The organism is Ruania rhizosphaerae, assembly GCF_009805705.1.
Lineage (GTDB): Bacteria > Actinomycetota > Actinomycetes > Actinomycetales > Beutenbergiaceae > Ruania > Ruania rhizosphaerae.
The window spans coordinates 52,565-106,359 of the sequence record NZ_VSMB01000014.1; the positions used below are offsets into that span (position 1 = coordinate 52,565).

At 68.2% G+C, this 53,795-nt stretch carries 48 protein-coding genes and 1 other RNA gene (1 of these 49 cut by a window edge); 34 read left to right on the forward strand and 15 right to left on the reverse strand.

The genetic code is table 11. The annotated features are described in order from the left end of the window. The 4 genes in view from ehuA to FV560_RS16805 are tightly spaced (at most 11 nt apart) and all read right to left on the reverse strand, a layout consistent with a single transcriptional unit that may run on beyond the window. Window positions 1-573: the 5' portion of an ectoine/hydroxyectoine ABC transporter ATP-binding protein EhuA gene (gene ehuA / locus FV560_RS16790; protein ID WP_275401916.1), read on the reverse strand. It extends 228 nt beyond the left edge of the window; 573 of the gene's 801 nt are visible here — the first part of the coding sequence; the start codon lies at window positions 571-573; its stop codon lies off the left edge, out of view. Then, window positions 560-1,210, reverse strand: a complete 651-nt coding sequence (locus tag FV560_RS16795) for an amino acid ABC transporter permease (RefSeq protein ID WP_159622723.1) — start codon at window positions 1,208-1,210, stop codon at window positions 560-562. Before FV560_RS16795 ends, ehuA begins: the two co-directional genes overlap by 14 nt. A gap of 1 nt (window position 1,211) precedes the next feature. Further along, window positions 1,212-1,925, reverse strand: a complete 714-nt coding sequence (locus FV560_RS16800; protein ID WP_159622724.1) for an amino acid ABC transporter permease — start codon at window positions 1,923-1,925, stop codon at window positions 1,212-1,214. An 11-nt stretch (window positions 1,926-1,936) separates the two neighbouring features. Continuing rightward, window positions 1,937-2,869: a transporter substrate-binding domain-containing protein gene (locus FV560_RS16805; RefSeq protein ID WP_235020186.1), complete on the reverse strand. Its 933-nt coding sequence runs from the start codon at window positions 2,867-2,869 to the stop codon at window positions 1,937-1,939. A gap of 498 nt (window positions 2,870-3,367) precedes the next feature. On the opposite strand from FV560_RS16805, the gene FV560_RS16810 reads away from it, so the two are divergent. The 8 genes from FV560_RS16810 (at window position 3,368) to smpB (ending at window position 12,618) form a co-directional block, all read left to right on the forward strand. Beyond that, the gene (locus FV560_RS16810; RefSeq protein WP_159622725.1) at window positions 3,368-3,931 is read left to right on the forward strand and encodes an HhH-GPD-type base excision DNA repair protein; all 564 of its coding nucleotides are present in this window, start codon (window positions 3,368-3,370) and stop codon (window positions 3,929-3,931) included. Window positions 3,932-4,094: 163 nt separating this feature from the next. Further along, the gene (locus FV560_RS16815; protein WP_235020187.1) at window positions 4,095-5,540 is read left to right on the forward strand and encodes a multidrug effflux MFS transporter; all 1,446 of its coding nucleotides are present in this window, start codon (window positions 4,095-4,097) and stop codon (window positions 5,538-5,540) included. 304 nt (window positions 5,541-5,844) lie between these two features. Next, window positions 5,845-7,338, forward strand: coding sequence for an aldehyde dehydrogenase family protein (locus FV560_RS16820; protein ID WP_159622726.1), 1,494 nt, complete (start codon window positions 5,845-5,847; stop codon window positions 7,336-7,338). An 81-nt stretch (window positions 7,339-7,419) separates the two neighbouring features. Beyond that, window positions 7,420-8,541: a peptide chain release factor 2 gene (prfB, locus tag FV560_RS16825; protein WP_159622727.1), complete on the forward strand. Its 1,122-nt coding sequence runs from the start codon at window positions 7,420-7,422 to the stop codon at window positions 8,539-8,541. Window positions 8,542-8,819: 278 nt separating this feature from the next. Next, window positions 8,820-9,509, forward strand: a complete 690-nt coding sequence (gene ftsE / locus FV560_RS16830; protein ID WP_159622728.1) for a cell division ATP-binding protein FtsE — start codon at window positions 8,820-8,822, stop codon at window positions 9,507-9,509. A gap of 15 nt (window positions 9,510-9,524) precedes the next feature. Then, complete coding sequence (gene ftsX, locus FV560_RS16835; protein WP_159622729.1) at window positions 9,525-10,439, forward strand: permease-like cell division protein FtsX; 915 nt, start codon at window positions 9,525-9,527, stop codon at window positions 10,437-10,439. A gap of 2 nt (window positions 10,440-10,441) precedes the next feature. Further along, the gene (locus FV560_RS20570) at window positions 10,442-11,863 is read left to right on the forward strand and encodes a M23 family metallopeptidase (RefSeq protein ID WP_159622730.1); all 1,422 of its coding nucleotides are present in this window, start codon (window positions 10,442-10,444) and stop codon (window positions 11,861-11,863) included. Between the two features lie 236 nt (window positions 11,864-12,099). Next, on the forward strand, window positions 12,100-12,618 hold the full coding sequence (gene smpB / locus FV560_RS16845; protein WP_159622731.1) for an SsrA-binding protein SmpB: 519 nt from the start codon (window positions 12,100-12,102) through the stop codon (window positions 12,616-12,618). Window positions 12,619-12,657: 39 nt separating this feature from the next. Here the strand turns inward: smpB and FV560_RS16850 are convergent, their stop codons facing one another. Next, window positions 12,658-13,374 (reverse strand): hypothetical protein, encoded by a 717-nt coding sequence (locus tag FV560_RS16850; RefSeq protein ID WP_159622732.1) that lies wholly within the window; start codon window positions 13,372-13,374, stop codon window positions 12,658-12,660. A gap of 43 nt (window positions 13,375-13,417) precedes the next feature. Then, entirely contained in the window at window positions 13,418-14,404 is a 987-nt protein-coding gene (locus FV560_RS16855; protein ID WP_235020191.1) for a LacI family DNA-binding transcriptional regulator, read from the reverse strand. A gap of 254 nt (window positions 14,405-14,658) precedes the next feature. Between FV560_RS16855 and FV560_RS16860 the strand changes: the two genes are divergently transcribed. The 6 genes from FV560_RS16860 to FV560_RS16885 are packed head-to-tail and all read left to right on the forward strand — an operon-like array spanning window position 14,659 to window position 20,961. After that, entirely contained in the window at window positions 14,659-15,969 is a 1,311-nt protein-coding gene (locus tag FV560_RS16860; protein WP_159622734.1) for a sugar ABC transporter substrate-binding protein, read from the forward strand. Continuing rightward, on the forward strand, window positions 15,966-16,871 hold the full coding sequence (locus tag FV560_RS16865; protein ID WP_159622735.1) for a carbohydrate ABC transporter permease: 906 nt from the start codon (window positions 15,966-15,968) through the stop codon (window positions 16,869-16,871). Before FV560_RS16860 ends, FV560_RS16865 begins: the two co-directional genes overlap by 4 nt. Window position 16,872: 1 nt before the next feature. Then, window positions 16,873-17,703, forward strand: a complete 831-nt coding sequence (locus FV560_RS16870) for a carbohydrate ABC transporter permease (RefSeq protein ID WP_159622736.1) — start codon at window positions 16,873-16,875, stop codon at window positions 17,701-17,703. 28 nt (window positions 17,704-17,731) lie between these two features. Further along, window positions 17,732-18,613, forward strand: a complete 882-nt coding sequence (locus FV560_RS16875) for a nucleoside hydrolase (RefSeq protein WP_159622737.1) — start codon at window positions 17,732-17,734, stop codon at window positions 18,611-18,613. A gap of 20 nt (window positions 18,614-18,633) precedes the next feature. Then, window positions 18,634-20,505: a DUF2207 domain-containing protein gene (locus FV560_RS16880; RefSeq protein WP_159622738.1), complete on the forward strand. Its 1,872-nt coding sequence runs from the start codon at window positions 18,634-18,636 to the stop codon at window positions 20,503-20,505. Between the two features lie 48 nt (window positions 20,506-20,553). Further along, a complete protein-coding gene (locus FV560_RS16885) occupies window positions 20,554-20,961 on the forward strand; it encodes a hypothetical protein (protein ID WP_159622739.1) in 408 nt (135 codons plus the stop codon). 77 nt (window positions 20,962-21,038) lie between these two features. Here the strand turns inward: FV560_RS16885 and FV560_RS16890 are convergent, their stop codons facing one another. Next, window positions 21,039-21,734 (reverse strand): endonuclease III domain-containing protein, encoded by a 696-nt coding sequence (locus FV560_RS16890; RefSeq protein WP_159622740.1) that lies wholly within the window; start codon window positions 21,732-21,734, stop codon window positions 21,039-21,041. A gap of 242 nt (window positions 21,735-21,976) precedes the next feature. Between FV560_RS16890 and ssrA the strand changes: the two genes are divergently transcribed. Further along, window positions 21,977-22,345, forward strand: a transfer-messenger RNA (tmRNA) gene (gene ssrA, locus FV560_RS16895). A gap of 60 nt (window positions 22,346-22,405) precedes the next feature. Here ssrA and FV560_RS16900 read toward each other — a convergent pair. Next, window positions 22,406-22,672: a GlsB/YeaQ/YmgE family stress response membrane protein gene (locus tag FV560_RS16900; protein WP_159622741.1), complete on the reverse strand. Its 267-nt coding sequence runs from the start codon at window positions 22,670-22,672 to the stop codon at window positions 22,406-22,408. 107 nt (window positions 22,673-22,779) lie between these two features. Further along, window positions 22,780-23,493, reverse strand: coding sequence for a GAF and ANTAR domain-containing protein (locus FV560_RS16905; protein ID WP_159622742.1), 714 nt, complete (start codon window positions 23,491-23,493; stop codon window positions 22,780-22,782). A 140-nt stretch (window positions 23,494-23,633) separates the two neighbouring features. On the opposite strand from FV560_RS16905, the gene FV560_RS16910 reads away from it, so the two are divergent. Continuing rightward, complete coding sequence (locus FV560_RS16910) at window positions 23,634-24,602, forward strand: ABC transporter ATP-binding protein (protein WP_159622743.1); 969 nt, start codon at window positions 23,634-23,636, stop codon at window positions 24,600-24,602. Then, on the forward strand, window positions 24,602-25,579 hold the full coding sequence (locus FV560_RS16915; protein ID WP_159622744.1) for an ABC transporter permease subunit: 978 nt from the start codon (window positions 24,602-24,604) through the stop codon (window positions 25,577-25,579). Before FV560_RS16910 ends, FV560_RS16915 begins: the two co-directional genes overlap by 1 nt. An 88-nt stretch (window positions 25,580-25,667) precedes the next feature. On the opposite strand, the gene FV560_RS16920 is transcribed toward FV560_RS16915, so the two are convergent. After that, the gene (locus tag FV560_RS16920) at window positions 25,668-26,438 is read right to left on the reverse strand and encodes an ABC transporter ATP-binding protein (protein WP_159622745.1); all 771 of its coding nucleotides are present in this window, start codon (window positions 26,436-26,438) and stop codon (window positions 25,668-25,670) included. A 135-nt stretch (window positions 26,439-26,573) separates the two neighbouring features. Then, on the reverse strand, window positions 26,574-27,788 hold the full coding sequence (locus FV560_RS16925; protein WP_235020188.1) for an acyl-CoA dehydrogenase family protein: 1,215 nt from the start codon (window positions 27,786-27,788) through the stop codon (window positions 26,574-26,576). Window positions 27,789-27,912: 124 nt separating this feature from the next. Here FV560_RS16925 and FV560_RS16930 point away from each other — a divergent pair, with 124 nt between their 5' ends. Then, a complete protein-coding gene (locus FV560_RS16930; RefSeq protein ID WP_159622747.1) occupies window positions 27,913-30,564 on the forward strand; it encodes an Ig-like domain-containing protein in 2,652 nt (883 codons plus the stop codon). A 10-nt stretch (window positions 30,565-30,574) separates the two neighbouring features. On the opposite strand, the gene FV560_RS16935 is transcribed toward FV560_RS16930, so the two are convergent. Next, window positions 30,575-33,187 carry a helix-turn-helix transcriptional regulator gene (locus tag FV560_RS16935; protein WP_159622748.1) on the reverse strand — a complete coding sequence of 871 codons (2,613 nt, stop codon included), beginning with the start codon at window positions 33,185-33,187 and terminating at the stop codon, window positions 30,575-30,577. A gap of 325 nt (window positions 33,188-33,512) precedes the next feature. On the opposite strand from FV560_RS16935, the gene FV560_RS16940 reads away from it, so the two are divergent. Next, window positions 33,513-33,794: an HU family DNA-binding protein gene (locus FV560_RS16940; protein ID WP_159622749.1), complete on the forward strand. Its 282-nt coding sequence runs from the start codon at window positions 33,513-33,515 to the stop codon at window positions 33,792-33,794. 241 nt (window positions 33,795-34,035) lie between these two features. Here the strand turns inward: FV560_RS16940 and FV560_RS16945 are convergent, their stop codons facing one another. Next, a complete protein-coding gene (locus tag FV560_RS16945; protein ID WP_159622750.1) occupies window positions 34,036-34,992 on the reverse strand; it encodes a TetR/AcrR family transcriptional regulator in 957 nt (318 codons plus the stop codon). An 87-nt stretch (window positions 34,993-35,079) separates the two neighbouring features. Between FV560_RS16945 and FV560_RS16950 the strand changes: the two genes are divergently transcribed. From FV560_RS16950 to FV560_RS16965, 4 genes are read left to right on the forward strand one after another with little or no spacing between them, the layout of a single operon-like run. After that, window positions 35,080-36,015: an ABC transporter ATP-binding protein gene (locus FV560_RS16950; RefSeq protein ID WP_200837752.1), complete on the forward strand. Its 936-nt coding sequence runs from the start codon at window positions 35,080-35,082 to the stop codon at window positions 36,013-36,015. Next, complete coding sequence (locus tag FV560_RS16955) at window positions 36,012-36,812, forward strand: ABC transporter permease (RefSeq protein ID WP_159622752.1); 801 nt, start codon at window positions 36,012-36,014, stop codon at window positions 36,810-36,812. Before FV560_RS16950 ends, FV560_RS16955 begins: the two co-directional genes overlap by 4 nt. Window positions 36,813-36,864: 52 nt before the next feature. Next, window positions 36,865-37,212 (forward strand): DUF3039 domain-containing protein, encoded by a 348-nt coding sequence (locus FV560_RS16960; protein WP_159622753.1) that lies wholly within the window; start codon window positions 36,865-36,867, stop codon window positions 37,210-37,212. Window positions 37,213-37,232: 20 nt separating this feature from the next. Then, a complete protein-coding gene (locus FV560_RS16965; RefSeq protein WP_159622773.1) occupies window positions 37,233-39,044 on the forward strand; it encodes a DEAD/DEAH box helicase in 1,812 nt (603 codons plus the stop codon). A 133-nt stretch (window positions 39,045-39,177) separates the two neighbouring features. Here FV560_RS16965 and FV560_RS16970 read toward each other — a convergent pair whose 3' ends face one another. Beyond that, on the reverse strand, window positions 39,178-40,515 hold the full coding sequence (locus tag FV560_RS16970; protein WP_159622754.1) for a nicotinate phosphoribosyltransferase: 1,338 nt from the start codon (window positions 40,513-40,515) through the stop codon (window positions 39,178-39,180). An 82-nt stretch (window positions 40,516-40,597) separates the two neighbouring features. Here FV560_RS16970 and clpS point away from each other — a divergent pair, with 82 nt between their 5' ends. From clpS to FV560_RS17010, 8 genes are all read left to right on the forward strand, one after another. Further along, window positions 40,598-40,909 (forward strand): ATP-dependent Clp protease adapter ClpS, encoded by a 312-nt coding sequence (clpS, locus tag FV560_RS16975; RefSeq protein WP_159622755.1) that lies wholly within the window; start codon window positions 40,598-40,600, stop codon window positions 40,907-40,909. Then, window positions 40,909-41,535 (forward strand): DUF2017 domain-containing protein, encoded by a 627-nt coding sequence (locus tag FV560_RS16980; protein WP_159622756.1) that lies wholly within the window; start codon window positions 40,909-40,911, stop codon window positions 41,533-41,535. Before clpS ends, FV560_RS16980 begins: the two co-directional genes overlap by 1 nt. Window positions 41,536-41,574: 39 nt before the next feature. Continuing rightward, entirely contained in the window at window positions 41,575-42,411 is an 837-nt protein-coding gene (murI, locus tag FV560_RS16985) for a glutamate racemase (RefSeq protein WP_159622757.1), read from the forward strand. Beyond that, the gene (locus tag FV560_RS16990; protein WP_159622758.1) at window positions 42,408-43,178 is read left to right on the forward strand and encodes an MBL fold metallo-hydrolase; all 771 of its coding nucleotides are present in this window, start codon (window positions 42,408-42,410) and stop codon (window positions 43,176-43,178) included. Before murI ends, FV560_RS16990 begins: the two co-directional genes overlap by 4 nt. 235 nt (window positions 43,179-43,413) lie before the next feature. Continuing rightward, window positions 43,414-46,110 (forward strand): phosphoenolpyruvate carboxylase, encoded by a 2,697-nt coding sequence (locus FV560_RS16995; protein ID WP_420853383.1) that lies wholly within the window; start codon window positions 43,414-43,416, stop codon window positions 46,108-46,110. A gap of 188 nt (window positions 46,111-46,298) precedes the next feature. Continuing rightward, window positions 46,299-47,084, forward strand: coding sequence for a ribonuclease PH (rph, locus tag FV560_RS17000; RefSeq protein ID WP_159622759.1), 786 nt, complete (start codon window positions 46,299-46,301; stop codon window positions 47,082-47,084). Further along, a complete protein-coding gene (rdgB, locus tag FV560_RS17005; RefSeq protein WP_159622760.1) occupies window positions 47,081-47,716 on the forward strand; it encodes an RdgB/HAM1 family non-canonical purine NTP pyrophosphatase in 636 nt (211 codons plus the stop codon). The genes rph and rdgB overlap by 4 nt, the downstream gene beginning before the upstream one ends. Window positions 47,717-47,772: 56 nt before the next feature. Beyond that, window positions 47,773-49,248: a mannitol dehydrogenase family protein gene (locus FV560_RS17010; protein WP_159622761.1), complete on the forward strand. Its 1,476-nt coding sequence runs from the start codon at window positions 47,773-47,775 to the stop codon at window positions 49,246-49,248. A gap of 13 nt (window positions 49,249-49,261) precedes the next feature. Here FV560_RS17010 and FV560_RS17015 read toward each other — a convergent pair whose 3' ends face one another. Further along, the gene (locus FV560_RS17015) at window positions 49,262-50,236 is read right to left on the reverse strand and encodes a sugar-binding transcriptional regulator (protein ID WP_159622762.1); all 975 of its coding nucleotides are present in this window, start codon (window positions 50,234-50,236) and stop codon (window positions 49,262-49,264) included. 107 nt (window positions 50,237-50,343) lie between these two features. Here FV560_RS17015 and FV560_RS17020 point away from each other — a divergent pair, with 107 nt between their 5' ends. From FV560_RS17020 to FV560_RS17030, 3 genes are read left to right on the forward strand one after another with little or no spacing between them, the layout of a single operon-like run. Then, the gene (locus FV560_RS17020; RefSeq protein ID WP_159622763.1) at window positions 50,344-51,762 is read left to right on the forward strand and encodes an ABC transporter substrate-binding protein; all 1,419 of its coding nucleotides are present in this window, start codon (window positions 50,344-50,346) and stop codon (window positions 51,760-51,762) included. A 1-nt stretch (window position 51,763) separates the two neighbouring features. Continuing rightward, a complete protein-coding gene (locus tag FV560_RS17025) occupies window positions 51,764-52,711 on the forward strand; it encodes a carbohydrate ABC transporter permease (RefSeq protein WP_159622764.1) in 948 nt (315 codons plus the stop codon). Between the two features lie 2 nt (window positions 52,712-52,713). Continuing rightward, entirely contained in the window at window positions 52,714-53,598 is an 885-nt protein-coding gene (locus FV560_RS17030) for a carbohydrate ABC transporter permease (protein ID WP_159622765.1), read from the forward strand. Window positions 53,599-53,795 lie beyond the last annotated feature (197 nt).

Genomic DNA, 53,795 nt, shown 5'->3' on the forward strand with positions numbered 1-53,795 from the left:
GGCCGAGGTGACCTCGTCCAGCAGCAGGATCTCCGGGTCCATCGCCAGCGCGCGGGCGATGGCCACGCGCTGCTGCTGACCACCGGAGAGCCGGCTCGGGTGCTGGTCAGCCTTGTCGCCCAGGCCGACCTGCTCCAGGAGTTCCTTCCCGCGAGTGCGAGCCTCCTCCTTTGACTTGCCGAGCACATGCACCGGCGCTTCGATGATGTTCTCGATCACGGTCATGTTCGGGAACAGGTTGAACTGCTGGAACACCATCCCGATCCGGCGGGTCAGCTGAGCGACGTCCTTGTGACGGCGGGCCACGCGCTTGCCGCCACGTTCGACGTGGGTCAGCGGGACGCCGTCGACGTGGATGTAGCCGCCGGTGAGGGACTCCAGGGTCATCACCAGGCGCAGAATCGTCGTCTTACCGGAACCCGACGGTCCGATCAGCGTGACGCGCTGGCCGCGCTCGACCTCGAAGTTCAGGTCGTTCAGCACGGTCAGGTCGCCGAACTTCTTGACGACGTTCTCGAACGTCAGGGCCGGGGCACCGGGCACCGGCTGCAGGGACTCATCAGTAGGTGGCAAGGCGGTTCTCCAGTTTGCGCATCAGGACGGCGGTCGGGTAGCTCGCCGCGAGGAAGATCAGGCCGGCGAGGATGAACGGCTCGTCATAGCTGAAGGTGCTGCCGCCGTACTTCTCGGCCGCGGTGACCATCTCGGGCACCGAGATCATGATCAGGAAGGGGGTGTCCTTGAACATGGCGATCGCCCAGTTTCCGAGCGAAGGAACGGTGGCTCGCAACGCCTGCGGGATGATCACCGCCCGCCAGGTGCGGCCCTTCGACATCGACAGCGCCGTGGCGGCCTCCCACTGACCTGGGCGGATGGACTCGATCCCAGCACGGTACGATTCCGCCATATACGTCGAGTAGTGAACCGCGTACACAATGAGCCCGACTGTGAGCGCCTCAACATCGGTTGTGATGACAAAGGCCCAGATCGCGGCCAGCTGCAACGGGATCGGCGTCATCCGGATGATGTCGAGGATGCGGAAGATGATCGCAGCGACCACCTTGGGTGCCTCACGGAGGACGATGGCCCAGACCAGGCCGAGAACCGCTGCGCCGATCGAGGAGACGATTGTCACCAGAAGGGTGACGCGAAGGAACGCGGACAGTAGCTCTGGCAGCACGGCTGCTGCGTGGTCCCAGCTCCAGTTCATGTCAGCCCACCCCCGCCACGGCTTCAGCGCGCTTGGTGGCCTTGCGGCTCTCCGGCTTCAGACCGAGACGCCGCTGGGCGCGAAGCTCCAGGATGCGCATCCCGCTGGAGAGGAGCTGGTTCAGCGCGTAGTAGATCGCAAAACCGATCCCGAACGAGAACAGCTTGCCCATCGTCCGGCGTAGGTCATCGGCCACAAATGTCACGTCGTGCAAGAAGATGAAGCTCGCCAGGGCCGTCCCCTTGACCAGCATGACCAAGAGGTTGTTCAGGCCAGGAAGCATCAGCGCCCATGCCTGCGGCCAGATAATGCGCGCCATGCGCTGGACGGAACCCATGGACAGAGCCGTCGTCGCTTCCCACTGTGCCTTGGGGACCGCCGCGAGAGAGCCACGGACGACCTCGGCACCGTAGGCGCCGTAGTTGAGCCCGAGAGCGGCAATACCGACCGGGATCGGGTCGAGTTCCAAGCCGATCTGCGGGAGCACGAAGAAGAAGAAGAACAACTGCACCACGAGCGACGTGCCGCGGAAGAACTCCACCACCATGCGACCGGGTGCCCGTAGCCAGGAATTCGGGCTCAGCGTCAGTAGCCCGAGCGCGACGGCAATCACGAAAGCGACGGCGGCGCCGCCCAGGCCGAGCTGGAGGGTGACCACCAGTCCGTCCCAGAAACGCGGCGCCGCCGTGCTCAGATCATCGAGGAACGCGTCCACGAGAAGGGTGCTCAGCCAGCCTCGGGAAGCTCGCCGGCGCAGAGCATCTCAGTGGTGATGTCCTCCGGCGCGTACTCAGCGGCGCTGAACCCGAACTCACCGACGACGGACTCGAAGTCCTCCGCGCTGCCGATCACGCTGCGGTAGGCCTCGTTGTAGGCCTCACGGAACTCGTCGTCGTCCGGGTGGAATACGGTCGCGCCCGCACCGACCTGGGAGATGCCGTCGACCTCTGCCACGAATGACTCGGTCACCTCGACCGGAACATCCGGGTTGCGCTCAGCGAGCGCACGCAGGGAAATGCCGGTCAAGGCGTAGGCGTCGACACGCCCAGCTTCGACGAGTTCCATACCGTCCTCGTTGGTTCCCACGGTCTCGTACTCGATGCCGAGATCAGTGGCGTAGCCCTCTTCGATGGCGCCACTACCCACGGCGAGCGTGAGGTCGGTGTCGACCATGTCCTGGAGGGTGGCCAGGCCGTTGGGGTTGCCCTCCGGCACCATCAGCCCGGTGGTGTACATGATCTCGGGAACACCGAAGTCGGCCTCGGCGCAGCGCTCCGGCAGGATCGACATCCCCGCCGAGATCGCGTCGAAGCGGCCGGCGTTCAGACCCGGGATGAGGGCGTCCCAGTCGACCACGGTGGCCTCGATGTCATCGATCCCGAGCTCGGCGAAGACGGCCTCGTGGATCGCGATCGTGGCGCCGGTCGGGTTCCCTTCGTCGTCCAGGAAGCTGTAGGGCTCCTCACCGTTGATGCCCACGGTGATGGTTCCGGACTCCTGGAGCTCGGCCAGGGTGCCGCCGGAGTTGTCGCCGCCGTTTCCGCCGTTCGTGTCGTCGTTGCCACCTTCAGTGTCGCCACCGCCGCACGCGGCCAGTCCGAAGGCGATTGCCCCCGCGGCTGCGGTCAGCGCGACACTCCGTCGCGTCGTGATTGTCATCTTGATCCCTTCGGTTGGACGAGGCCAAGCCTCCCGGTCACCAACCCCCGTGCACTGGGGGTGCGGCCCCCTCTGTCGCCTCGCCAGGACGTGTGTCCGGCGAAGTTGATCAGGCGCGCGGTACCGGACGGGTCACCCCGACTGGTCTTCGATGCCACTCCACGCTAAGCAACGGGGCGTGCGTGCTCAAACGGGCCAGACCCGCGCGCAGGTGCGTCGCGAGCACTCTGGTGGGTACCGAGCAATCTGTGTGATCCTGCGGGTTTGACGTCACTCTCGCCATAGTGGAACAGGTGGACGGAAGGCGCGTGACGCCGTCGACCATCGTTATCATTCCGAGACGATCTCCACAGGAATCTTTGGCTCCAGTAAAGAATACTTTGCCGTCACTTTGCTTTGGCTGCTGGTGTCGGATGCTCTCGACGTCGTCGCCTGACCGGTTCTACACGCCCCTGCAGGTCCCTGTTGCCTCTCGCGGCCCCGTGCGATCATGTGCTCGTGGGATTCCAGATCGCCAATGAGCCGGCAGCCGACCAGGTCCTCGACGAGCATCCGTTCGCCGTGCTCGTCGGGATGATGCTCGACCAGCAATACGGGATGGAGCACGCCTTCCGGGGTGGATGGAAAGTCCTCACCAGGTTCGGCACGCTGGACCCGGCCGCTATCGCGGCGGCAGACCCGGAGGAGTTCAAAGCCATGTGCTCGACTCCGCCGGCGATCCACCGGTTCCCCGGGTCGATGGCCGGCCGCCTGCAGGAGCTTGCCCGGATCGTGGCCGACGACTACGACGGCGATGTCACCCGCCTGTGGTCGGAGGCGGCGTCAGGCAAGGAACTGGTGAAGCGGATCATGGCGTTGCCTGGCTTCGGGAAGCAGAAGGCGCAGATCTTCGTCGCGCTGCTCGCCAAGCAGCTCGGGGTGCGCCCGGACGGATGGCAGGAAGCGGCAGGGGACTACGCACTCGACGGGCATCGCTCGGTTGCGGACGTCGTCGATGCCGAGTCTCTGCTGCGGGTACGTGAGTACAAGCAGGCCAAGAAGGCGGCGGCCAAGACCTCCTGACGACCTGCCTGAGGTCGTTTCCCGGTACGTGCTTTGCAGGCCGATGACCGGTGTCGGCAGTATCACAGCAATCCAGCGCGAATCGATTCGACCGGATGGTAGAGCCGCCCGGAGAATGGTGTAGCCCGCTGTTCTTTCGCGCTCTACCTCCGGGAACCCCGCCGTGACCTCCGACGCTGCCCCTCGCGCCCGCGCCGACCACCTGCCCGTCGATGACCTCTCGCTGCCGACCGGCATGCCCGACACTGACGAGTCATCGGTGACCCCGCCGACTCGTGCGACCCAGGCCGCGCTGGACGGTGTGCCGGCAGATGTGGTGATCGACGCGAACCGGCCGGATACCGAGGTGCGCCGCACCGATGGGCGTGGCACAGGTGCGCCGGCGCCACCCACCACCCGGCGACGCACCTCTCCCAAGCTGGTTCTCCTGCTGGGGTCCATGGCTGCCCTCGGCGCTCTGACCGTCGACATGTACCTGCCATCGTTGCCCGAGGTCGTCCGTGATCTGGCCGCCGGCGAGGCGTCGGTGCAGTTCACGATCACCGCCACGCTGATCGGCGGCGCGCTCGGGCAACTGCTCATCGGTCCGCTGTCGGACAAGTACGGCCGGCGACTGCCGGTGCTGGTGGGCATCGTCGTGCACATCATCGCCTCGCTGCTGTGCCTGACAGCCGCCGATGTGGCCCCGCTGATCGTGCTGCGGATGATCCAGGGGATGGGCAACGCCGCAGCCGGCGTGGTCGCCGTGGCCGTGATCCGCGACCGCCTCTCGGGCGCCGAGGCCTCGGCCGTGCTCTCGAGGCTGATGCTGGTGATCGGGGTGGCGCCGTTGCTCGCTCCGACCTTCGGCACACTCATCGCTGCCGTCTGGGACTGGCGGATGGTCTTCGCCGCACTGGCGCTGTACGGTGCGGTGCTGCTGGTGATCGTGTGGCGCTTCCTTCCCGAGTCGCTCCCCGTGGAGCGTCGCAACACCGGATCGGCCCGGTCGGTGCTCGGTACCTACCGGGTGCTGCTGGCGGACCGGCAGTTCGTCGCCCTCGCCCTGCTGCCCGGGTTGGGGATGGCCGCACTGTTCGCCTATGTCTCTGGTTCGCCATTCGTGATCCGCGAGGGATATGGCCTCTCCGAGGGGCAGTTCTCGCTGCTGTTCGCGATCAACGGCATCGGGCTCGTTCTCGGCTCCCAGCTCAATGCTGCGCTCGTGCGGCGCTTCGCCCCGGTTCGTCTCATCCGGCTGGCACTACCGATCTCGACCACGCTGGCCGTGGTGTTGCTGGTGATCGCCGCGACCGGTTTCGGCGGTCTGATCGGACTGTGCGTGCCGCTGTGGCTGATGCTGTTCGTCAACGCCCTCGTTCCACCGAACGCCTCCGCGATGGCACTGACGCGCCACGGAGAGCGGGCTGGGTCCGCAGCGGCCCTCATCGGCTTCTCCCAGGCCGGCGTCGCCGGGATGGTGGCGCCCGCGGTCGGATTGCTCGGCGCGACGGCGACCGCGATGAGCGTGGTGATCGTCGCTGCGATGGTGGCCTCGACGCTGGTGCTCGCATTGGGTACGCCCGCCTATCGACGCGGCGGGTGGGCGCTGTCTGCAGATCACGCCTGAGACGCCTGGCCAATGCTGGGTTGTGCGGTCTTTGTGAGTCCGCGGATGTCTCAGAAGTCAGCGTTCGGCGGCGAGGACGGTGCCGGTTCTGTTTGGCGGACGGGCGCCGGACGGGGCACAGTGGACGGATGAGGTCGAGGAGCCCCCGCGTAGGTACGGCGAGGAACGAGGTGTGCCGCAGCGAGGCACCGCAGAACTCAGACCACGGGGCGAGGATGAGGTCGAGGAGCCCCCGCGTAGGTACGGCGAGGAACGAGGTGTGCCGTAGCGAGGCACCGCAGAACTCAGACCAGAGGGGTACCGCATGAGCGCCACGGCGACGTCGACTCCGATGTCGGAGGTGCTGCAGCTGCAGCGCAACGCCTTCCACCGGGACGGCTTCCCGGATGCGGCCACTCGCCGCGACCGGATCGATCGGTTCGCTCATGCCGTGGTGGCGCACACCGACGAGCTGGTGGAGGCGATCTCGAACGACTTCGGTCATCGTCCAGAGGTCACGACGCTCGTCTCGGACATCGCGACCCTCGCGTTGGACGCCGAACTTGCCCGTGCGCGCGTGGGTTACTGGATGCGCCCGCGGCGCCCGTGGGGCCGCGTCCCCGGCGCGGTGGCCAGCGCCGTCGGGCTGGATGCCGCCATTCACCCGGAGCCTTTGGGCGTGGTCGGAGTCATGGGCATCTGGAACTTTCCGATCAATCTGACCGCGATCCCGGCCCTGTCCGCACTGGCTGCCGGGAACCGGGTGATGATCAAGATGTCCGAAGCCGTACCCGCCACTTCCGAGGTGTTCGCGAACGCCGTCCACGACGCCTTCGACGTCGAGGAGGTGGCGGTGGTGACCGGCGATGTGGAGGTCTCCCGCGAGTTCGCGGGTCTGGCGCTCGATCACCTGTTCTTCACCGGATCTGCGGCGACGGGATCAGCGGTCATGGCGGCGGCAGCCAAGAACCTCACGCCCGTGACCTTGGAGCTGGGCGGCAAGAACCCGGTTGTTCTGGCGCCGGCTGCGGCGGGGGAGAAGGCAGTGGTGCGGCGTGCCGCGGCGAGGGTGGCGACGGCGCGTCTGGTGAACGCCGGTCAGGCGTGTATCGCCCCTGAAGACGTCTACGTGCCGACGGAGTCCGCCCGCACCTTCGTCCAGGAGGTCTTCTCCACCTGGGGTCGCGTAGTGCCGGACATGTTCGAGCGCGATGAGATGCCCACGCTCATCTCCGATGGTGCCTACGAGCGGATCACCGCGCTGCTGGAGGACGCTGCGGAGAAGGGGGCGCAGGTGCTCACGGCTGTCCGATCGGACGACAGTGGCCAGGAGGCATTGCGCTCGGCGCGGATCATGCCGCCCACGGTGGTGCTCGGGGTGACGGAGGAGATGAGCATCGCCCACGAAGAGGTCTTCGGACCGGTGCTCGCCGTCCATCCGTATGACCATCTGGAGGATCTGCTCGAGGAACTGGCCGATAAGCCGGAGCCGCTGGTGGCGAGCTGGTTCGGCCCGGACGATGTCGACTACCGGACCTTCGTGGCTCGTACCCGGTCCGGTGGGGTGGCCCGCAACGATTACGCGCTCTCGCAGTCGGTTCCTGGGCTGCCGTTCGGCGGCGTGGGTGCCTCCGGTATGGGGCAGTATCACGGCAGGTTCGGGTTCGAGACGTTCAGTCACCGACGGTCGGTGGTCGGTTCCGATCTGCCGTTCTCGATCGTCGATCTGCTCACGCCGAAGGAGTCGGTCAAGGTGCCGGACGCCGTCCGGCGCGGGCTCTCCGCCTACCGCACCGTGCTCTCGCGGCGCTTGCGCTGATGGGCGTACCAGGGGCTCGACCGCCTCGGCCGGCCCGGCCGACGTGATCGGGGGCAGGTCGATCGCGTACCCTTGCCACTTGTGGCTACCGACTTCCCCGTAGAGATCCAGGGTCTGCGCCAGATCCTCGACTCGATCACCGCCGTCAGTGACCCAGACGCGTTGCGGGAGCGGATCGCCCAGCTCTCGGAGGAGGCGGCCGCCCCGGACCTGTGGGACGACCCCGAGGCTGCGCAGCAGGTCACGAGCCAGCTTTCCTACGCGCAGACCGAGCTCGAACGTCTGGAGCGGCTCGCCGAGCGGATCGGCGATCTCGGTGCGCTGGTGGAGCTGGCGCAGGAGGAGGACGACGCCGATACCCTCGCTGAGGCTGAGGCGGAGCTCGGGACGATCCGTGCCGCGCTGGAAGATCTGGAGATCCGCACCCTGCTCTCGGGCGAGTACGACCAGCGCGAGGCCGTCGTGACGATCCGTGCAGGAGCCGGTGGCGTGGATGCCGCCGACTTCGCCGAGATGCTCATGCGCATGTACCTGCGCTGGGCCGAGCGTAAGGGGTACCCGACGGCGGTTCTCGACACCTCCTACGCAGAGGAGGCGGGCCTGAAGTCGGCGACGTTCGAGGTGAAGGTTCCGTACGCCTTCGGCACCCTGAGCGTGGAAGCCGGGACGCACCGCCTGGTGCGGATCTCCCCATTCGACAATCAGGGTCGCCGGCAGACGTCGTTCGCGGCGGTCGAGGTGATCCCGCTGATCGAGCAGACCGACAGCGTGGAGATCCCGGAGTCAGAGATCAAGGTCGACGTCTTCCGCTCCTCCGGGCCGGGCGGGCAGAGCGTGAACACGACCGACTCCGCCGTGCGCATGACCCACATCCCCACGGGCATCGTCGTCTCGATGCAGAACGAGAAGTCGCAGATCCAGAACCGGGCCGCCGCCCTGCGGGTGCTCCAGTCCCGGCTGCTTCTCAAGCGCCAGGAGGAGGTGAGCGCGGCCAAGAAGGCAATGGCAGGGGACGTCAAGGCCTCCTGGGGTGACCAGATGCGCTCCTACGTCCTGCAGCCCTACCAGATGGTCAAGGATCTGCGCACCGAGCACGAGGCGGGCAACCCCTCGTCGGTCTTCGACGGAGACATCGACAGTTTCATCAACGCCGGGATCCGCTGGCGTAAGCACCAGCAGCTCGACGCCGAAGCAGGCGCCTGACTTCACCCCACCGCACTGCGGGGCGATGCTCACGCCCGGGCGCGTTCGAATCCCGCTACGTCGCTGGAGTCCCGCTCCGGGTACCTGTTCTGGGATTCGAACGCCGCAGCGGGATTCGAACGCGGTGACGGCCCTCTGACCGCGACAAGCCCCTCGGCTTAGAGAACGCGCTGACCGGCGCGCGGCGTGTCACCCGGGCAGGACCAGATTGGCTGCATACCCTGCAAGTGGCCAGGTTTCGCCCTTCCCCACTTCCCCAAGACTGGCCAGGCAGCGCAGTGATCCGTTTCAAGAAAGTCTCCAAGGTGTACGCCCGCGGGGCGCGCCCTGCCCTGGACCAGGTCTCGCTCGAGGTCGGCCGGGGTGAGTTCGTGTTCCTCGTCGGTGCCTCGGGCTCGGGCAAGTCGACCTTTCTGCGCCTGGTGCTCCGAGAAGAGCGCCCCACCCACGGGTCGGTGTTCGTGGCGGGCCGGGACCTGGCGAACCTCTCCCAGTGGAAGGTGCCGCAGCTGCGCCGTCAGATCGGGTGCGTCTTCCAGGACTTCCGGCTGCTCCACAACAAGAACGTCTTCGACAACGTCGCCATCGCCCTGCAGGTGATCGGCAAGCCCCGGCACCACGTGATGACCACCGTGCCGGAGACGCTGGAGATGGTGGGTCTGGCCGGGAAGGAGAAGCGGCTCCCGCACGAGCTCTCCGGTGGTGAGCAGCAGCGGGTCGCCATTGCCCGCGCGTTCGTCAACCGTCCGGCGATCATCCTGGCCGACGAGCCCACCGGAAATCTGGACCCCACCACATCCGTGGGCATCATGCGTCTGTTGGACCGGATCAACCGCACCGGCACCACCGTGGTGATGGCCACCCACGACGACGAGATCGTCGACCAGATGCGCAAGCGCGTGGTCGAGCTGGTCGACGGGCAGATGGTGCGTGACCAGGACCGCGGCGTCTACGGCGCGGCGCGTTAGGGCGGGGGACACACGATGCGACTTCAGTTCGTCCTCTCGCAGATCGGCAACGGGCTGCGCCGGAACATGGCGATGGCCGTCTCGGTCGTGCTCGTGACCTTCATCTCGCTCACCTTCGTCGGCGCGGCGGTACTGCTGCAGATGCAGGTGGGCAACATGAAGGACGAGTGGTACGACCGCGTCGAGGTCTCGATCTATCTGTGCCCGCCGGATTCCTCGGTGCCCGCCTGTGCCGGCGGTGAGGCGACCGAGCAGCAGGTGGAGCAGCTGCAAGACGTGCTGACCTCCGATTCCCTCAGTCCGTATGTCGAGGAGGTCTTCCTCGAGACGAAGGAGCAGGCCTTCGAGGCATTCCAGGAGCGCTTCGGGGATCAGGACTGGGCGCAACGGATCACCGTGGACCAGATGCAGCAGTCGTTGCGGGTCAGCCTCGTTGACCCGGAGCTGTACCAGGTGGTCGCCGACGAGGTGGCCGGACGCGACGGGGTCGAAGAGGTGATCGACCAGCGGTCCATTCTTGAACCGCTCTTCCTGGTCCTGAACCGTGCGACTGTCCTGGCGGCAGGTCTGGCCGCGGTGATGATCGTGGCCGCGGTGCTGCTGATCACGACCACGATCCGGCTCTCTGCGATGAGCCGGAGCAGGGAGACGTCGATCATGCGGCTCGTCGGTGCCTCGAACTTCTTCATCCAGCTTCCGTTCATGCTCGAAGGCGCCATCGCCGCCCTGCTCGGTGCCGTGTTGGCGAGCACCGGGCTGTGGCTGGGGGTACGCTCCATCATCGAGAACTGGCTCGCCGAATCGGTGCGCTGGGTCAATTTCGTCAACACCGGGGACGTGCTCGTGGTCGCACCCCTGTTGGTGGCGATCGGAATCGTGCTCGCGGCCATCAGTTCGCTGGTCAGTCTCAGCCGGTACACGAAGGTGTGATCATGCCGCGACGACGTCCCTTCCGATCCCACGGTCCCTCACGTTCGGCACGGGGTGCCTTGGCCGCAGTCCTGGCGTGCTCACTCGCGCTGCTCGCCGGCCCGGTCGTTGCCGACACGAGGGACGATCTCGAGGAGCAGCAGGAGCAGAACGAGTCCGAGCGCGAAGAGCTCGCGGCGATGCTCGAGGGCACCGAGTCCGAGCTTGCCGACGTCTACCTCGAGCTCGACGACATCGAGCGGCGCCTGCCAGTCGCGCAGGACGAACTCGCCGTCGCCAACGACGAGCTGGCGGCAGCGGAGCGCCATGCAGCATCGGTGCAGGACCGCCTGGACGTGGCCGAGGCCCAGCAGAGCGACCTGACGTCGGAGATATCGACCACCGAGGGCGAGATCACCGAGACTGAGTCAGCGATGGGTGCGGTCGCCCGATCGGCCTACCGGGGTGGTGAGGGCGCATCTGCCCTGTCGGTGATCTTCGCCGCTGATGACGCCGACGACTTCGCCGTCCAGTACTCGGTGATGAGTTCGGCGTTGCGCTCACAGAACCAGACGCTCTCCGACCTGGAGAACCTGGTGGCGGTGAACCGCAACCGGCAGGCCCGGTTGGACGCGGTGACCGAACGCATCGGTGAGCTGAAGGCGGAGGCGGATGCCGCCGTCGCCGCGGCGGACGTAGCCCGGCAGGAGGCGGCGGACCTGGTGGCTGAGATCGAGCAGCTGCAGGCCGATCAGGAGGCCCGGGCGGGCGAGCTCGAGACCCTGCAGGAGGACTACACCGATCAGATCGCCGAAATCGAGGAAGACAACGAGGAGATCGCGGACGAGATCGCCGAGATCGACCGGAAGGAGCGGGAGGCTGAGCGTGAGCGGCAGCGAGAAGCTGCTGAGCGGGCAAGTCGATCCGACGATCGGGACACCGGAAACTCTGGTGGGTCCGGTGGCTCGGGCGGGTCCGGTGGCTCTGGTGGATCCGGCGGATCGAGTTCGGCGGGCTCCGGCAGCTCGTCGAGCGGGTCGCTGATACCGCCGGTCCCGCAGCCGCTGTACGTGACCTCTGGGTACGGAATGCGCTGGTACCCGATCACGGGCGGCTACTACATGCACCAAGGTGTGGACCTGCGTTCGGCGTGCGGGAACTCCCAGGTCGCCTCTGCCGCGGGAACGGTGTCCGCGGTCCGTCCGGCCCCGAACGGCACACACGGCAACCAGGTGATGATCAATCACGGCACGATCAACGGCAGCAGGTACGTGACCGTCTACAACCACCTCTCCCGATTCGCGGTGAGCCAGGGCCAGTCGGTCTCGCAGGGGCAGACGATCGGCTACACCGGCGCTACCGGCAACGTCACCGGCTGCCACGTGCACTTCGAGGTGTGGCGTAACGGCTCGACCATCGACCCGATGGGCCTGTCTGCGTTCTGACCGGCTACACCTGCGCTGATCGGGCTGGACACGTCGGACGCTCGAGTGTGGGTGTCCGCACGGTCACCCGGGGTGACCTTGTCGTCGATGATCAGCCGATAACCGACGTCAGGATCACCCCCGGTGAGGGAGTTGTCGGCCGGGTGAGGTGGCGCGGCTGCTCACCAGCAGCGTAAACAGATCGAGGGATCCGGCCCGTGCGCCGTACAGTGGACCGGCGAAGGAGACCAGAACCGATGAGCAACAAGGCCAAGGGCGCCAAGAAGAAGAAGACGAGTGGCGCCGTCGACCCCAAGACGGTGAAGACGGTGGTGGCGCGGAACAAGAAGGCGCGGCACGACTATCACATCGATGCCACCTACGAGGCAGGGCTCGCACTGACCGGGACCGAGGTGAAGTCGCTGCGCGCCGGGCGCGCTTCCCTGGTGGACGGATGGGTGTACGTGGACGCCGGAGAGGCCTGGTTGGAGAGCGTGCACATCCCCGAATACACCGAGGGAACCTGGACGAACCACTCTCCGCGCCGCAAGCGCAAGCTCCTGTTGCACAAGGAACAGATCCTCAAGCTCACGCAGCGCACGAAGGAGAAGGGCTTCACCATCGTGCCGCTCGAGCTCTACTTCATCGGCGGCCGGGCGAAGGTGGAGATCGCCGTCGCCCGAGGAAAGCAGGAGTGGGACAAGCGACAGGCTCTGCGGGAGAAGCAGGACGCCCGAGAGGCGCAGCGGGCAATGAGCCTGCGCCGGAACCGATAGGCACGACGGCGTAGCTCGCCACCAGCGCTGCGGCGCGCTTCAGCGCCCCTGGTAGACGAACGCCGGGATCGCGGCAGCGACCCTGCCCAGCCAGTCCGCGCGTGCGGCGAGCTCGGCCGGGTCAGGCACACCTTTCCGGAAGCTCACGAGCTGGTTCCCGACGATCTGCAACGTGGCCTGCGGTGGCCCGTCCTGCATCGCTGCGATCACGGTGGGTGCGAGCAGGGCGTGCGCGAGCCTGTCGTCGGCAGTGACCACCCGCAGACGTTCATTGAACTCGTGCGACTCGGTGTCGAGGTCGCCCAGCAATCCGAGCGATGTGGCGACGGACCCGCCAGGTCCCTCGCTGAGCAAATTGAAGGTCGGCAGGGAGCCGGGTAGTTCAAGTGTGCACAGGGAGTTGTTCTCCCCCGAGGACGTCACCCGGGTGCGCATCCGCGTGGTCTCGTTGCTCCATCCCCGCCCGTTCGTTCCGCATCCCACGGCGGTGCCGCCCGCGACGCGTCGATACATGACGTGGCTCGTCTTCGCCGATCGGGTGTCGGCGAACAGGTGCCGGAGTCCGAGTCTGTCCAGCACGGCAGGATCAGTGCCCACGTACGTCCATCCGGCGGCCTGCGCGGCCGCGGCGACATCCGCGACACTGCGCCGGTCCGGGCGGCCGTTGCGCAGGACCATGACGACGGTGACCACTGCGATCCCGGCGCCCAGGACTGCTGCCAGAATGCCCGCCGCGATGGCCCAGAATTCGTTCACTGAGGTGGCTCCTTGCGTATTCATCAGGGCTGATGGCGATTCATCAATGCTCGTGGCACCCGCAGGAGCGTCGTGCCACGAAGGTGAAGTCCAGCAGTTCGTGCACCGGTGCGTCCCGTGCGTCCGGGTCGCGGACGACGTCGATCGCCCGAGCGGCGAGGGCCTGTGTGGGTTGTTGCACGGTGGTCAGTGGTGGGATCGAGACGCGACTGTTCGCCGTGCCGTCCAGGCCGACCACGGCCAGGTCCTCCGGGATGCGCAGACCCAGGCTGTGCGCGGCGTGCAACACCCCGAACGCCTGCTCGTCGGTGACGCAGTACACCGCCCGGGGCCGGTGGGCGGCGAGTTCCTCGGCTGCGATCTGCGATGCGGCGTATCGCGAGGTCGGGGAGGCCCAGTGGTGGGCCGTCACTCCGTGGCCGGCTAGGGCCCGCTCGTATCCTCGCTCGTGCTGGCGGGCGCCCACTGAATCGGTGGGTCCGTTGAGGATGGCGATCTCGCGATAGCCGTGCTCGATGAGGTGGCTCGTGGCGGCGCGCGCGGCGGCGGTGTAGTCGATGGTGAGAGTGGAAGCCGCGGCCCCCTCGGGCAGCGGGTGCAGCGCCACCACCGGGATGCGGGCCTCGGTGAACAGGCTCAGATCGGGGTCGTCCTGCAGCGAGACGTAGACCACGGCGTCCACCTGCCGGTCCACGAGCGAGCGCACGTGGCGCGCTTCCTGCACGGGGGAGAGTGCGGCGTCGCAGATCAGCAGCAGGTGATCGATCTCCCCGGCGGCGTCCTCCAGCGCGCGAGCGGTCTCGGCGAAGAACGGGTTGCAGATGTCGGGCACGATGAGCCCGATGGAACGGGTCGACCCGGCGCTGAGGGCGCGGGCGAGCATGTTCGGCCGGTAGCCGAGCTCCGCTGCCGCCGCCAGCACGCGTTCCCGCGTCGCCGGGGCCACGTTCCGTGGCCCGTTGTTGAACACATAGCTCACGACGGCGTTCGACGTCCTGGCCAGGCGCGCCACGTCCCGGGCGGTCACCATGGGCACGATCTCCTCGGTTCAGCGGGCGGTCACGAGCAGGATACGCAGCAGCACGTCGCCGGCGGCGTGGCCCTCCGCGTCTGCGTCCATCGCGTCGGCCGGGTGGGCGTGCTTCTGATCAGGTGTCTTGCGGGTGCCGGATCGAGGCTGCTAACGTCCATCTAACCGGATAGATGACGTGAGTGCCACATCCCCACCACTGAAGCACGGGCGCCACGCCGACCCGCACCCCTCCCTCCACCGAAGGTCCGATCATGATCCCTCGCACTCCACACGCACGCTTCGTCGCCGCAGCCGCTGTCGTGACATCTGGCGCACTCGCCCTGGCGGCCTGCTCGTCCACTCCGGAGACTCCCTCGACCGACGAGGCGACACCCAGCACCATCAACTTGCTTGGCCCGGAGGACCCGGCCACATTCGCGCCCCTCATCGAGGGCTTCGAGGCCGAGCATGAGGGCTACTCGGTGGAGTACACCCAGGTCCCCTTCGATCAGCTGAACTCGACGCTGCAGCAGCGTCTCGGCGCGGAGGACTCGACCATCGACCTCTACACCGTTGATCAGCCCCGGGTCGCTCAACTCGCCGCCCAGGGATACCTCGTCGACCTGACCGACCTCGCTGGCGAGGCGCAGGAGGTGATGAGCCCGACCATGTACGACGTCAACGTCATCGACGAGCAGATGTGGGCTGCCTCCATCTGGGACTCCACGCAGCTGATGTTCTACAACGTCGACGCGCTTGCGGCCGCCGGTGTCGAGCCGCCGAGCTCCGACCCGGCCGAGCGCTGGACCTGGGAGCAGACGGTCGCTGCCGCCGAGCAGGTGCAGGCCGCCGGTGAGACCGAGTGGGGTCTGATCCTGGAGCAGATCGAGTACTACTATCAGTTGCAGCCGCTGATGGCCTCCCTCGGTGGCGGATCGGGTATCACCGGCGAGGACGCGCTCACCGCGGACATCACGAACGACGCCTGGGTGGAGGCCATGACCTGGTACGGCGACCTGTTCGCCGACGGGCTCGCCCCGCGCGGAGTCGGCAGCTTCGAGACCAGCCCGATCTTCGCCGACGGCGAGTCCGCCTTCTTCGTCGGTGGTCCCTGGGATGTCGGGGTCTTCTCGGAGTCCGAGACGAACTGGGCCGTGGCACCGATGCCGTACTTCGACGGTGGTGAGCAGGTCACCCCGACCGGCTCGTGGTCCTGGGGCATCAACCCCGCCTCGCAGAACCAGGCCGCCGCGCTGCTCTTCCTCGAATACGCCACCCTCAACCCCGAGGGCAACCTGCTCAGCACCCAGGCGACCACGATCATCCCCGCCAACGCCGAGGCAGCGGCCGAGTACCTGCCGCAGTTGGAGGAGCTCGCCGGGGACCGCAGCGCCGGGGTGGCCGACCTGATCACCTACGAGCTGGAGAACACCGCTCTCGCGCGGCCGTTGACCGTCGGCTACGTCCAGTTCGAAGAGGTCATGAACACCGCCTTCGCGGACATCCGCAACGGCAGCGACCCCGCCGAGCGGCTCGCCGAGGCCACCACCCAGCTCGAGGACGCCTGGAGCCAGCTGCGATGACCACGACGATCGCCGGGCGTACCAGGAAGGTGCGCCGAGGCTACGGTCGCGTCGCACTCGCCTTCCTGGCCCCGGCGATCGTGGTGCTCGTCCTGGTTCGCCTCGTCCCCGCCGCGTCCGCCCTCTATGGCAGCCTGACCCGCTCCTCGCTGCTCACCGGGCAGACCCGGTTCGTCGGCTGGGAGAACTACGCCGAGCTGCTCGGCAATCCCGACTTCCGCGGCGCCGTCGGCGTGACGGTGCTGTTCACGCTGATCATCAACCCGCTGCAGGTGGCGATCGCCTTCGCCCTTGCGGTGCTGTTCACTCGCCGCCTGGCGGGCGTGCGGTGGTGGCGGTCCCTGGTGATCCTGCCGATCGCCGTGCCGCCGGCTGTCTCGGCAGTGGTGTGGAACGTGATCTACCGCCCCGACGATGGCCTGGCCAATGCGGTACTCAGCGTGCTCGGACTGCCTCCTCAGCCGTTCCTCACCTCGCCCGACCAGGCGCTCGCTGCGGTGATCGTGCTGCTTTCCTGGGTGGGCGTGGGGTACTGGATGCTGTTCCTCATCGCCGGCATCAACGATGTGCCGGGCGAGCTCTACGAGGCGGCTGCCTTGGATGGAGCCGGACCGTGGCGGAAGTTCTTCCACATCACCCTGCCGATGTGCCGACGTCCCCTCGCGTTCGTGCTGGTGGCTGACACCGTCTCCAACCTGCTCGTCTTCGCCCCCGTGCAGATGCTCACCGGCGGCGGACCGGAAGGGGCGACCAACCTGCTCATGTACGACATCTACACCCGCGCCTACACCCTCGGCGATCTGGGCCGTGCCCAGGCTGAGGTCGTCGTCCTGGTGCTGCTCACCGTGGTGATCGTGGCTGCACAGTTCCGCATGCTGCGCGGCGACAGCGAGGGGGCGTGAGATGAGCCCACGTCGAACGCGACTTCCCCTGACCGTCCTGGCGGCCGCCGTCGGGATCCTCTTTGCGATCCCGTTGCTCTGGGTGCTCACCAACTCCCTGCGCCCCGGCGCCGAGACGTTCGGCTCGATCAGCCCGCTCAGCTGGGAGACCTTCCTCACCCTGACCCCGAACGTGGACAACTACGCCGCGCTCGCCGGGACCTCGCTCGGGCGCGGCATCCTCAACTCGATCATTGTCAGCGTGGCGACAGTCGCCGTCGGACTGGTGATTTGTGCGATGGCGGCGTTCGCGCTCGCGGCCCTGCCCTTCCGGGGGCGTAGCGCAGTGTTCTCGGTGATCGTGCTCAGCTTCCTGATTCCGTTCGACGCCATCGCCATCCCGCTTGCAGATGTCTTCCGCACGTGGAACCTGCAGAACACGTTCACCGGCCTGGTGCTGCCGGGGCTGGGCAACGGAATGGCGGTGTTCCTGCTGCGGCAGTTCTTCCTCGCCGTCCCCGAGGATCTGGCTGAGGCCGCGCGCCTGGACGGGCTCGGGTGGTGGGGAATCTTCTCCCGCATCTACGCCCCGCTCGCCCGCCCGGCCATGATTGGTGCCGCACTGATGCTGTTCCTGTTCCAGTGGCAGGCCTACGTCTGGCCGCTGCTGATCGGCACCGACTCCGAGCACATCCTCGGACCCGTCGCGCTGGCCAATATGCAGGGCCAGTTCAACGTGGACTACGGGCTGATGTTCGCCGGAGCGGTGGTTCTCATCGCCGTGCCGCTGCTGATCATCCTCACCCTGCAGCGCTACTTCATCCAGTCCGTGACCACCTCCGGCCTCAAGTGAGCCCGGTGAAAGCGAGCATCACCGACCCATGAGTACTCACCACAGCGTCGTCCTCGACACCGACCTGGGCACCGACGTCGACGACGCGATGGCCCTCGCCCTGCTGCTCGGCTCTCCGGAGGTGGAGCTGGCCGCTGTCACCACCGTCTACGGGGATACGCTCCTGCGGGCGCGCCTGGTGCAGCGGTACGCAGGCCTCGCCGGACGGCGCCTGCCGGTCTGGGCGGGAGAGCCCGCCACGCGCTCCGGCCGGGAGGTGTGGTGGGCCGGCCATGAGGGGTCGCTGCACCCTGACCTGGAGGCCGAGCACATCGAGCCCGGCGACGGCGCAGCCTCCCTGGCCGAGGCCGTCACCTCCCAGCGGGGCCGGGACGTGCTCGCCATCGGACCGTTGACGAATCTGGCCTTGGCTCTCGAGCGCACCCCTGCCGTGGCGGACTCCGCCCGCGGATTCTGGCTCATGGGCGGCGACTTCACCGCACCCGAGCCGGAGCACAACATCCGGTCCGACGTCGACGCAGCTGCTGTGGTCTTCGACTCCGGCGCCCCGATCGTGATCGCGGGGGTGGACGTGACACGGCAGGTGCGGATTGGGACTCGTCAGCTCGAGCAGATCGCCGGTGCCGGGCGGATCGGGGCGGCTCTGGCTGCCGACATCGACCAGTGGTGGAAGTTCTGGAACGAAACCTGGAACGTCCCGCACGACCCGGTGGCGGCCCTCGCGCTGTTGCGTCCGGACCTGGTGACGCTCTCGGAGCCGGGGCGGGTGCACGTCAGTGACGACGGGATCACCACGCACGAGGTGAGGCCGGACGGGAACGTGCGGGTCGTCGTCGGGCTGGATGCCCCTCGTGTGGCCGAGGAGGTCGTGACCAGGATCGTCCGCGCGGGGGAGGCTGCCGCCACGTAGCGATCCGTAGGATGGACGGCATGCGTCGACCGATCCTCCTGGGCAGGCTGTTCCCGTTCCTGGCGGTGGCGGTGATCGCGGCACTCGCCCTGCTGGGATCGCCCACGGCGGCGCAGGCGGACGCCGAGGACGCGTGGTCGATCGAGCAGTACCACGTGAACGCCGAGGTCCACCCCGAGGGCACGATCGACGTGACCATCGATATGACGTTCGACTTCGCCGACGAGGCCGGGCATGGGCCGTTCCTGACCCTGGTGGAGCGGCAGGAGATCCCGGACGACCCGGACCACTACCGCGTGCTGGAGTACACTGGCATCACGGCATCTTCGAACTCCGGGGCGCCGGCCGACGTGCACACCGAATCCGACGACGGTGGGCTGATCGTCTACGTCGGTGACGAGGACCAAGAAGTCTCTGGGGCTCAGCAGTACACGATCTCCTACACCGTGGCCGGGGTGCCCAACTCCGGTGCCGGCGCCGACGGTGAGGACGAGATCTTCTGGAACGTGATCGGTTCCGCCTGGGAAGTGCCGATGTCCGACGTGCTCGTCGAGATCGACGGCCCACACGCCATCCGCGATGCTGCGTGCTACGTGGGACCGGTGGGCAGTGACGACATCTGCGCCAACGCGACCTACCGGTCCGACGGCATGGCCTCGTTCGACGATCCTTCGCTGGACAGCGGTGAGGGGTTGACCATCGTGCTCGCCTATGAAGCGGGTACTTTCGCTGGCGTCGAGCCCATCCTGGACAGGCGCGTCACCTGGTCGAACTTCTTCGGCGTCGGAACGTTCGCACCCTGGTTGGGGCTACTGCTCGGTGGTGGGGGGATCGCGGCCGTGGTGGTGCGTGCTCGTCAGCGAGGGCGCGACCGTGCCCACCTGGGCCTGACGCCCGGCCTCACCCCGGTCGCTGGTGCCGGCGGGTATGGGGAAGGGGCTGCGGCGGGTGGTGCCGTCGCCGTCCGCTTCACCCCGCCCGACGGCGTCACGCCAGGTGCCGCCGGCACCCTCCTGGACGAGGTGGCTCACACCCACGACGTGACGGCGACCATCGTGGACCTCGCGGTGCGCGGGTACCTCACGATCGAGGAAGTGCCCGTGGATGAGAGTGAGGACGGCACGCCGGACTGGTGGCTGCGCCGGACTCTCACCGGGCCGCAGGCGAGTTGGGAAGGATTGCTGCCGTTCGAGGAGACGATCCTGCGGGGTGTGTTCCCGGGCAGCGATCCGACCGTGCGGATGTCCGAGCTCGGGGCCGAGTTCGCGAAGTCGATGACGCGGACGCAGTCCAAACTCTACGACCGGGTGGTCGAACGCGGCTGGTTCCGCAACTCACCGCAGCAGGTGCGGAACGCCTGGGTGGCGGTGGGTGGGTTGATTCTCGTTGGGGGAATCGGAGCGACCATCGCGCTCGGGGTGCTCACCGGCTGGGGATTCGCCGGGCTCGCGGTGGTGCTCACCGGGATCGTGGTGATGATCGCTGCGACATTCGCACCGGCGCGCACCGCGGACGGGACGGCGGTACTGGCGCAGACCCTCGGCTTCAAGCAGTATCTGGAGACGGCCGAGGCGGATCAGCTGCGGTTCGAGGAGGGTGAGGACATCTTCTCGAGGTATCTGCCGTTCGCGATCGCCTTCGGAGTGGCCGAGCACTGGGCGGGGGTGTTCGCCGAGGCGGCCGAGGCCGGGCAGGTGCGGATGCAGCCCACGTGGTACGTCGGCGCCACGCCCGGGCTATGGACTGCGGCCGCGTTCACGAGTGTCTCCGGCTTCGCGAGCTCGGCGTCGGTGTCGGTCGGGGCGGCCGTCTCGGGAACTGGTGGCGGTTCCGGGTTCTCCGGCGGCAGCGTCGGCGGCGGCGTCGGTGGGGGTGGCGGCGGAGGTTGGTGAGATGGGTAGATTGGTGCCCGACCCACACTCAACCACGAGGAGCCAGCCATGGGCTTCGCCCTGCACCGCCTGCCCCTGCGCCTGACCGCGGGAGCATTCATTCTGAACTCCGGCGTGAACAAGCTGAGCCTGGATGCCGAGTCCGCTGCCGGCCTGCAGCAGATGGCACTCAATGCCTTCCCGCAGCTGGAGGCGCTCTCCGCCGAGGATTTCGGCACCTATCTGGCAGCCGGCGAGGTTGCCTTGGGCGGCTCGCTGCTCACCCCGTTCCTGCCGAGCAAGCTGGTGGGTCTGGGACTGACGGCGTTCGCGTCGGCGCTCGTCTTCACCTACCTGCGTACGCCGGGCCTGACCGAATCCGACGGGGTCCGCCCCACGCAGGCCGGTATCGGGATGGCGAAGGACATCTTCCTGCTGGGCATCGGCCTGGCGCTGCTTTTGGAGAAGAAGAAGTAGTCCCGGGCCGGGCCGGGCCGGGTGATGCCTCGACGGCGCCGCGGCCCGGCACCGGTCCGCCCGGGACGAGGCTGAGTTCAGTCCGCTGCGGGTGAGCCTGCCACCTGACGTGCCGGTCGCTTGCCGCGGCTCCCAGCCTCGGCCGCGATCTGCTTCTTCGTGGCAGCGAAGGAGCAGATCGGGCACGTCGTGAGGTCGTGACGCTGCGCCGGGCAGAACTCACGGCCGAAGTAGATGATCTGCAGATGCCGGCGGTTCCATGCCTCGCGCGGGAACACCTTCTTCAGATCGGCTTCCACTTTCTCCACCGATGTGCCGATGCTCAGTCCCCACCGGCGGGCGAGCCGGAAGATGTGGGTGTCGACAGGGAATGCGGGGATGCCGAAGCCCTGTGCCATGACGACGCTGGCGGTCTTGTGCCCCACCCCGGCCAGGCCCTCCAGGAACTCCCAGTCGGGGAGGACCTCACCACCGGCGTCGACGATCTGACCGGCCGCCGTCCAGACGTTCCTGGCCTTGGTCGGCGCCAGGCCCACCTGCCGGATCAGCTCCAGGATCCGCTCCGGTCCCAGCGCGTGCATCTGTGCCGGTGTGCTCGCCTCGGCGAACAGTGCCGGCGTGACCTGGTTGACCTTCGCGTCGGTGGTCTGCGCCGAGAGCGCGACCGCCACCAGCAGGGTGTAGGCGTTGACGTGATCCAGGGCGATCGGGGGGTCGGGGTAGAGGTCATCGAGGATCTCACCGATCCGCTCGGCCTTCTCTGTCCGTCGCACCAGGCCAGCCTACCGATGCCGATGCCGATGCCGATGCCGATGATGGTGGCGGTGGCGGTAGGTCCGGACCGGCTGTGGGGGAGGGGGAGCTGTGGGGGAGTGGGAGCAGCGACCAGGAAATACAGGTGACGGCTGTGGTGTTGTGGACTGTAGAATGATGCGACGACGTCAGCGGGCTACAGGCCAGCGTGTAGGTGTAGTTCCAGGACTGCAGGCCGCTGCCGGTCGTAACAACTCAACAGGGGGGTGATCGGTTTCGACGACGGTTGTCGTTCCAGGAGAAGCGGGCCGAGGATGCAAGGTCATCTCGTCAACGCTCCTTGCAAACCAATAGGTGCCGATTCCAAGCGCACCGACTTCGCCCTCGCCGCCTGAGCGAGTTCTGAAGTCCGTCAGCCCGGGGTAGCTCTCGCCCCGGTTCCTGGCGTCAGCTAGAGAGCCACTGCTCGTAACCCTCGTCATCGGGGTTGCGGGGACTTCTAGGTGACTGAGCCCGTCAGCGACTTGTCTGCGTGATCGCTGGGGCTGAGAAAATCTACTAGCAGACTGCGCCCGGAGAAGTCCTGGTTCCGCACTGTCGGACGCGGGTTCGATTCCCGCCACCTCCACCAACGATGAAGGACGGCCCGGCGTTTCGGGCCGTCCTTCATCGTTGTGCCCCGCAGAAGCTGTCAGGAACTGTTCTTCACGGTGCGGTAGATCGCAAGCACGATCAGTGAACCGATGATCGCCGTGATCAGCGACCAGAACCAGTTGCCGGTCAGTGCGACGCTGAACTCCCCGTGGAAGATCAGGTTGCCCAGCAGCCCTCCCACGAGTGCACCGATCACACCGAGCACGATGGTGGCAAGAATTCCACCGCCCTGCTTGCCGGGCATGATGAGTTTTGCCAGAGCTCCGGCGATGAGCCCGATGATCACGTAGAAGATGATGGTCATGGTCAGGTCCTCCGTGGACGTACAGCGGTGTCGTCCCGGCGGCTTGAGACGAACCGATCATGCCCGAACCGGGTCGCAGCGTCAATCGGTGTGACGCCGGCGGATCGTCAGGTTGCCACCTGGTTCCGGTGGCCCGCGACGACCTGCCCGGCCACGGTCGCGAGCTTGGAGTTCAGTTGGTTGGAGGTGGTCCGCAGGATCTCGAACGCAGCGTCGTCAGAGATGCGGTGATAGGCCATCAGCAAGCCGATGGCCTTGCCGATCTCCCGGTTGGAGGCCAACCCTTCACGCAGTGTGGTCACCTGATGGTGCTCGGCGGAGGCCTGCAGCGCGACGGATGTGAACGCTGCGAGGATAGCTGCCTGGTTCACGCCCTCGTCGGTGAACCCGCCGGGCCGGTCGCTGAAGAGATTCAGCGCGGCAACCTTGCGGCCCTGATGGGCGATGCGGAAACCGAGCATGCCTCGGATCGGGGTCTCGGCCAGGAGGAGGCTGCGCAGCTCGGGCCATGGGGCATCCGGGTCGTGGAGGTCGGGTGCGAGCTGGGGCACCTCCTCCTCGATCGCGTCCACGCAGGGCCCGGAGCCTGAGACGCGTTCGTACCGGTCCACGGCGGCGGCGATCTCATCGGTTGCAGCGGGCGTCGTCCACTCCGCGCCACGGCGCAGCATCAGGCTCGCGCGATCGCACCCGGTGATCAACGTCGTCGCTGCGTGGCAGACCGCGGTGTAGGTCGTTTCGTAGTCGTCACTGGCGTAAAGAAGGTCGCCGAGCTGCCGAAAGGTGCGAGCGGAGGCTGACTGGGCATCTTCGTTTGCCATCGGAACCATGGTGCTCCTCGTTCTGGTCTGACCGGCCGATCATCCGGCAGCTCAGTATCACCCGTCCGGGCGCGCCGTGGCGCAGTAGGGCGCATGAACCACTAGCGTCGTGGCCGGGGCACTGGACGACAGGAGGGGTGATGTCTGACTACGCGATCAGTACCGACGGGCTGCGCAAGAGCTATCGAGGTGTCCGGCGGCGCGTGGCTGTCGACGGGCTGGACCTGCGTGTTCCCGTGGGTGGTGTGCACGGGTTCCTGGGGCCGAACGGGTCGGGGAAGACGACGACGATCCGGATGTTGCTGGGATTGATCCGCCCGGATGACGGGGAGATCCGAATCTTCGGTCACGAGGTCCCGGCCACGCTGCCGGACGTGATTGCCCGGGTCGGCGCGATCGTGGAGTCGCCGAAGTTCTTCCCGAACTTCACCGGTCGACAGAACCTGGAGCTGCTTGCCTCGGCGATCGGCACCAAGCGGCCTCGGGTGAGGCAGGTACTGGCTGAGACAGGCCTGTCCGACCGCGCCGGTGACCGCTTCGCCACCTACTCCCTGGGCATGAAGCAGCGACTCGCGATCGCGGCAACCTTGCTGAAGGAACCCGACCTGCTGATCTTCGACGAACCGACCAACGGTCTCGACCCTGCTGGGATCCACGAGATCCGCACGACGATGCGCAGGCTCGCTGACGAGGGCCGTACGGTGCTGGTCAGCAGCCACATCCTGGCCGAGGTCGAGCAGATCGCCGACACCGTCTCCATCATCGGACGCGGGCGCCTGATAGCCTCCGGCTCGGTGGCTGAGATCATCGGCGACCGGGCGGAGTCCGTGCGTGTGGTCCTGCGTCCGGAGGAAGGGGAACGGGCCGAGGGTGTGCTCACCGCGGCAGGGTTGACGGTCCGTTCCGATCATGAGGCTTTGCTCGTCGACGGCGCCACCGACCCGGCCGACGTCAACCGGCTGCTGGCCGAGCAGGGCTTGTACGCACGGGAGCTGGGAGGGGTGCGCGTCGGCCTCGAGTCCGTCTTCCTCGAACTCACCCACGACGCCGAGCTCGGCCGCACGCGCCGGCGAGATCGCCGCCATGGCACCGGGGAGGAGGCCGCCTGATGCTGCTGCGTACCGAGTTGCGGCGCCTGCGGATCCGGCGCCTGGTGTGGTTGTTCGTCGTCGCCGGAGTCCTCGGCTCGTTCTTCGTCCTGTTCACCACGTGGGTCTCCGCTCAGCCGATCACCGACGAGATGCGCGAGCAGGCCGAGGTGGCCTACCAGGACCAGCTCGAGCGGTGGGAGGAGCACGGTGAGGAGGAGATCGAGCGCTGCGAGGAAGAGCAGGCGCGGATAGCGGACGAGACGGGGGAGGATCCCGGTTTCGACTGCGCGGACATGATGCCGCAACGCGAGCACTTCCTCCCGCACGAGCAGTCGCTCGCCGAGCACGTCGACTGGTCCGGCCTCACCTCCGCCATCATGGTCCTCGGCGTGGTCGGCCTCGCCATCGGTACGACGGCAGTCGCGGCCGAGTTCTCCAGCGGCGCGATGGCCACCCTGCTCACCTTCCAGCCGCGCCGCCTGCGCGTCTACGCTGGCAAGGTGGGCGCTGTCGCCCTCGCGACCGTGCCTCTGTCGCTGCTGCTGTGCACGATCCTCGGCGTCGGGATGTGGGCGATATTCGAGATCCGCGGGCTTGATGCCACGGTCAGTGATGCATTGCTCTGGACGGCGGTGCGCGCCCTGGCTCTCCTGCCGGCGGCAGCGATTGTCGGCGCTGTGCTCGCGTTCCTGCTGCGGTCCACCGCGGTGGTGCTGGCCGTGGTCGCCGGGTTCGCGATCGGCTGGGAGGCGATCGGGGTAGGCATGGCTCAGACGCTCGCGCCGTTCTCGATCCGCACCAACCTGGTCGGCTGGCTGCAGTACGGCACTACGTACTTCGTCAATACCTGCGAGTCTCAGCCAGATGGCAGCGTGTTCTGCGACAGCACCGAGCAGACACTTTCCTTTGCCTGGAACGCCGGCTTCCTGGCCGTCGTCGGGGTGCTGCTCATCGCCGTCGCAGCGCTCGTGTTCCGCCGCCGCGATCTCTCCTGACGGGTTCCTACTCGGCCAACGCTGAGTTGCTCGGCGTTTCGGCGCCGGATGCCGAGCACCTCAGCGTTCGCCGATGCGGTGCGGTGAGTCAGCGGAAGCGCTGCACCGCCAGCGGTGCCGCCTCGGCGATCTCCCGCACCGCCGGGTGCTCCCCACGGGCGAGCACCTCACCGATCGCGCCGCTGGCGACGAAGTGCCCGTCGGCGAGGAAGTGCACGGACGGGCACATCCGCTCCACGAGCTCCAGGTCGTGGGTGATGATCACTGCCGCGGTTCCGAGTTGCTCCAAGAGCGCACCGATCCGGCGGGCCATGTCCCCGCGCGACTGTGGATCCACGGCCGTGAAGGGTTCGTCCAGCACCAGGATCTCCGGCCGGGTGGCGAGAGCGGTCGCCAGCGCCACTCGCTGGCGCTCTCCGCCGGAGAGGGTCAGCATCACGCGGGAGGCGAAGTGTTCAGGCAGCGCGACGGCGTCCAGCAGCTCCGCGGTGGACGTCGCGTGGGTGCGCCCCGCCTTGCGCGCCTCCTTCACGGCTGTCTTGAGATTGCCCGCCACCGTCAGCCGTGGGTCGGTGATCGTCAACGAGTCCTGCGACTGGAACCGGACCGCCGCGGTGAAGTCCTTCTTGTTCTTGCGCGGCAGGCGGCTCACCGAGCGTCCCTCGTAGGTCACCTGACCGCGCGTGGGCCGCATACTCCCGCGCAGGAGCCGCGCCAGCGTGGTCTTGCCGACGCCCGAGGGGCCGATGATCCCCAACGGCGCATCACCAGCGGTGATCGTCAGATCGATACCGCGGATGACCTCGTTGCCAGGGTAGCCACCCCAGAGGTCGTGGGCCTGGAGGACCGAACCGGCCATGCGCGCTGTGCTCCTTCATGAGTGGGCGGGGGACTGCCTGCATGCTATCCGCCGTACATTGATGCCCCGGCCTCGCGCCATCCCACGCGCCGAACGCTGAGTTGCTCGGCATCGCCCGAGCAAACGCCGAACAGCTCAGCGTTCGGCGGGAGGGGGCGTGGGGCCGAGGAGCGCTGTGGCCATCGCGGAGTGCGCCGAATCTTCACTGCTGGGGTGGAACATGCCGGCCAGAACATCCCGGTAGAGCCGTCCCAGCTCGCTCCCGGTCCGGTAGGCCGATCCGCCGGCCACCTGAACCGACGCCGTCACCACCTCTCGGGCCACCTCGCTGGCCCGCCACTTCAGTGCTGACAGCCGCGGGAACCAGAGGTCGCCGTGGTCCACGCTCTCGTCCACGTCCCGTGCCAGCGCCTCGATCTGCTGGGCCACGCCGTCCAGAGCGATACCTGCCGAGGCGATACGGCGCCGCACGTCCGGATCGTGAGCAAGCGGTGCGCCGTCGTTCTTGCGGGAGGTCCGGGCCCGCGCGGCCTCGACAGCCACGGACAGAGCGCGCTCGGCGATCCCGGTGTAGACCGCGGCCAGCAAGATCTCGAAGCAGGCAAAGATGCCGAAGATCAACGGATCCGTGCTCGGCCCCGGATCGATCCGGCGGATCACCCGCTCCGGTGGGGCGTATCCGCCGCGCAGCAACGTGGTCTGCGACTGCGAGGCCCGCTGGCCCAGAGTGTCCCAGTCGTCCAGGATCTCCACCCGGCCGGCCTGGACCTCGTCCCGGTCGAGAAAGGCGAACACCGACTTCGGAGCATCTGTGCTCGTGGTGTCGGTGCCGAAGACGCCCAGGCGAGTCCACGCGGGCGAGAGCGAGGTGAAGATCTTGGTGCCGGTGAAGCGATACCCACCGCCACCCTCGGCGTCCTCGGCACCTTCGGCATCTTCGGCACTGTCGGGCTCAGCCTGAGTCGTGGAGCCGAAGAGCATCAGGTCGTTGCCCGGTTCGGAGATCCCGAACGCGAAGATCTCCCCGGCGGCCGCGTCCGTCAGGACCTGGTCGGCGAAGGTCTCGCCGCGCGCGCGTACGACGTTCGCCACGCCGACCCACACCTGATGCATGTTCACCGCGAGTGCCGTGGCCGGCGCGGCTCCCGCGAGCGCCCGCTGGGAGCGGGTCAACTCGGCCAGGCTCAGACCGCCGCCGCCCCAGGTAGCGGGCACATGCGCTCGCAGGTAGCCGGCCCGAATCAGATCGGTGAGGTCGTCGGTGAAGAAGGTGTTCTCACGGTCGTAGCGCGCGGCGCGGGATCGGATCGCCTCGAGGAGGCCGGGATCGAAGAACTGGTCGTCGCTCACCTGCCCAGCGTAGGCGCGGATACGCATGATCTACCGATGTGGCGGCAGCGGTGTCGTCCCTAGCGTCCGGAGGGCACTGCCTACTGGGCCACGACGCGCCCACGTTCGGATTCGAGAGGACACCATGCAACAGACACCACGGGCGCGCTGGCGAACGGCGCTCGCCGCAGTCACGACGGCGGCGCTCACCGGAGTGGGAATGGTCGCCGTGGCGGCACCCGCCCAGGCCGCGCCGACCACGCTGACGTTTGATGATCCGAGCGGTACGGCCTGGACTGTGCCGGCCGGGGTGAGTTCGCTCGAGGTGGCCGTGGTCGGCGCTGCTGGCGGTGGGGGCGAGACGCTCAACATTCCCGGCACCGGGATCCCGCTCTCCGGCGATGGCTCCGGCGGTGCCGGCGCCGTGATCACCGGAACGATGAGCGTGACGGCCGGGCAGACCCTGACACTCTATGGATCCACGATGGGCGGGCCGGTGGGCACCAGGCACGAGCCCGGCGGTGGAGGCGACGGATTCGTGCGCGGTGGCCAAGGAAACACCGGATCTCTCTTGGGCAAGGCCGGCGGAGGTGGCGGGGGTGCGAGCGCGATTGTCAGCGGCGTAGCCCCGCTTGTCGTGGCCGGTGGCGGTGGCGGTGGTGGCGGACGTGGCGCGGGATTTGCGAACTGCCATGGCGGCCACGGGGGGCACAGCGGCGAGGACGGCCAAGGCGGGTACGGGATCTGCAGTGGAGCGGGAGCAGGAGGCGCGGGCGCCAGTCCACTCCTCTATCAGCAGCCCGGTGGCCCGGGCAGCGGCGCCGGCAACAGCTCCAGCGGCGGTGGCGGTGGTGGCGGTGGCGGCGGCTACGCGTTCAGCGGGAGCGGTGGCCGCGGCAGCAGCGTGGGCGGCGCTGGCGGTGGCGGTGGAGGTGGCGGCGGCTCGTTCGCCACCGTCGACTCCCTCTCCACCGAGCTCGATGAGCAACTCCGGGACGGGTTCGTCCAGATCACCTTCGATCCCACATTCGACACCAGCACGACCGTGACGGCAGAGCCTGCTTCAGGTCTGGTCACCGGACAGGAGTCAGATGTGCGGGTCGAGGTTGCGAACCTGGACACCTCGGAAGTCCCGGCCGGTGCGGTGACTCTCACCGATGGTGACTCCTCGTTCGGACAAGCACGCCTCGACGGCGGTGAAGCCGTCTTCCGGGGAGTCCAGCTGCCAGTCGGCACCACCACACTCAGTGCGGAGTACCAGCCCGACAGTGAGAAGTTCTCGGGATCGGCTGGAACACTGGACATCACGGTCGATCCTGGGCAGACCACCACCACCCTCCAGATCGACCCGGAGGATGCTGTGCACGGGCAGAACGTGAACCTCCGCGCCCTCGTCGCGCCGGTCTCCCCGGCGTCGGGAACAGTCGCCGGCGAGGTCTCCTTCGAACTGGACGCCAGCCCGCTCGGCAGGGCATCTGTGACTGACGGCATCGCGGAACTGGACATCCCGGCGGACTTCATCGGCACCGGCCGGATCACCGCCTCCTACGAGGGGTCTGCGTCCTTCCGGTCCTCCGCCTCCAGCGGTGTCACCCTCGCCGTTGACAGGGCCGTCTCGACCCTGAGCCTCGACCTGCTCCCGGCAGATCTCATCGTCGGCGAGACGTCCTCGGCGGTCGCGATGGTGGGCACAGGTCAGCCCGGCGCCGCCAGCACCGAGGGCACCGTGCAGTTCTTCGTCGATGGCCAGCCGTGGGGCGAGCCGGTCGATGTCGACGATGATCGGGCGATCACACCGCTCGACGCACTGACGGTCGCAGCCGGTGATCACGAGATCAGTGCGATCTACAGTGGCAATGGCGAGCGCACCGCGGCCGAGAGCGAGCCGGAGGTGCTCTCGGTGGCGCCCGCCGACGCGGATGTCACCCTCGACGTCGCCCCTGACGGGCCGGTGTACTACGGCGACGTGGTGACCCTGGATGCGTCGATTGCGCTCATCGAGCCGGCCATGACCGATCTGGATGGTGAGATCGCGTTCTTCGCCGGAGACGAACTGCTCGGCACGGCACCAGTCACCGAGGACGATCCGGGCACGGACGGCAGCGGGGGCGGAGCGGATGGACAGGCCCCAACCGAGGCCGCGTCTGTCTGGGAGCCACGCACCGCAGCGGCGCAGCTGGTACTGGACGACCTTCCTGTGGGCGCGCATGAACTGCACGCCCAGTACCTGGGAACCGACTCGGTGAACCCCGCCCGATCTGAACCGGTGGGCCTGGAGGTGCTCAGCACACCCGTGCTGGTGACCGTGGCGACCTCACCGGAGTCGTCCGAGGAGGGCACGGAGGTCACGATCAGTGCCATCGTCGAACCCGACACCGACACCGACAGCGCGCAAGTGCCCACCGGGCAGGTGCAACTGATTCTCGACGGAACCGCGTGGGGAGAGCCTCTGGATCTCATCGACGGCGGCGCCTCGACCCTGACGTCGGTGCTCCCCGTCGGTCAGACGCAGGTGCAGGCGCGCTACCTCGGTGACGACGGACACGAGGTGGGCACCTCACCTGAGGTTCCCCACACGGTCACCGCGGCGCAGATCGAGGATGCCGACAGCGATTCTGATGGGACCGCCGGCACTGGCGGCAGTGACGGTTCTGACGCGACGGGCGGCGCGCATGGCACCGGAACCGATCTCGCGAGCACCGGCGCGAGTATCGGTGCGGCGGCACTGCTCGCGCTCCTGCTACTTGCTGCCGGGGTCGTCGTGACGACCGCCCGGCGCACGGCTCGGAGTCGATGATCGGCTGATCTCAACCGCGTGCGGACCTGGCCAGCGCTGTGGCCAGGTCCGCACGCGAATTCACCCCGAGCCGGGTGAAGATGTGCCCCACGTGGGTGTCGACAGTGCGCAGGGACACCACCAGCCGCTCGGCGATCTCTCTGTTCGACAGACCGGCGCGGACAAGGGTGGCGATCTCCTGCTGGCGAGGAGTCAGGGTCACCGTGGGCAGCGGTGCGGGTACCCAGACGCCCCGGCCGATCAACCGCCCGGCGATCCGTGCGGTGAGGGTCTCATCACCTGCCGCCAGGGCTTGGGTGTGTGCCAGGAGTTCGGGGGGAATCAGACCGTCCACCCGGACCGCAGCCTGCGCCACGCCGTCCACCTGCTCAGCCGTGGGCCGGCGGTGGCGTGCGGTCGCGACGCAGCCCAGGTGCCGGGCCAACAGCACGCCGAGCCACAGCTCCTCGCGGGCACACTCCTCGGCCACTGCCGCACACCGGGAGTCGATGTCTGGCTCCTCCAGTGCCACCGCAACAGCCAGGACGCGCACCTCGTTGTCGCTGGACACTGCCCGGGAGCCGCGAGGAGCGATCCGATCGTAGGACTGCCGTGCGCGGGCAGCACCGTCGAGATCACCCAGCGCGGCGAGGCAGTAGGCGAGCCCGGCCCACGCTGTCCCCGCGAACCCCGTGGGGTCGCGGAGTGCGAACCCCGACAAGGCCCCGCGGTAGTGATCGGCCGCCGCGGACCACTCACCCCGTGCTGCGTGGAACCGTCCTGAGCCCAGTTGGGTGACGGCGTCGTCGTATCGTGCCCACCGGTCCTCCGTGTGAGGCGGGTGCGTGGCTCGCTCGGGGTCGCCGAGCCAGATCGCTGCCATGAAGCGCGCGGCGACGATCTCGGAGAGAAGCCAGGGCCAGTCGACGGCCTCATGCCAGGAGGACAGCGCGCCGTCGGCGATCGCGATCGCCTCCTCGCCCCGCCCTGACTGACCGAGGCCAAGGACCAGGGAACCGATGACACTCAGGCGCAGCTCCGGGTCCGCGCAGTCACGTGCGAACCGTTCCAGCAGCGGCAGGCCCTCGGCAAACCGGCCGGCGTAGGCGAGCCGGATCATCCGGTCTGCCGCCTGCGCCTCGTGCAGGCCGGAGTCAGCCAGCGGCCCGCTCGCCGTTGCCGTCACCGTAGCCAGCGCCTCATCGGCGTCATCGTCGCTGAACTGCTGCAAGTCGGCGCGCAGTTGGGCGTAGCGCCAGCACAGCCGGTGCTGGCTCGTCGCCAGATGCGGGAGTACCCGGTCCAGGTCCGCTCGCGCCGAGGCGTCCGCCCCGGCGAACCTCGCGGCCTCCGCCCGCACCAGGAGCAGGTCGATGGCGCGGGCGTCGGCCGGTTCGAGCAGATCCAGGGCGGCGTCGCTGAGCCGTCGTACCAGCGGAAGGTCGGCCACGGTGGCCGCTGCGTGCACGGCGGCCACCAGATCCTCCGCTGCGGGCCGCACCTCGCAGGTCAGGGCCCAGTCGACCATGGAGAACAGCGCCGCCGGGTGGGACCTTTCGGACCGCGTCGCCGTTCCTCTGGCGCCCAGCCGATGGAAGAGTTCCCGACGGCGTCCAGGCAGGAGCGTAGCCCGGCTCACCTCAGCGTGGAGGGGGTGAGCGAGGCGGGCTCGGGGGACGCCGTCGTGGTGGTGGGATTCGGTCACGACGAGACCGCGCTGGACGCTGCGCTGGAGCGTGCCGTCCGAAACGGAGCCGTGCAGGCGGTGGATGGCGGTGGGGCCCGCCAGCGCGAGCAGATCGATGAGATCGCGTTCGTCCTCGGCCAGGCCCGTCAGTTCGGCTGCGATCAGGTCGGTGAGACGGTCGCCCACCACAGAGTGGTCACGCCAGATCCAGGCCCCATCCACCCGCACCAGGACGTTCGCCTCCCACAGCGAACGCACCAGCTCGCGCAGGTAGAGCGGATTGCCACCGGTCAGGTGCCACGCGTCGCGCGAGGTCTGCCGGGCCACAGGTCCGGCCAGGGCGGCCGTGAGGAGTTCCTCCACCTCGGCCGGATCGAGGGCACTCACGTCGATCCGCTCGATCCGGTCTCGACGGAGCAGACTTTGCAGCGGTGCCGGAGGTCCGGGCTGACGTCGGCACGTGCTCACCAACTGGGCCGTTCCTGCGTGCACGAGTTCGGCGAGCACCACGGCGGTCGCTTCGTCCACCAGATGCACATCGTCGACGACCAGCGTGGGGACGGGCTCCACCTGCGAGAGCGAGTCCGTGCATGCCTCGACGAGGCGGCCGATGGCGTCCGGTCCTGGGACATCGGAGGAACCGATGAGCGGTTCGAGGACGGTCCACGGGGTGGCGATCATCGCCGCCGGTGTACGCAACCAGATCGTCGTGGAGTCCCCGGTCTTCGTGCGTGCCGCGGGCTCTGTGCGGGACCCGGATGTGTTGCGTGATTCAGCGGCGGTGATCTCGTTCGCCATCAGTGACGTCTTGCCCACTCCCGGATCGCCGATCAGCATCACGCTGGTCCCCTCCGCGAGAGTGCTGCGCAGCGGCTCTCGGATGGCCGGGCGCCTCAACTCCGGCCAGGGTGCTGGGAGAGTTCCGGCCGCTGGGGCGGGAAGGTGACGAGACGGCACCAACTCACGCTACCGCGAGGAACTGGCCGACCGTGCAGCGTGTGGCGAGCGGTGCGGTTCGGCGTGTACCCGGCTTCGCCGCGGCGGACTCTCGACGGGTTGCGGCCGGTCTGCACGGTCGACGGCAGTCCGCGCCAGAGGTCCGAGCAACTGTGGCTGGTGTGACGTGTGGGACGAAACGGACGTAAGTGTGGCTTCGGATGGCCCAGATCGGCGGAAACACGCCGAGAAACGCCGCAGAAATGCTCGCTCGCGGGGCACGTCGTCGTAGTGTGACGACAGCGCTCCCCGATCGGGGAGCGGTCTCGAACGAAGGGAAATCTCCGTGTCCGTCAACCGCACTGAGCTCGTTGCCGCCATCGCCGAGAAGGCTGGACTGACCAAGACCGACGCCGATGCCGCTCTGGGCGCGCTGCAGGAGGTCCTGGTGGAGTCCCTGGGTAAGGGTGAGGCTGTCAAGGTGACCGGCCTGCTGTCCGTGGAGCGCGTCGAGCGCGCCGCGCGCACCGGCCGCAACCCCCGCACCGGCGAGGAGATCCAGATCCCCGCCGGCTACGGCGTCAAGGTTTCCGCTGGCTCCGCCCTGAAGAAGGCCGTCGCCAAGTGATCTCCGGCGGCCGCTGAGGGCCGCCACTGACGAAGGGGCGTGGGAGTGATCCCGCGCCCCTTCGTCATGTCGGCGTGCCACGGGGCGAAGGTGTTGTTCACGACGGCGGAGCCACGGGTTGCCGAGATCAGGTCACCTCGACGCATGCCTTCCGTACGGTCGCCCTGGTGGTCGGCCATGTCCTGCGGGCGAGGATGGCACGTGCTGAGGGCGGTACGTAGCGAGCTCTGCCTATCGCTGCCTATTCCCGCCCTCGCTTCGCCTGCCGCTCGCGTGCGCGCCCCACAGCCTCCTGTTCTCGCTTGACCGCCTCGCGGAGCTTCTTCTCCGCCTCGCGAACGGCCTTCTGAGCCTCGCGGCGGGCACTGCGAGCGGCACGCACCCGTGGATCTTTCGGGAAGGCATCAGTGTCCGCGTCGTCCGAGGGGGTGGGGACCGAGGCCGGGGCGCCCTCGGAGCGAGCCTGCACATACTGCTCAACTCCGTCGAGGATGCGTTTCAGTCCGAAGGCGAACGGATCGGCGTCAGCGGTGTAGACGCCCGCATCGATCGCCTGCCGGAGTGCTGGGAACTGCTCCGGCGTGACGAGCGTGGCGACGATGTGCGCCACTTGACGGTCGAGATCCTCGGGGGAGACCCCTTCGGCGCGGGCGCGCTCGTCGTATCCGCGCTCCACGTGAGCGGTCCATCGGGCATGCCCGGTCATCATCAGCAGCACGGCGATCCGTTCGAGCGGCTCGAGTGGTGTGTCTTCAAGAATTCCGAGAGCGGCGTCCATCCAGGCCAGGTTCGCCGGAGTGCTCGGGATCCCATCGATGGGGAGGTCCAGCATCCATGGGTGCGCGGCGTAGACCGCCAGGGTTTCCCGGTACCACTGGATCATCCCTTCCCGCCACGTGGGTGCCTCGGTGATGGTCAGCGGCGGGATACCGAGTGCGGCCTCGCCCATCAGGAGCAGCAGGTCGTCCTTGCGTGTGACATACCGGTACAACGACATGGTCGTGAAACCGAGGCGCCCCGCCACCGCGGCCATCGAGACGGAGCCGAGGCCGTCGGCGTCGGCGATCTCGACGGCGACGTCGACGATCCGTTCCAGGCTCAGCTCCCGCTTGGGTCCGCGCTGCTGCGGGTGGGCGGCCACGCCCCACGCGAGCGCGATACCGCGAGGGAGCTCGATCTCGTCCGGTTCGATGTTCATCGCCTCAGCCTAATTCTGTGTATGTCATAGACAATTTGAGTGTATCTCGCATACAGTTTATGGCGTACACGATACTGAGGAGGAGTGATGGACAACGCCATCGACGTGCGCGGCTTGCGCAAGTCGTTCGGCCGGGCCGAGGTGCTCGCAGGGGTGGACCTGACGGTGCGCCGCGGGAGCGTGCACGCGCTGCTCGGATCCAACGGTGCCGGCAAGACCACACTCGTGACGATCCTGGCGACGCTGTTGCGGCCCGACGCAGGGACCGCGAGCATCGCTTGTGCCGACCTCACTAGCGATCCGGTTGCCGTCCGCCGGAGGATCGCGCTCACCGGGCAGTCGGCCGCCGTGGACGAGGTGCTCACCGCGGAGGAGAACCTGCGGATGATGGCGGGCCTGCGCGGGCTTCGAGGCGGGGCAGCTCGCCGGCGCTCACGGGAGCTGATCGAGCGATTCGGCCTGACTGACGCGGCCGATCGGCGCGTCAAGACCTACTCCGGCGGGATGCGACGCCGGCTCGACCTGGCCCTGAGCCTCGTGGTGGCCGTGCCCGTGGTGTTCCTGGACGAACCGACCACCGGCCTCGATCCGCGCAGCCGACGCGAACTCTGGGACGTCATCCGCAGTCTCCGCCAGGACGGCACCACCGTATTACTGACCACGCAATACCTGGAAGAGGCCGACGAGCTGGCCGACATGGTCTCGATCCTGCGTGACGGGCGGATCGTCGCCGAGGGCTCACCGGCCGAGCTCAAGCGCACGGTCGGCGAGGACGTGGTGGAGGTGAGAGACGCCGTCGGGAAGGTGCTCCACGGCGAGCCTACGGACGGTACCTCTGCCGGCCTGCGCCGGGCGCTCGATGCGATTGACGCGCATGGCCTCACCGGTGAGGTGGTGGTGCGCCGGCCCAGCCTGGACGACGTGTTCTTCGCCCTGACCAGCCATACCCAGAGCTACGGAACGACCGAGAACCCCGACGACCACGCAGGCAGCCTCGCCGGCGCAGGAAGGATCCCGTCATGAGCGCACCTGTTCACGCCGCGGCGCCAGCCGCAGCACGACTGCGGCCCGGTGCCGTCGACGCCGTCTTCATCGCTCGTAGCCTGCGCCACAGCGTGCGCAACGTCGACGCCATGCTGATGGCGATCCTGCTGCCGGTGATGCTCATGCTGCTGTTCGTCTACGTCTTCGGCGGCGCGATCGACCCGGGCGGGGACTACGTGAACTACGTGGTGCCAGGCATCATCCTGCTGTGTGCCGGGTTCGGTGCCTCCTCCACCGCCATCGACGTGGCCGGTGACAAGGCATCCGGGATCATGGACCGGTTCCGCACCCTGCCGATCCGCAGCTGGGCGGTCGTGACCGGGCACGTGGTGGCGAGCCTGGCCCGCAACCTCGTCGCGACGATGGTGGTGCTCGGCGTGGCGCTCGCCATCGGATTCCGGCCCACGGCAGGTGCGGGCGAGTGGGTGCTCGCCATCGTCGCGGTCGCGGTCTACATCCTCGCGATCACCTACCTTTTCGCAGCGATCGGGCTCGCGACGGGCAGCCCGGAGGCAGCGAACGGGTACGGCTTCGTGCTGCTGTTCCTGCCCTACCTCTCCACGGCGTTCGTCGGCGCCGAGACCCTCCCGTCGTGGCTGCGTGGATTCGCCGAGCACCAGCCGATCACCCCGGTGATCGAGACCGTGCGCAGCCTCCTGATGGGCACGCCCGCCGGAACCGCGCCGTTGCTCGCCCTCGCCTGGATGGTGGCGATCCTCACGACGGCGGTGGTGTGGTCGGCGATCGTCTTCGCCCGGCAGGGTGGCCGGCGATGAGCGAGGTGCCCCTTGGGGCGCGGGACGCCGTCAGGCTTCGTACAATGGAGCCATGAGTCAGCCCACCGGACCGCAGGGACCCCAGGAGACCGAACGCCTGTCCTCGGGGCCGGGCACTGATGTGCTGGAGCGCGAGGAGACTCGCGAAGAGGCCTCGCCCGGCGATGCCGAGCGGTATGCGCACTACGTGAAGAAGGAGAAGATCACGGCGGCCGCCGTCTCCGGTGGCCCGGTCGTGGCGCTCTGCGGCAAGGTCTGGAGCCCGAACCGGGATCCGAAGAAGTTCCCGATCTGCCCCGCCTGCAAGGAGATCTACGAGGGCATCACCGGAGGCGGTGGCGACGGTGAGGACTCCTCCGGCGGACGTCGCGGCTTCTTCGGCTTCGGCTCCAAGAAGTGACCGGGCCGAGTTCCTCGGCCATCACTGCGAACACCACGACCTCTCCAGCCGGATCAACAGGTTCGGCAGGGTCCACCAGTGCGGCCTCCAACCTTCCACCCGCCTACCCCGCACGAGCACCGTGGGGCACGGCCTCCCGGTTGCGCGCCTGGCAGGCGGCTGCGCTGGAGTCCTATCTGGAGCGCAACCCGCGCGACTTCCTCGCCGTGGCGACCCCAGGTGCCGGGAAGACGACCTTCGCACTGCGCGTGGCCACCGAGCTGCTGGAACAGCGGGTCGTGCAGCGGGTGACGGTCGTCGCGCCGACCGAGCACCTGAAGACCCAATGGGCCGACGCGGCCGGGCGGGTCGGGATCCGTATCGACCCGAACTTCCGTAACGCCCAGGGGCGTCACGGCTCTGCCTACGACGGCGTCGCTCTCACCTATGCCCAGGTCGCCGCCAACCCCCACCTGCACCGTGCCCGTACCGACGCCGCACGCACGCTGGTGATCCTGGACGAGGTGCATCACGCCGGTGACGCACTCTCCTGGGGAGACGCCATCCGGGAGGCGTTCGACTCCGCGACCCGGAGGCTGTCCCTCACCGGCACGCCGTTCCGCTCGGACACCTCACCGATCCCGTTCATCACCTACGAACCCGACGCCGACGGAATCCGCCGCTCCCGGGCCGACCACACCTACGGGTACGGCGACGCACTGGCCGACCACGTCGTGCGTCCAGTGATCTTCCTGTCCTACTCCGGGCAGATGCGCTGGCGCACGAAGGCTGGGGACGAAGTGAGCGCGCGGCTGGGTGAGCCGCTAACCAAGGACCTGATCGGACAGGCCTGGCGCACGGCCCTGGACCCGGAGGGGGAGTGGATTCCCTCCGTACTCATGGCGGCCGACCGACGCCTGACCGAGGTACGCAGGCATGTGCCCGACGCCGGGGGCCTGGTCATCGCGACCGACCAGACCAAAGCGCGTGCCTATGCCGCGCACCTGCAGCGGATCACCGGTTCGGCTCCCGTCGTCGTGCTCTCGGACGACTCCGACGCCTCTCGCCGGATCGAAGAGTACGCCCAGGGTGACCAGCGGTGGATGGTCGCGGTGCGGATGGTCTCCGAGGGAGTCGATGTGCCGCGTCTGGCCGTGGGTGTGTATGCGACATCCACCGCTACCCCGTTGTTCTTCGCCCAGGCGGTCGGACGTTTCGTCCGGGCGCGTAAGCGTGGTGAGACCGCGTCGATTTTCCTGCCGTCCGTGCCGATCCTGCTCGCACTGGCGAACGAGATGGAGACCGAGCGCGATCACGCCCTGGATCGCAAGAGCGTCGGGGATGAGGCGGTCGAGATCTTCGCCGCCGAGGACGCGGAGCTCGCTGCGGCGAACAAGGAGGAGAAGGCGTCCGATGACCTCATGCTCCCCGGCTTCGAGGCGCTCGAGGCGCAGGCCTCTTTCGACAAGGTGCTCTTCGACGGCGGCGAGTTCGGCATGGGTGCCGAGCTGGGATCGGAGGAGGAACAGGATTTCCTCGGTATTCCCGGGCTGCTGGATGCCGACCAGGTGACCACCCTGCTGCGCTCGCGACAGGCGGACCACGTGGCCGCACGCCGTCAGAAGGGTGCAGCCGAACCTGCGCCGGTGGACGACCATCGGGTCGTGGCTGAACTGCGCAAGGAGCTCAACCAGCTGGTCAAGGCGTGGGCCCGGCGCAGTGGCACCCCGCACGGGGTGGTGCATACCCGCCTGCGCGAGCACTCCGGCGGAGGAGACGTGGCGACGGCGTCCGCGGAGCACCTGCGCACCCGTATCGCCAAGGTCCGGCGCTGGTTCGTCGGTCAGTCCTGACGGCGCCGCGTTCACGGACGTGAGACGAGCGGGCGAGTTCGCGCTGTGGAGAGGGGGCTGAAACTCAGGGTCAACTCGCCTCAGGGGTCGATTATTCGGCCCCGGAGCGAGGCGGGTCGACCTTGGGTGTCTCTCAGACCGCGATGTGCGTGGTCGCGATCGCGGGATCCCCGGCCGAGAGGCGGCGCGCGTACGGGGACAGCTCGGCTCGCGAGGTGCGGTGGCGTTCGGCCGCTTGAGTGACGCCGTCGGAACCGGTGAATCCCGGCTGCACGACGCCGTCCAGGACGAGGGGCACATGCAACCCGCGCAGACCGTCCTCGGCGGGCTCCCACCCGGCGACCGCTCCGCTGACCACGACTTCCTCGACTGCCCGGCCGGCAGTGTCCACCCGGCGCGCGGCGGCCTTACGCCCACCCACGCTCGACTTCGAGGCGGAGGCCTTCTGCACCGGCTCCATCACGCCGTCGCTGTTCTCGCGCTGGACCAGCTTGTAGACCATGCCGCAGGTCGGCGCCCCGGAACCGGTCACCACCGAGGTGCCCACACCGTAGGAGTCGACCGGTGCGGCGGCGAGGGAGGCGATCGCGTGCTCGTCCAGGTCGGAAGAGACCACGATCTTCGTACCGGCGGCGCCGAGCGAGTCGAGCTGGTCGCGTACCTCCCGGGCCACCATGCCGAGGTCTCCGGAGTCGAGGCGCACCGCGTCCAGGCCGGTTCCGGCGGCTGCGATCGCCCGGCGCACCCCCTCGGCGATGTCGTAGGTGTCGACCAGCAGTGTGGTGGCATCTCCGAAGGAGGCCACCTGGGAGGCGAATGCCGAGGGCTCGTCGTCGTGCAGCAGGGTGAAGGCGTGTGCGGCAGTGCCGATCGTGGTCAGACCGTACCGGCGGCCCGCCTCCAGATTGGACGTGCCCGCGAACCCGCCCACGACGGCAGCCCGCGCGGCGGCGACCGCAGCGTACTCATGTGCGCGCCGACCACCCATCTCCAGGCACGGCCGGGTGCCCGCGGCGCTGGTCATCCGGGACGCTGCGGAGGCCACTGCCGAGTCGTAGTTGAGGATGGAGAGCACGAGCGTTTCCAGCAGCACACCTTCGGCGAATGATGCCTCGACCGTCATCAACGGAGAGCCGGGGAAGAACACCTCACCCTCGGCGTAGCCGTGGATCTCTCCGGTGAAGCGGTAGTTCGCGAGGAACTCCAGCGTCTGGTCGTTCACGATGCCGCCCTCGCGGAGGAACTCCAGCTCGGCGTCGGCGAATCGGAAGGTACTCAGCGCCTCCAGCACGCGCCCGGTTCCGGCCACCACGCCGTAGCGGCGTCCGGCAGGCAGGCGCCGGGTGAAGACCTCGAAGACGCATCGCCGGGACGCTGTTCCGTCGGCGAGCGCAGCCTGCAGCATCGTGAGCTCGTAGCGGTCGGTGAGCAGGGCCGTACTGGGCTGGGTGCCCCTCTGTGACGCGGACATGAGGCAACGGTAACGGCCCCGGGTCGATCGAGGTGCCGGTACCGGGCTGCCTCGGCGCGCACGGATCCGTACGCTGGGGGCCATGGTCGTCGCCAGCACCCCCGTCAGCACGCCGGACACCGAGTCCGTCACCGATGCTGCCGAAGCGATCGCGCCCGATCGGCCGTGGCGCACCATCGTCTGGAACGATCCGGTGAACCTGATGAGCTATGTCACCTACGTCTTCCGTAGCTACTTCGGCTACTCGGAGCAGAAGGCAAGGACCTTGATGCTGCAGGTGCACCACGAGGGACGCAGCGCCGTTTCGCACGGCAGCAGGGAACAGATGGAGGTGGACGTGCAGGCGATGCACTCCTTCGGGCTCTGGGCCACACTCGCCCAGGACGGCGACTGATGCGAGCCTTCGTCCGCCGTCGGGGGGCGTTCGTGGCCGAGGTGAGTCCGGATGAACGCACCATCCTCGCCCGCGTGGTGGCCGATACCTGTGAGTTGCTCGGCACACCGATTTCCCGGGAAGCCCCTGACGGCGCAGCCCGCCCCAGTGGGGACGGTGCTGACCCGCTGGCCTTCCTGACGTGGTCTGCTGATGGGATCGCCACCCCCAGTGACCCGGCACTGGCTCGGCTTTTGCCTGACGCCAGTGTCACCGATGAGGAGGTCTCGGCCGAGTTCCGCCGGCTGACCGAGGCCGATCTGCGGGAGACGAAGGCGGCGCGATTGAGGATGGTGTGGGCTGCCTTGCAGGCTCCTGGCGATGAGGTGCGGGTGTCGCCGGAGCATGCGATGGACTGGGCGGGTGCGCTCAACGACGTCCGGTTGGTGGTGGCCGAACGGCTCGGGATCCGCACCGAGGAGGACGCGGAGGAGCTCCATGAGGCGTTGGGTTCGCCACGGACCGGGCAGCAGTCCCGGCACAGCGAACGGGATGAGATCCGCGAGGCGCTCGGCATGCTCTACTCCGCCCTGACCTGGTTGCAGGAGTCGCTGCTGCAGGTGATGCTGCCCACACTCGACCGCTGAGCGGTGCGTGCCCGGGCCAGCGGGCCTACCCTCGTGGAGGTGAGCGACGCACCCATCGGCATCTTCGACTCTGGTGTCGGAGGCCTGACGGTTGCGCGGGCCGTGATCGACCAGCTGCCGAACGAATCCGTGCGCTATGTAGGCGACACGGCGCATGGTCCCTACGGGCCGTTGCCGATCGCCGAGGTGCGCGCGCATGCGCTGGCGGTGATGGACGACCTCGTCGCCTCCGGGGTGAAGATGCTCGTCATCGCCTGCAACTCTGCCTCGGCCGCCGTGCTGCGAGATGCGCGTGAGCGGTACACGATCGGCCGGGGCGTCCCGGTGGTCGAAGTGATCCAGCCCGCCGTCCGGCGTGCGGTCGCCGCTACCCGGTCGGGGCGCATCGGTGTGATCGGTACGCGGGCCACCATCGACTCGCGCGCCTATGAGGACGCCTTTGCCGCCGCACCGCACCTGCAACTGACTGCGACGGCGGCCCCACGGTTCGTGGAGTTCGTCGAGCGAGGTATCACGTCCGGCCCGGAGTTGCTGGGGGTGGCGCGGGAGTATCTCGCGCCGGTGCTGGCGGCGGACGTGGACACGCTTGTGCTGGGGTGCACGCACTACCCCCTGCTGACCGGTGTGGTCCAGTACGTGGTGGGGGACGCTGTCACGCTGGTCAGCAGTGCGGAGGAGACCGCCAAGGACGTCTACGCCGCCTTGGTCGCGCACGGGCTCGAGCGCAGCGACGAAGCGCCCGCCCCCCACGCCTTCCTCAGCACGGGAGAACCCGCCGCCTTCACCCAGCTCGCGCGGCGCTTCCTCGGCCCCGAGGTCGGCGCGGAGTCGGCAGCCGAGATCACCGGTGAGATCCCGGCGGTGATGCACCCGTGAGACTCATCGTTCTCGGCTGCTCAGGTTCGGTATCCGCTCCGGACTCGGCGTCCTCGTCCTACCTGGTGGAGGCCGACGACGGCACCCGCACCTGGCGCGTGGTCCTCGACCTGGGATCCGGTGCCTTCGGGCAGCTGTTGGGGCAGGTCGAGCCTGCATCGGTGGATGCGGTGTTGTTCTCGCATCTGCACGCCGACCACATGGTCGATGCTGCCGCGATGCACGTGTACCTGAGGTACGGGCCCCAGGGGCCGTACCCGGTGATGCCGGTCTACGGTCCATCCGAGACCGCCGACCGGATCGCCCAGGTCTGCGGTAACGGGGAGACGGTTGACGGCGAGTTCGAGTTCCGTTCCTGGGTCCCAGACCAGGAGGTGCGCATCGGCCCGATGGTCATCCGGGTGCATGAGGTTCGCCACCCAGTGCCTGCCTATGCCATCCGCATCGAGGGACCCGGCGAGAACGGCGGCCGCGTGGTCCTGACCTACAGCGGCGACACCGACACCTGCGACGGGCTGATCGAGGCCGCCCGCGGGGCCGACCTGTTTCTCTGCGAGGCCGCGTTCAGTGAGCCCTGTTCGGCGCCCCGGGGCATCCACCTCACCGGCCGGCGGGCTGGCCAGAGTGCCGCCCGGGCCGCCGCGCGGCAGTTGCTGCTGACCCACATCCAGCCCTGGGTGGACAGCAGTGCCGTCGCGGCCGAGGCGGGTAGCGAGTACGGCGGGCCGGTGGAGCTCGCGCGTCCAGGGGCGATGTGGCGGGTGTGACACATCCCACCGTGCACCCGATGAGCAGCTGATCGAGTGCGGTGAGCGGGCGTGGGCGCGTATGGACCCGCGGGTCGCGTCGAGCGCTGCGATCATGCCGTTCCCGGCGATACTCCGCAGGTCTGCTCAGGCACCTATCGCCAGGCGCGATCGGGTGAGGCGATGGCGGAGGTGTGATCGTCCACGCACCAGACGTGGGTGTCACGGAGTGGTAAAGGCTCGGTAGTCTCCCGCTATGACCGATGCATCCGAAGCGACCGTGACCACACCCGCGAACGGGATCGCCACCGGCTCCCGGACGGGGGCAGTGCTCGAGATGCCAGACGCACTCCGGCACGACGTACGCCTGCTCGGTGAGATGCTCGGAACAGTGCTCACCGAGAGCGGTGGACCCGAACTGCTGGCCGACGTCGAGCGGCTACGCGAACTGACCATCTCCGCCTACGACGACGCCGGAAGCGACGCCTTCGCCCGCGCCGAGGAGCTGGTGGAGTCCTTCACCCTCGACCGGGCCGAGAAGGTGGCCCGCGCTTTCACCTGCTACTTCCACCTGGTGAACCTCGCCGAGGAGTTCCACCGTGTGCGCGCACTGCGCTCCCGCGAGAGCGGGAAGGCGGCCACCGGCCGTGCTCCGGAGGACTCGCTGCAGGGCGCCTGGGCCTTCCTGACCGAGGAGGTCGGCGAGGACGAGGCCCGACGGCGTCTGGACGGAATCGAGTTCCGTCCCGTCCTGACGGCGCACCCCACCGAGGCCCGGCGCCGTGCGGTGGCCGCGAGTATCCGCAGTATCTCCGAGCTGCTCGCCGAGCGGGACGATCCGCGGCTGGGGGATGCCGGGTTGGAGGGCAACCGCCGTCAGTTGCTCTCCCAGATCGACCGCCTGTGGCGCACCTCGCCGCTGCGCAGCACCAAGCCCACCCCGCTGGACGAGGTGCGCACCGCGATGGGCATCTTCGACCAGACCCTGTTCAGCGCACTGCCGCAGATGTACCGCAAGGTGGATGCGCTCCTGCAGGACCCGGACTCACCGGCACCACTGCAGGCGCCCGCGTTCGTACGCCTCGGCAGCTGGATCGGCGCCGACCGGGACGGTAACCCGAACGTCACCTCCTCCATCACCCGCTCGGCGGCGGCCATCGCCTCCGAGCATGTGCTGACCGCGCTGGAGGAGGCGGCCGACCGGGTCGGGCGCGCGCTCACCCTCGGTGCGGACACCACTCCGGCCTCGGAGGAGCTCGAAGGGTTGTGGAACCGCCAGCGTCAGCTCTCCACCGAACTGACCGATGAGGTGGCCGGCAAGTCGCCGAACGAGCCGTACCGGCGCGTGATGCTGGTGATCGCCGAGCGGATCGCCGCCACCCGCCGCCGGGACGCCGACCTCGGTTACGACCAACCTGAAGAGCTTCTGGCCGACCTGGCCGTCGTCCAGTCCTCTCTCGTGGCCGCTGGTGATGCCCGTCAGGCCTATGGCGACGTGCAGGACCTGATCTGGCAGGTACAGACCTTCGGATTCCACCTCGCTGAGCTCGAGGTGCGCCAGCACTCCAAGGTGCACAATCAGACCCTGGAGGACATCGACTCCGGCGGCGAGCTGAGCCCGATGAGTCAGGAAGTGCTGGAGACCCTGCGCACCATCTCCTCCATCCAGCGGCGCCACGGTGAGTTGGCCGCGCACCGCTACATCATCTCCTTCACCACCTGCGCCGCCGACATCGCAGCCGTCTACCGGCTCGCGGAGGAGGCGCTCGGTTCCGCTGAGGGCGCCCCCACGCTGGACGTCATCCCGCTGTTCGAGACCTTCGCCGACCTCCAGGCCAGCACCGACGTGCTGGAGGAGATGCTGACCCTTCCCCAGGTGCAGGCGCGGCTCGAGGCGACCGGACGCCGTCTGGAAGTGATGCTCGGCTACTCCGACTCCTCCAAGGACGTCGGACCGGTCTCGGCCACGCTGGCCCTCTACGACGCGCAGGAGCGCATCGCGCAGTGGGCCGCCAAGCACGACATCAAGCTCACGCTCTTCCATGGCCGCGGTGGTGCGCTCGGCCGGGGTGGCGGCCCCGCCAACCGCGCCGTGCTCGCTCAGCCCCCGGGCTCGGTGGACGGTCGGTTCAAGCTCACCGAGCAGGGTGAGGTCATCTTCGCCCGGTACGGCGACCCGGTGATCGCCCAGCGTCACATCGAGCAGGTGGCCGCCGCCACCCTGCTGCAGTCCACCCCCGCCATCGAGGAGCGCAACTCCACCGCCGCGCGGGACTTCGCCGATATCGCCGCCACGATGGACAAGGTGTCGCGGGACCGGTTCTACGAGCTCGTCCACACCGACGGGTTCCCGGCCTGGTTCGGTGAGGTCACCCCGCAGGAGGAGGTCGGCTGGCTGCCGCTGGGCTCGCGCCCCGCCCGCCGTGGGCTGAGCATGGAGTCCCTGGAGGACCTGCGGGCGATCCCGTGGGTGTTCGCATGGACCCAGGCGCGCATCAACCTCACCGGCTGGTTCGGTCTCGGCACCGCTCTCGCCGGTGTCGGTGACGTGGAGCGGCTGCGGGACGCGTACAAGCGCTGGCCGCTGTTCGCCACGATGATCGACAACGTCGAGATGTCGCTGGCCAAGACCGACGAGCGGATCGCCCGCCGGTACCTGGCGCTGGGGGAGCGGGACGACCTCGCGCAGCTGGTGCTGGACGAGCTCGCCCTCACCAAGCAGTGGATCGTGGACATCACCGAGCAGGAGCGGCTACTCGCCGGGCACCGCGTGCTCGGCCGCGCGGTGATGCTGCGCAGCCCCTACGTCGATGCCCTCTCGCTGCTGCAGCTGCGGGCACTGCGGACGCTGCGTGCGGAGGACTCAGCCGACAGCGAGCACGACGAGGCGATCCGCCGGCTCATGCTGCTCAGCATGAATGGTGTGGCGGCAGGGCTGCAGAACACCGGCTGATCCGGCTGGAGGTAGGCGCGGATAGGAAATCGCTCGTCGATCTGGTGGCGTGACCACCAGATCGACGAGCGATTCGCTGTTGTACGGCAGTCTCCACGGCATCCGCGCCGGGCCCCGCGCCACGTGGATCCGGCTGGCGCCCCGGCCCGCGGCAGGGAGGTGCTGGCCGCTGCCGTAGGCTCGATCGCATGACTGAGAGCACTACTGCACCCGCCACCCGCGCCGACGGCCGCCGCCCCGACGAGCTCCGCCCCGTGACCTTCCACCGCGGCTGGTCCGACCAGGCCGAGGGGAGCGTGCTGGTCGAGTTCGGCGGCACCCGGGTGCTGTGCACCGCATCCTTCACCGAGGGCGTCCCACGCTGGCGCAAGGGGTCGGGCCTGGGCTGGGTGACCGCCGAGTACGCGATGCTTCCCCGCTCCACGAACTCTCGCTCGGACCGTGAGTCCGTCAAGGGGAAGATCGGGGGACGCACTCACGAGATCTCCCGCCTGATCGGCCGCTCGCTGCGCGCGATCATCGACGTCTCCGCTCTCGGTGAGAACACGATCGTCCTCGACTGCGACGTGCTGCAGGCCGACGGCGGAACCCGCACCGCCGCGATCACCGGCGCCTATGTGGCCCTCGCCGACGCCATCGCCTGGGGCCGGGAGAACGGGGCGGTCAAGCCCGGTGCCACCGTGCTGACCGACTCCGTGGCCGCCGTCAGCGTGGGCATCATCGACGGAACGCCGATGCTCGATCTCCCCTACGTCGAGGACGTGCGTGCCGAGACGGATATGAACGTCGTGGTGACGGGCGCCGGCTCGTTCGTGGAGGTGCAGGGCACGGCCGAGGGGGCGCCGTTCCATCGCGCCGAGCTCGACTCCCTCCTCGACCTCGCGGTCGCCGGCACTGCGCGCTTGGCGCAGCTGCAGGAGCAGGAGCTGGCAGCACCGCTCAGCCGCCGCGGCGCGCCGGGGCCGCTCGCATGACGGCGCACGGGCAGCAGGGCGCAGAGGCGAGCGCTCGGCTGGTGCTCGCCACGCACAACCAACACAAGGTGGCTGAACTCAAGGCCATTCTCCACGCCGCCGGGGTACCGGCCGAGGGCGTGGTCGGTGCCGGTGAGGTGGGGGCGAGGGAGCCGGTTGAAGACGGTGTCACCTTCGCTGAGAACGCTTTGATCAAGGCGCGTGCGCTCGTCGCGCATACGGGTGTCGCTGCTGTGGCCGATGATTCCGGCCTCGCCGTGGACGTGCTCGGTGGGGCGCCGGGGATCTTCTCCGCCCGGTGGGCGGGCAGGCACGGTGACGACGCAGCGAACCTCGATCTGCTGCTCGCCCAGCTCGCCGACGTCCCCGCCGAGCATCGCGCGGCCGGCTTCGTGTGCGCGGCGGCCCTGGTGGCACCGGACGGCACCGAACATGTCGAGGTCGGCGAGCTGCGGGGGACACTGCTGACACAGCGCCGGGGGACCGGCGGCTTCGGCTACGACCCGATCCTGCGGCCCGACGGCGAGGACCGCTCGTGCGCCGAGCTCACGGCCGAGGAGAAGAACGCCATCTCCCATCGAGGGAAGGCCTTCCGGGCGCTAGCACCGCACATCGCCGCTGTGCTCATCTGAGTTCGGGATTGTGCTCATCTGATATCGTCGTCTCGACGACCACGCAAGGAGCCGAGATGACCTCCCTCAACGACGAGAATCTGCGCGACCTCGATCCGGCGGTCGCCGTGCCGGACTACGACCGCTCCGAGCTCCGGGTGGGCATCGTCCACATCGGCGTGGGCGGCTTCCACCGGGCCCACCAGGCGATGTACCTGGACCGGCTGATGGGCGAAGGAAAGGCGCACGACTGGGCGATCTGCGGGCTCGGCCTGCTCCCGGGGGACGCTCGGATGCGCGACGCGCTCCTCGGTCAGGACGGCCTCTACGCGCTGGTGGTCAAGCACGCCGACGGTCACAACGAGGCGAGAGTGATCGGCTCGATCGTCGACTACGTCTTCGCCCCCGATGACCCGGAGGCCGCGCTCGAGCGGCTGACCGACCCGGCGGTCAGGATCGTCTCGCTCACCGTGACCGAGGGTGGCTACAACGTGCACCCGGTCACGGGGGAGTTCGACCTGACCAACGCGGCCGTCCGGGCAGACCTCGCACCTGAGGCGACGCCGTCGACCTCCTTCGGCTACGTCGTCGAGGCGCTACGGCGCCGCCGCGAGAACGGAACGGCACCCTTCACGGTCATGAGCTGCGACAACATCCAGGGCAACGGCGAGGTCGCTCACCGGATGTTCTCCGCCTTCGCCCGCGCCAAGGATGCCGAGCTCGCGGACTGGATCGAGTCCCACGTTCCCTTCCCGAACTCCATGGTGGACCGCATCACCCCGGTCACCACCGATGCCGACCGCACCCTCGTCGCCGACGAGCTCGGGATCGGGGACGCCTGGCCGGTGGTCACCGAGCCGTTCACTCAATGGGTGCTCGAGGATCGTTTCGCCGCGGGCCGGCCCTCGTACGAGGATGCTGGTGTGCAGGTGGTCGAGGATGTCGAACCCTACGAGCTGATGAAGCTCCGTCTGCTCAATGCCAGCCACCAGGCGCTGGCCTATGTCGGCTACCTCTCGGGCTACCGGCTCGTGCACGAGGTGTGCCAGGACGAACTCTTCGCCCGCTTCCTGCGTGCCTACATGGACACCGAGGCCACGCCCACATTGCGTCCTGTGCCCGGCGTGGATCTGGACGACTACAAATCGACGTTGATCGAGCGGTTCTCCAACCCGGGCGTGCGCGACACCGTCGCCCGGCTGTGCGCGGAGTCCTCCGATCGGATCCCGACCTGGCTGGTCCCGGTCATCCGGGACAACCTCGCCAGTGGTGGCGAGATCCGGTTGTCGGCGGCCGTCGTCGCCAGCTGGGCTCGGTACGCCGAAGGTGTCGACGAGCAAGGTGAACCGATCGAGATCGTGGACCGCCTTGCCGACCGCGTCCACGCAGCGGCGCTGCGCCGGTCTGAGGATGACGTGGCATTTCTGCGCGATCGGGATCTGTTCGGCGATCTGGTCGATCACGAGCGCTTCGTCGAGGCCTACCGCTGGGCACTGGACTCGTTCCATGCCCGCGGGGCGCGCGCGACCGTCGCCGACCTCATCGACGGCTGAGCGCGCCGGAGCGTCAGTCCTGCTGCTCCACCAGCGCCCGGGCGCACTCGGCATCGAGGACGAGAGTGGAGGCGATGCTCCCCAGCGCGGCGGCCCGCACGGCCGGAGCAACCCCCGCACCGAAGCCGCACGCCACCACCTCGGGGGTGCGGCGCAGCTGATCGAGGCGAACCGCCACGACCCGCTCGTCGAGCGCGGTGTGTACGTCGTGCCCCTCGGCGTCGAAGAGCCGCCCTGAGCATTCCCCGACGGCGCCGCTCGCCTCCGCCTCTTCCCGGTCGGCCGGGGTGATGTTCGGGTAGACCGTCGAGGCCTGGCGTGACCAGCCGCCGATCGCCACCACAGCAAGATTGAGGGCGTCGGCGCGCGTGAGGGCCTCGGCGATCTGGGGCTGCTCACGCAATCCGGCGGCCGTGGCCGCATCGCGGACCACGAGTGGCGCCCAGATGGGCCACGTGCGCACCCCTCGCAGGCTCTTGAGGCGCTGGATCATCTCGACTGAGTCACCGCTGTCGGCCACTGGCATCGCGCCGACCAGCTGGACGATCTCGCAGCGCTCGAGGTGATCCAGGTGCATCGTGGCTCGTTCGATCGTGCGTGACCAGGACATGCCGACCGTCATCCCGTCCCGCACGCGGTCGCGGATCGTGTCGGCCACGGTCCGCGCGAGCAGGTCGCGTCGCTGTGAGGGGTCCGAATGTGACGGGCTGATGATGACCCGTACTCCCAGGTCGGCGGAGACTCGAGCGCCGAGGTCGGAGTCGGATTCCTCCGGGAGGGCGATGGAGATCCGGACGATCCCGCGTTCGCGGGCGGTGTTGAGCAGGCGCGCCACCTGGAACCGGGAGAGGTCTCGTTCCTTGGCGATCTCGACCTTGGACTTGCCCTCGAGGTGGAAGTCGATGCATACATCGCGCATGAGCGCGAGCTCGTCCTTGTCCACAGTATCGGCTCCACTCTCACAAATGATGATGAAGGTCTTGCTCATCTGAGTGTATCGGACTACTGTAACCATCGACAGATGAGCGAACGGTGATGCTCAGATGAGTGGCGAAGTTCTAGGTGCGCCACTGCCACACCGACGTGAGGACGACGATGTTCCCCATCCACCTATCAGGATCCGCGCTGGCCGGATCAGCAGATCCACCCCACCGCCCACGGTCCTCGACGCGACGGCGGGCTGCGGCCCTCGCCGGCGTCGCCTCGCTCGCCCTCGCCGGATGCGCCGGAGCCGGCGCGGTCGGCGGGGGAGAGGGCCAGGAGCAGATCGTCGTGGCGATCGTCTCCAACCCGCAGATGCAGGATGCGATCTCGCTTCAGGACGAGTTCCGTGCCGAGCACCCGGACATCGATGTGCGCTTTGTGAGCCTTCCCGAGAACGAGGCCCGCGCGAAGATCACTGCGTCGGTGGCGACCGGCGGCGGCGAGTTCGACGTGGTGATGATCTCCAACTATGAGACCCCGATGTGGGCCGCGAACGGGTGGATCGAGAATCTCCAGCCCTACGCCGAGGCGACCGAGGGATATGCCCCCGAGGACTTCGTGCCCAGCGTGGCCGGGGCACTGTCCTATGACGGGGACTTGTATTCGGTCCCCTTCTACGGTGAGTCCTCCTTCCTCGCCTATCGCGAGGACGTGTTCGCCGAGCAGGGGCTCACCATGCCGGAACGCCCGACCTGGGCCGAGGTCCGCGACGTTGCCGCTCAGCTGCACGACCCGGAGGCAGGCTTCTCCGGGATCTGCCTGCGCGGGCTGGCCGGGTGGGGTGAGGTGATGGCTCCCTTGACCACGGTGATGAACACCTACGGCGGCAGCTGGTTCGACGCCGATTGGAACGCTCAGCTGGACTCTCCGGAAGTCCATGCCGCCGTCAGCGACTACGTGAGCCTCGTGCGCGACTACGGTCAGCCGGGCGCCGCCACCTCCGGGTTCGGCGACTGCCTGACCCGGTTCTCCCAGGGCAACGCCGCCATGTGGTACGACGCCACCTCGATGGTTTCCAGCGTGGAGGACCCCTCATCCTCTACGGTCGCAGGGAACGTCGGCTATGTGCCCGCCCCGGTCCAGGAGACCGAGTCTGCCGGCTGGCTGTATTCGTGGTCGCTGGCCATTCCGACCACCAGTGAGCACACCGACGCCGCCTGGGATTTCGTCTCGTGGATGACCAGCCCGGATTACATCCAGCTGGTGGGCGACGAGCTCGGGTGGGAACGGGTGCCGCCGGGTAGCCGCCTGTCCACCTATGAGATTCCCGAATATGCCGAGATCGCCCAGGCATATTCCGAGCCGACCCTGACCTCCATGGGGCTGGCAAGTCCGGAGAACAGCTTCACGGAGCCGGTTCCCTACCCGGGCATCCAGTTCGTCGGTATCCCCGAGTTCCAAGACCTGGGTACCCGTGTGGGTCAGCAGATGTCCGCGGCGATCGCCGGCCAGATCACCGTGGACCAAGCCCTCGAGCAGTCCCAGCGGTACGCCGAGACGGTGGCCGACTCGTACCAGGAAGAAGGCTGAGATGAGCACCCTCGTCGAGAGTCACCACCGCCGGGAGGCGGCGCGCCGCGGGGCGTCCAAGACTCCCGCGCAGATCGAGCGCGCCGAGGCGTGGCGCCGCCGCGCCCCGCTGCTTCCGGCGCTGATCTTCACCATCATCGTCACCCAGGTGCCGTTCCTGGTGACCATCTGGTACTCGCTGCGCTCGTGGAACCTGTTGCGCCCGGGTACGGACCGGTTCGTGGGGCTGACCAACTACGCCGATCTGTTCGCGGACTCCACGTTCCGCGGTGCCGCCGTGAACAGCGTGATCTTCACGCTCGGCTGCGTGGCGGCAGCGATGCTGCTCGGAATCGGGTTGGCACTGCTGCTGGACCGCAAGTTCGTGGGCCAGGGCCTGGCCCGCACGCTGCTGATCACCCCGTTCCTGATCATGCCGGTGGCCGGGGCGATGATCTGGAGCGTCTCGATGCTCAACCCCACCTACGGCATGGTGAACTGGCTGATCGGCCTGGTCGGGATGGACGCGGTGGACTGGACCTCCACCTACCCGGTGCTGAGCATTCTGATCGCGTTGGTGTGGCAGTGGACCCCGTTCATGATGCTGCTGGTGCTGGCAGGGCTGCAGGCCCAGCCCAAGGACGTGCTCGAAGCAGCACAGATGGACGGTGCCGGCTGGGGCAAGACCTTCGTGTCCATCACGCTGCCGCAGCTGCGCCGCTACATCGAGTTGGGCGTGCTGCTCGGCGCGATCTACGTCGTGAACACCTTCGACCAGATCTACCTGATGACCGCCGGCGGTCCCGGGACGGCGAGCGCGAACCTGCCGTTCTACATCTACCAGCGGGCGTTCCTCGGCTTCGACATCGGTCAGGCCGCAGCCATGGGCGTGGTGGTGGTGATCGCCACGATCATCGTGGCCACCTTCGCCCTGCGCCTGATCTTCCGCAGTTTCGAGCAGAAGGACTGATCATGACGACGACGTCCCCTGAGATCCGTAGTTCGGGCGCCCCCGGTGGGGCCCGGCCAGCTCGCCGTGACCGTGGTGAGGGCGTGCGTGGCGGGTTGCTGACCGCGCTCACCTGGGTGATCGCCATCGCGTTCTTCTTCCCGGTCGCCTGGATGGCCCTGACGGCGTTCAAACAGGAAGCCGAGGCGGCCTCGAACCCGCCGACCTGGTTCTTCACGCCCACGCTGGATCAGTTCCGGGCCGTGATCGAGGGCGGGGCTGGGGTGTACTTCGCGAACTCCCTGATTGCCACGGGCGTGTCCACCTTGCTCGTGATCGCGCTGGCAGTGCCGGCCTCGTATGCGCTGGCGATCCGGCCGGTGAAGAAGACCCAGGACGTGCTGTTCTTCTTCATGTCCACGAAGATGCTGCCGGTGGTGGCAGTGATCGTGCCGATCTATGTGATCGCCGGGCGGCTGCACGTGCTGGACACCATCTGGACCCTGGTGGTGCTGTACACGGCCATGAACCTGCCGATCGCGGTATGGATGATGCGCTCGTTCTTCCAGGAGATTCCCGGTGAGGTGCTGGAGGCGGCGTCCATGGACGGTGCTGGGCTCATGCGGACGCTGCGCACGGTGCTCATCCCGATGGTGGCCCCCGGTCTGGCTGCGACGGGCTTGATCTGCGTGATCTTCGCCTGGAACGAGTTCTTCTTCGCCCTCAACCTGACGGCGGCCCGGGCGGCGACGGTGCCGATCTTCATCACCTCCACGATGACCAGTGAGGGCTTGTTCCTGGCTCGACTCTCCGCCGCGAGCCTGCTGGCGTCCTTGCCGGTGCTGATCGCCGGGTGGGTTGCGCAGAAGCAGCTCGTGCGCGGCCTCTCGATGGGAGCCATCAAGTAACTCACCCGAACGCCGGAATTGCACGTCGATGTGGCGGTTGAGCCGTCTGGCCCAACCGCCACATCGACGTGCAATTCCGGTAGAGGACGGCTTATTCGTCCGGGTCCGACCGCGAGGGTGGCTTGAGTGTCGAAAATCAACCCCCAATGTCAAGTGGTCGTTGCGACAGTGAGGAGTTGGTTGAGGGCTTGGGCGGG

Coding starts and splice junctions, on each gene's coding strand:
- FV560_RS16795 (WP_159622723.1), bottom strand. CDS start 1,210: ATGAACTGGAGCTGGGACCACGCAGCAGCCGTGCTGCCAGAGCTACTG.
- FV560_RS16805 (WP_235020186.1), bottom strand. CDS start 2,869: ATGACAATCACGACGCGACGGAGTGTCGCGCTGACCGCAGCCGCGGGG.
- FV560_RS16820 (WP_159622726.1), top strand. CDS start 5,845: ATGAGCGCCACGGCGACGTCGACTCCGATGTCGGAGGTGCTGCAGCTG.
- ftsX (WP_159622729.1), top strand. CDS start 9,525: ATGCGACTTCAGTTCGTCCTCTCGCAGATCGGCAACGGGCTGCGCCGG.
- FV560_RS20570 (WP_159622730.1), top strand. CDS start 10,442: ATGCCGCGACGACGTCCCTTCCGATCCCACGGTCCCTCACGTTCGGCA.
- smpB (WP_159622731.1), top strand. CDS start 12,100: ATGAGCAACAAGGCCAAGGGCGCCAAGAAGAAGAAGACGAGTGGCGCC.
- FV560_RS16855 (WP_235020191.1), bottom strand. CDS start 14,404: ATGGTGACCGCCCGGGACGTGGCGCGCCTGGCCAGGACGTCGAACGCC.
- FV560_RS16860 (WP_159622734.1), top strand. CDS start 14,659: ATGATCCCTCGCACTCCACACGCACGCTTCGTCGCCGCAGCCGCTGTC.
- FV560_RS16865 (WP_159622735.1), top strand. CDS start 15,966: ATGACCACGACGATCGCCGGGCGTACCAGGAAGGTGCGCCGAGGCTAC.
- FV560_RS16870 (WP_159622736.1), top strand. CDS start 16,873: ATGAGCCCACGTCGAACGCGACTTCCCCTGACCGTCCTGGCGGCCGCC.
- FV560_RS16875 (WP_159622737.1), top strand. CDS start 17,732: ATGAGTACTCACCACAGCGTCGTCCTCGACACCGACCTGGGCACCGAC.
- FV560_RS16880 (WP_159622738.1), top strand. CDS start 18,634: ATGCGTCGACCGATCCTCCTGGGCAGGCTGTTCCCGTTCCTGGCGGTG.
- FV560_RS16885 (WP_159622739.1), top strand. CDS start 20,554: ATGGGCTTCGCCCTGCACCGCCTGCCCCTGCGCCTGACCGCGGGAGCA.
- FV560_RS16900 (WP_159622741.1), bottom strand. CDS start 22,672: ATGACCATCATCTTCTACGTGATCATCGGGCTCATCGCCGGAGCTCTG.
- FV560_RS16905 (WP_159622742.1), bottom strand. CDS start 23,493: ATGGCAAACGAAGATGCCCAGTCAGCCTCCGCTCGCACCTTTCGGCAG.
- FV560_RS16910 (WP_159622743.1), top strand. CDS start 23,634: ATGTCTGACTACGCGATCAGTACCGACGGGCTGCGCAAGAGCTATCGA.
- FV560_RS16915 (WP_159622744.1), top strand. CDS start 24,602: ATGCTGCTGCGTACCGAGTTGCGGCGCCTGCGGATCCGGCGCCTGGTG.
- FV560_RS16920 (WP_159622745.1), bottom strand. CDS start 26,438: ATGGCCGGTTCGGTCCTCCAGGCCCACGACCTCTGGGGTGGCTACCCT.
- FV560_RS16930 (WP_159622747.1), top strand. CDS start 27,913: ATGCAACAGACACCACGGGCGCGCTGGCGAACGGCGCTCGCCGCAGTC.
- FV560_RS16945 (WP_159622750.1), bottom strand. CDS start 34,992: ATGAACATCGAACCGGACGAGATCGAGCTCCCTCGCGGTATCGCGCTC.
- FV560_RS16950 (WP_200837752.1), top strand. CDS start 35,080: ATGGACAACGCCATCGACGTGCGCGGCTTGCGCAAGTCGTTCGGCCGG.
- FV560_RS16955 (WP_159622752.1), top strand. CDS start 36,012: ATGAGCGCACCTGTTCACGCCGCGGCGCCAGCCGCAGCACGACTGCGG.
- FV560_RS16960 (WP_159622753.1), top strand. CDS start 36,865: ATGAGTCAGCCCACCGGACCGCAGGGACCCCAGGAGACCGAACGCCTG.
- FV560_RS16970 (WP_159622754.1), bottom strand. CDS start 40,515: ATGTCCGCGTCACAGAGGGGCACCCAGCCCAGTACGGCCCTGCTCACC.
- clpS (WP_159622755.1), top strand. CDS start 40,598: ATGGTCGTCGCCAGCACCCCCGTCAGCACGCCGGACACCGAGTCCGTC.
- FV560_RS16980 (WP_159622756.1), top strand. CDS start 40,909: ATGCGAGCCTTCGTCCGCCGTCGGGGGGCGTTCGTGGCCGAGGTGAGT.
- FV560_RS16995 (WP_420853383.1), top strand. CDS start 43,414: ATGACCGATGCATCCGAAGCGACCGTGACCACACCCGCGAACGGGATC.
- rph (WP_159622759.1), top strand. CDS start 46,299: ATGACTGAGAGCACTACTGCACCCGCCACCCGCGCCGACGGCCGCCGC.
- rdgB (WP_159622760.1), top strand. CDS start 47,081: ATGACGGCGCACGGGCAGCAGGGCGCAGAGGCGAGCGCTCGGCTGGTG.
- FV560_RS17010 (WP_159622761.1), top strand. CDS start 47,773: ATGACCTCCCTCAACGACGAGAATCTGCGCGACCTCGATCCGGCGGTC.
- FV560_RS17015 (WP_159622762.1), bottom strand. CDS start 50,236: ATGAGCAAGACCTTCATCATCATTTGTGAGAGTGGAGCCGATACTGTG.
- FV560_RS17020 (WP_159622763.1), top strand. CDS start 50,344: ATGTTCCCCATCCACCTATCAGGATCCGCGCTGGCCGGATCAGCAGAT.
- FV560_RS17025 (WP_159622764.1), top strand. CDS start 51,764: ATGAGCACCCTCGTCGAGAGTCACCACCGCCGGGAGGCGGCGCGCCGC.
- FV560_RS17030 (WP_159622765.1), top strand. CDS start 52,714: ATGACGACGACGTCCCCTGAGATCCGTAGTTCGGGCGCCCCCGGTGGG.